General features: G+C 68.5%; 55 protein-coding genes. 34 read left to right on the top strand and 21 right to left on the bottom strand.

Going from position 1 to position 56,238, the window contains the following annotated elements; translation table 11 throughout:
• The first annotated feature begins 231 nt into the window (after positions 1 to 231).
• The 4 genes from Q8W67_RS03480 to Q8W67_RS03465 all read left to right on the top strand — a co-directional run bounded on the left by Q8W67_RS03480 (position 232) and on the right by Q8W67_RS03465 (position 4,442).
• Positions 232 to 582 (top strand): DUF952 domain-containing protein, encoded by a 351-nt coding sequence (locus tag Q8W67_RS03480; protein ID WP_305540773.1) that lies wholly within the window; start codon positions 232 to 234, stop codon positions 580 to 582.
• Entirely contained in the window at positions 579 to 1,655 is a 1,077-nt protein-coding gene (locus Q8W67_RS03475; protein ID WP_305540770.1) for a quinone-dependent dihydroorotate dehydrogenase, read from the top strand. Before Q8W67_RS03480 ends, Q8W67_RS03475 begins: the two co-directional genes overlap by 4 nt.
• A 158-nt stretch (positions 1,656 to 1,813) precedes the next feature.
• Positions 1,814 to 4,111, top strand: coding sequence for an FdhF/YdeP family oxidoreductase (locus tag Q8W67_RS03470; RefSeq protein WP_305540767.1), 2,298 nt, complete (start codon positions 1,814 to 1,816; stop codon positions 4,109 to 4,111).
• A 55-nt stretch (positions 4,112 to 4,166) separates the two neighbouring features.
• Positions 4,167 to 4,442, top strand: a complete 276-nt coding sequence (locus tag Q8W67_RS03465) for a hypothetical protein (RefSeq protein WP_305540764.1) — start codon at positions 4,167 to 4,169, stop codon at positions 4,440 to 4,442.
• Positions 4,443 to 4,457: 15 nt separating this feature from the next.
• On the opposite strand, the gene Q8W67_RS03460 is transcribed toward Q8W67_RS03465, so the two are convergent.
• Entirely contained in the window at positions 4,458 to 5,351 is an 894-nt protein-coding gene (locus Q8W67_RS03460; protein WP_305540761.1) for a CoA ester lyase, read from the bottom strand.
• Positions 5,352 to 5,567: 216 nt separating this feature from the next.
• On the opposite strand from Q8W67_RS03460, the gene Q8W67_RS03455 reads away from it, so the two are divergent.
• Positions 5,568 to 5,897 (top strand): hypothetical protein, encoded by a 330-nt coding sequence (locus Q8W67_RS03455; RefSeq protein WP_305540758.1) that lies wholly within the window; start codon positions 5,568 to 5,570, stop codon positions 5,895 to 5,897.
• A 14-nt stretch (positions 5,898 to 5,911) separates the two neighbouring features.
• On the opposite strand, the gene Q8W67_RS03450 is transcribed toward Q8W67_RS03455, so the two are convergent.
• Together Q8W67_RS03450 and Q8W67_RS03445 are read right to left on the bottom strand one after the other, a co-directional pair.
• Positions 5,912 to 7,276: an MATE family efflux transporter gene (locus Q8W67_RS03450; RefSeq protein WP_305540754.1), complete on the bottom strand. Its 1,365-nt coding sequence runs from the start codon at positions 7,274 to 7,276 to the stop codon at positions 5,912 to 5,914.
• 74 nt (positions 7,277 to 7,350) lie between these two features.
• Entirely contained in the window at positions 7,351 to 7,695 is a 345-nt protein-coding gene (locus tag Q8W67_RS03445; protein WP_305541260.1) for a DUF6460 domain-containing protein, read from the bottom strand.
• Positions 7,696 to 7,895: 200 nt separating this feature from the next.
• Here Q8W67_RS03445 and Q8W67_RS03440 point away from each other — a divergent pair, with 200 nt between their 5' ends.
• Genes Q8W67_RS03440 through pdeM form a run of 3 tightly spaced genes read left to right on the top strand, consistent with a single transcriptional unit; the run spans position 7,896 to position 12,204 of the window.
• Entirely contained in the window at positions 7,896 to 8,852 is a 957-nt protein-coding gene (locus Q8W67_RS03440) for an alpha/beta hydrolase (protein ID WP_305540752.1), read from the top strand.
• Positions 8,849 to 11,449 carry a ligase-associated DNA damage response DEXH box helicase gene (locus tag Q8W67_RS03435; protein ID WP_305541257.1) on the top strand — a complete coding sequence of 867 codons (2,601 nt, stop codon included), beginning with the start codon at positions 8,849 to 8,851 and terminating at the stop codon, positions 11,447 to 11,449. Before Q8W67_RS03440 ends, Q8W67_RS03435 begins: the two co-directional genes overlap by 4 nt.
• Before the next feature lie 41 nt (positions 11,450 to 11,490).
• The gene (gene pdeM / locus Q8W67_RS03430) at positions 11,491 to 12,204 is read left to right on the top strand and encodes a ligase-associated DNA damage response endonuclease PdeM (protein WP_305540750.1); all 714 of its coding nucleotides are present in this window, start codon (positions 11,491 to 11,493) and stop codon (positions 12,202 to 12,204) included.
• Between the two features lie 25 nt (positions 12,205 to 12,229).
• On the opposite strand, the gene Q8W67_RS03425 is transcribed toward pdeM, so the two are convergent.
• Positions 12,230 to 13,690 (bottom strand): PAS domain-containing methyl-accepting chemotaxis protein, encoded by a 1,461-nt coding sequence (locus Q8W67_RS03425; protein WP_305541254.1) that lies wholly within the window; start codon positions 13,688 to 13,690, stop codon positions 12,230 to 12,232.
• Positions 13,691 to 13,895: 205 nt separating this feature from the next.
• Entirely contained in the window at positions 13,896 to 14,882 is a 987-nt protein-coding gene (locus Q8W67_RS03420; protein WP_305540747.1) for a CorA family divalent cation transporter, read from the bottom strand.
• 211 nt (positions 14,883 to 15,093) lie between these two features.
• Here Q8W67_RS03420 and groES point away from each other — a divergent pair, with 211 nt between their 5' ends.
• Together groES and groL are read left to right on the top strand one after the other, a co-directional pair.
• Positions 15,094 to 15,384 carry a co-chaperone GroES gene (groES, locus tag Q8W67_RS03415; protein WP_305540744.1) on the top strand — a complete coding sequence of 97 codons (291 nt, stop codon included), beginning with the start codon at positions 15,094 to 15,096 and terminating at the stop codon, positions 15,382 to 15,384.
• Positions 15,385 to 15,455: 71 nt separating this feature from the next.
• A complete protein-coding gene (gene groL / locus Q8W67_RS03410) occupies positions 15,456 to 17,099 on the top strand; it encodes a chaperonin GroEL (RefSeq protein ID WP_305540742.1) in 1,644 nt (547 codons plus the stop codon).
• A 632-nt stretch (positions 17,100 to 17,731) separates the two neighbouring features.
• Here the strand turns inward: groL and fae are convergent.
• The 7 genes from fae to Q8W67_RS03375 form a co-directional block, all read right to left on the bottom strand.
• Complete coding sequence (gene fae / locus Q8W67_RS03405) at positions 17,732 to 18,241, bottom strand: 5,6,7,8-tetrahydromethanopterin hydro-lyase (RefSeq protein ID WP_305540739.1); 510 nt, start codon at positions 18,239 to 18,241, stop codon at positions 17,732 to 17,734.
• 240 nt (positions 18,242 to 18,481) lie between these two features.
• The gene (locus Q8W67_RS03400) at positions 18,482 to 19,315 is read right to left on the bottom strand and encodes a triphosphoribosyl-dephospho-CoA synthase (protein ID WP_305540737.1); all 834 of its coding nucleotides are present in this window, start codon (positions 19,313 to 19,315) and stop codon (positions 18,482 to 18,484) included.
• Positions 19,312 to 20,220, bottom strand: coding sequence for a RimK family alpha-L-glutamate ligase (locus tag Q8W67_RS03395; protein WP_305540734.1), 909 nt, complete (start codon positions 20,218 to 20,220; stop codon positions 19,312 to 19,314). The genes Q8W67_RS03400 and Q8W67_RS03395 overlap by 4 nt, the downstream gene beginning before the upstream one ends.
• Before the next feature lie 274 nt (positions 20,221 to 20,494).
• Positions 20,495 to 21,469 carry a methenyltetrahydromethanopterin cyclohydrolase gene (gene mch / locus Q8W67_RS03390; protein WP_305540729.1) on the bottom strand — a complete coding sequence of 325 codons (975 nt, stop codon included), beginning with the start codon at positions 21,467 to 21,469 and terminating at the stop codon, positions 20,495 to 20,497.
• Positions 21,469 to 22,617, bottom strand: coding sequence for an ATP-grasp domain-containing protein (locus tag Q8W67_RS03385; protein WP_305540727.1), 1,149 nt, complete (start codon positions 22,615 to 22,617; stop codon positions 21,469 to 21,471). The genes mch and Q8W67_RS03385 overlap by 1 nt, the downstream gene beginning before the upstream one ends.
• 23 nt (positions 22,618 to 22,640) lie before the next feature.
• A complete protein-coding gene (locus Q8W67_RS03380) occupies positions 22,641 to 23,534 on the bottom strand; it encodes an NAD(P)-dependent methylenetetrahydromethanopterin dehydrogenase (protein WP_305540724.1) in 894 nt (297 codons plus the stop codon).
• Between the two features lie 91 nt (positions 23,535 to 23,625).
• A complete protein-coding gene (locus Q8W67_RS03375; protein WP_305540722.1) occupies positions 23,626 to 24,606 on the bottom strand; it encodes a beta-ribofuranosylaminobenzene 5'-phosphate synthase family protein in 981 nt (326 codons plus the stop codon).
• A 308-nt stretch (positions 24,607 to 24,914) separates the two neighbouring features.
• Between Q8W67_RS03375 and Q8W67_RS03370 the strand changes: the two genes are divergently transcribed.
• From Q8W67_RS03370 to folK, 16 genes are all read left to right on the top strand, one after another.
• Entirely contained in the window at positions 24,915 to 25,994 is a 1,080-nt protein-coding gene (locus Q8W67_RS03370; protein WP_305540720.1) for a formyltransferase, read from the top strand.
• A complete protein-coding gene (locus tag Q8W67_RS03365; protein ID WP_305540718.1) occupies positions 25,988 to 27,634 on the top strand; it encodes a formylmethanofuran dehydrogenase subunit A in 1,647 nt (548 codons plus the stop codon). Before Q8W67_RS03370 ends, Q8W67_RS03365 begins: the two co-directional genes overlap by 7 nt.
• 27 nt (positions 27,635 to 27,661) lie before the next feature.
• On the top strand, positions 27,662 to 28,594 hold the full coding sequence (fhcD, locus tag Q8W67_RS03360; protein ID WP_305540716.1) for a formylmethanofuran--tetrahydromethanopterin N-formyltransferase: 933 nt from the start codon (positions 27,662 to 27,664) through the stop codon (positions 28,592 to 28,594).
• A gap of 3 nt (positions 28,595 to 28,597) precedes the next feature.
• On the top strand, positions 28,598 to 29,392 hold the full coding sequence (locus Q8W67_RS03355; RefSeq protein WP_305540713.1) for a formylmethanofuran dehydrogenase subunit C: 795 nt from the start codon (positions 28,598 to 28,600) through the stop codon (positions 29,390 to 29,392).
• An 84-nt stretch (positions 29,393 to 29,476) separates the two neighbouring features.
• The gene (locus Q8W67_RS03350) at positions 29,477 to 29,683 is read left to right on the top strand and encodes a hypothetical protein (protein ID WP_305540711.1); all 207 of its coding nucleotides are present in this window, start codon (positions 29,477 to 29,479) and stop codon (positions 29,681 to 29,683) included.
• Positions 29,684 to 29,749: 66 nt separating this feature from the next.
• On the top strand, positions 29,750 to 31,384 hold the full coding sequence (locus Q8W67_RS03345) for an ATP-binding protein (protein ID WP_305540708.1): 1,635 nt from the start codon (positions 29,750 to 29,752) through the stop codon (positions 31,382 to 31,384).
• A complete protein-coding gene (locus Q8W67_RS03340) occupies positions 31,381 to 32,085 on the top strand; it encodes a response regulator transcription factor (protein WP_305540705.1) in 705 nt (234 codons plus the stop codon). Before Q8W67_RS03345 ends, Q8W67_RS03340 begins: the two co-directional genes overlap by 4 nt.
• 223 nt (positions 32,086 to 32,308) lie before the next feature.
• Positions 32,309 to 32,398 carry a pyrroloquinoline quinone precursor peptide PqqA gene (pqqA, locus tag Q8W67_RS03335; protein ID WP_007564431.1) on the top strand — a complete coding sequence of 30 codons (90 nt, stop codon included), beginning with the start codon at positions 32,309 to 32,311 and terminating at the stop codon, positions 32,396 to 32,398.
• A gap of 34 nt (positions 32,399 to 32,432) precedes the next feature.
• Positions 32,433 to 33,332 (top strand): pyrroloquinoline quinone biosynthesis protein PqqB, encoded by a 900-nt coding sequence (gene pqqB / locus Q8W67_RS03330; RefSeq protein ID WP_305540688.1) that lies wholly within the window; start codon positions 32,433 to 32,435, stop codon positions 33,330 to 33,332.
• A 133-nt stretch (positions 33,333 to 33,465) separates the two neighbouring features.
• Complete coding sequence (pqqC, locus tag Q8W67_RS03325; RefSeq protein ID WP_305540685.1) at positions 33,466 to 34,545, top strand: pyrroloquinoline-quinone synthase PqqC; 1,080 nt, start codon at positions 33,466 to 33,468, stop codon at positions 34,543 to 34,545.
• Positions 34,542 to 35,687 (top strand): pyrroloquinoline quinone biosynthesis protein PqqE, encoded by a 1,146-nt coding sequence (gene pqqE, locus Q8W67_RS03320; protein ID WP_305540682.1) that lies wholly within the window; start codon positions 34,542 to 34,544, stop codon positions 35,685 to 35,687. Before pqqC ends, pqqE begins: the two co-directional genes overlap by 4 nt.
• Complete coding sequence (locus tag Q8W67_RS03315) at positions 35,684 to 36,394, top strand: hypothetical protein (RefSeq protein WP_305540679.1); 711 nt, start codon at positions 35,684 to 35,686, stop codon at positions 36,392 to 36,394. Before pqqE ends, Q8W67_RS03315 begins: the two co-directional genes overlap by 4 nt.
• Positions 36,375 to 36,737: a hypothetical protein gene (locus tag Q8W67_RS03310; protein ID WP_305540676.1), complete on the top strand. Its 363-nt coding sequence runs from the start codon at positions 36,375 to 36,377 to the stop codon at positions 36,735 to 36,737. Before Q8W67_RS03315 ends, Q8W67_RS03310 begins: the two co-directional genes overlap by 20 nt.
• A gap of 189 nt (positions 36,738 to 36,926) precedes the next feature.
• Positions 36,927 to 37,763, top strand: a complete 837-nt coding sequence (gene folP, locus Q8W67_RS03305) for a dihydropteroate synthase (RefSeq protein ID WP_305540674.1) — start codon at positions 36,927 to 36,929, stop codon at positions 37,761 to 37,763.
• A 2-nt stretch (positions 37,764 to 37,765) separates the two neighbouring features.
• Entirely contained in the window at positions 37,766 to 38,143 is a 378-nt protein-coding gene (folB, locus tag Q8W67_RS03300; protein ID WP_305541251.1) for a dihydroneopterin aldolase, read from the top strand.
• Entirely contained in the window at positions 38,140 to 38,610 is a 471-nt protein-coding gene (folK, locus tag Q8W67_RS03295; RefSeq protein WP_305540671.1) for a 2-amino-4-hydroxy-6-hydroxymethyldihydropteridine diphosphokinase, read from the top strand. Before folB ends, folK begins: the two co-directional genes overlap by 4 nt.
• Before the next feature lie 6 nt (positions 38,611 to 38,616).
• On the opposite strand, the gene xoxJ is transcribed toward folK, so the two are convergent.
• The 6 genes from xoxJ to Q8W67_RS03265 all read right to left on the bottom strand — a co-directional run bounded on the left by xoxJ (position 38,617) and on the right by Q8W67_RS03265 (position 44,782).
• Positions 38,617 to 39,474 carry a rare earth element methanol dehydrogenase accessory protein XoxJ gene (gene xoxJ / locus Q8W67_RS03290; protein ID WP_305540669.1) on the bottom strand — a complete coding sequence of 286 codons (858 nt, stop codon included), beginning with the start codon at positions 39,472 to 39,474 and terminating at the stop codon, positions 38,617 to 38,619.
• Entirely contained in the window at positions 39,474 to 40,085 is a 612-nt protein-coding gene (locus Q8W67_RS03285) for a c-type cytochrome, methanol metabolism-related (protein ID WP_305540666.1), read from the bottom strand. The genes xoxJ and Q8W67_RS03285 overlap by 1 nt, the downstream gene beginning before the upstream one ends.
• Positions 40,086 to 40,218: 133 nt before the next feature.
• Positions 40,219 to 42,024, bottom strand: a complete 1,806-nt coding sequence (gene xoxF1, locus Q8W67_RS03280; RefSeq protein WP_305540663.1) for a lanthanide-dependent methanol dehydrogenase XoxF1 — start codon at positions 42,022 to 42,024, stop codon at positions 40,219 to 40,221.
• A 687-nt stretch (positions 42,025 to 42,711) separates the two neighbouring features.
• Entirely contained in the window at positions 42,712 to 42,999 is a 288-nt protein-coding gene (locus Q8W67_RS03275) for a hypothetical protein (protein ID WP_305540660.1), read from the bottom strand.
• Positions 43,000 to 43,101: 102 nt separating this feature from the next.
• Positions 43,102 to 44,295: a ribonuclease D gene (gene rnd, locus Q8W67_RS03270; protein WP_305540657.1), complete on the bottom strand. Its 1,194-nt coding sequence runs from the start codon at positions 44,293 to 44,295 to the stop codon at positions 43,102 to 43,104.
• Positions 44,296 to 44,371: 76 nt separating this feature from the next.
• Positions 44,372 to 44,782 (bottom strand): hypothetical protein, encoded by a 411-nt coding sequence (locus Q8W67_RS03265; protein ID WP_370693803.1) that lies wholly within the window; start codon positions 44,780 to 44,782, stop codon positions 44,372 to 44,374.
• Between the two features lie 144 nt (positions 44,783 to 44,926).
• Between Q8W67_RS03265 and aspS the strand changes: the two genes are divergently transcribed.
• The 6 genes from aspS to Q8W67_RS03235 all read left to right on the top strand — a co-directional run bounded on the left by aspS (position 44,927) and on the right by Q8W67_RS03235 (position 50,806).
• Positions 44,927 to 46,771: an aspartate--tRNA ligase gene (gene aspS, locus Q8W67_RS03260; RefSeq protein WP_305540651.1), complete on the top strand. Its 1,845-nt coding sequence runs from the start codon at positions 44,927 to 44,929 to the stop codon at positions 46,769 to 46,771.
• 22 nt (positions 46,772 to 46,793) lie between these two features.
• Positions 46,794 to 47,663, top strand: coding sequence for a glycosyltransferase family 2 protein (locus tag Q8W67_RS03255; protein WP_305540648.1), 870 nt, complete (start codon positions 46,794 to 46,796; stop codon positions 47,661 to 47,663).
• A complete protein-coding gene (locus tag Q8W67_RS03250; RefSeq protein ID WP_305540645.1) occupies positions 47,663 to 48,739 on the top strand; it encodes an acyltransferase in 1,077 nt (358 codons plus the stop codon). Before Q8W67_RS03255 ends, Q8W67_RS03250 begins: the two co-directional genes overlap by 1 nt.
• Entirely contained in the window at positions 48,736 to 49,068 is a 333-nt protein-coding gene (locus Q8W67_RS03245; RefSeq protein ID WP_305540642.1) for a hypothetical protein, read from the top strand. The genes Q8W67_RS03250 and Q8W67_RS03245 overlap by 4 nt, the downstream gene beginning before the upstream one ends.
• A 152-nt stretch (positions 49,069 to 49,220) precedes the next feature.
• Positions 49,221 to 49,979: a hypothetical protein gene (locus Q8W67_RS03240; RefSeq protein WP_305540639.1), complete on the top strand. Its 759-nt coding sequence runs from the start codon at positions 49,221 to 49,223 to the stop codon at positions 49,977 to 49,979.
• A gap of 215 nt (positions 49,980 to 50,194) precedes the next feature.
• Positions 50,195 to 50,806: a hypothetical protein gene (locus tag Q8W67_RS03235; protein ID WP_305540636.1), complete on the top strand. Its 612-nt coding sequence runs from the start codon at positions 50,195 to 50,197 to the stop codon at positions 50,804 to 50,806.
• An 85-nt stretch (positions 50,807 to 50,891) separates the two neighbouring features.
• On the opposite strand, the gene Q8W67_RS03230 is transcribed toward Q8W67_RS03235, so the two are convergent.
• Together Q8W67_RS03230 and Q8W67_RS03225 are read right to left on the bottom strand one after the other, a co-directional pair.
• Positions 50,892 to 51,146, bottom strand: a complete 255-nt coding sequence (locus tag Q8W67_RS03230; RefSeq protein WP_305540633.1) for a DUF3297 family protein — start codon at positions 51,144 to 51,146, stop codon at positions 50,892 to 50,894.
• Positions 51,143 to 51,820: a CatB-related O-acetyltransferase gene (locus Q8W67_RS03225; protein ID WP_305541247.1), complete on the bottom strand. Its 678-nt coding sequence runs from the start codon at positions 51,818 to 51,820 to the stop codon at positions 51,143 to 51,145. Before Q8W67_RS03225 ends, Q8W67_RS03230 begins: the two co-directional genes overlap by 4 nt.
• Positions 51,821 to 51,898: 78 nt before the next feature.
• Between Q8W67_RS03225 and Q8W67_RS03220 the strand changes: the two genes are divergently transcribed.
• Both Q8W67_RS03220 and Q8W67_RS03215 read left to right on the top strand, forming a co-directional pair.
• A complete protein-coding gene (locus Q8W67_RS03220; protein WP_305540630.1) occupies positions 51,899 to 54,226 on the top strand; it encodes an NADP-dependent malic enzyme in 2,328 nt (775 codons plus the stop codon).
• An 80-nt stretch (positions 54,227 to 54,306) separates the two neighbouring features.
• A complete protein-coding gene (locus tag Q8W67_RS03215) occupies positions 54,307 to 55,749 on the top strand; it encodes an acetamidase/formamidase family protein (RefSeq protein ID WP_305540627.1) in 1,443 nt (480 codons plus the stop codon).
• 56 nt (positions 55,750 to 55,805) lie between these two features.
• Here the strand turns inward: Q8W67_RS03215 and Q8W67_RS03210 are convergent.
• Positions 55,806 to 56,238: methyl-accepting chemotaxis protein (locus Q8W67_RS03210; RefSeq protein WP_305540624.1), on the bottom strand; the 433-nt coding region annotated here is incomplete at its 5' end.

Raw genomic sequence — 56,238 nt, 5'->3', positions numbered from 1 at the left:
CTCCCCCAGGAATGCGGACCGCATCCGCTGGGGACCCGCGGGAACACTAGACCGTTCACGACCCCGAGCGGGTCTCCCGTTTCGGACGCAGCTCTGTGACGCTCGGCCTAATCGTAGGAAAGTAGAACTACAACCTACAGAATGCAATCGCTCATCGAATCGAACGGGTTTCCGGGTGTTGCCGCCGACCCGCCCCGCCTCTATCGACGCGCCGATCCCCGGAGAGGTTCGATGCCGCTCATCTACAAGATCTGTCCGCGCAGCCTGTGGCGCGAGGCCGAGGAAGCGGGCCGGTTCGCGGGTGCGCCGGTCGACCGTGCGGACGGCTTCATCCACTTCTCGACGGCCGCACAGGCCGCCGAGACGGCCGCCCGCCACTTCTCCGGTCAGCCTGACCTGCTGCTCGTCGCCGTCGAAGCCGATCGTCTCGGGCCGGGCTTGCGCTACGAACCTTCCCGCGGTGGCGACCTGTTCCCCCACCTTTACGGGGAGCTTCCGCTCGCGTCGGTGGTCTCGGTGGACGAATTGCCCCTGGGCAAGGATGGGCGCCACGTCTTCCCGACCGGGATGCGTCCGGCGTGATCGGGTCCGCCTTCCCGCTGGTCCGCCCGCTCCTGCACCGGCTCGACGCCGAGCGCGCGCACGACCTGACGCTGCGTGCCCTCGCCCTCATGCCGGGTGGGCGGGCGCCGGCCGATGATCCGCGCCTCGCCGTCGATCTGTTCGGGCGACACTTCCCCAATCCGGTCGGCCTGGCTGCCGGCTTCGACAAGGGCGCCAGGGTCCCCGACGCGCTGCTCCGCCTCGGCTTCGGCTTCGTGGAGGTCGGCGGCGTGGTGCCGCGACCGCAGCCCGGAAACCCGAGGCCGCGGGTCTTCCGCCTCGCAGCCGACCGAGCGGTGATCAACCGCTTCGGCCTCAACAGCGAGGGGCTCGCGGTGGTGGCGGGACGGCTCCGCGCGCGCGCCGGCCGGCCTGGGATCGTCGGCGTCAACATCGGCGCCAACAAGGAATCGGCCGACCGCCTCGCGGACTATGCGGCCTGCACTGCCGCGCTCGCCCCGCTGGTCGACTTCGTCACGGTCAACGTCTCCTCCCCCAACACGCCAGGCCTGCGAGACCTCCAGGGTGAGGCATTCCTGGACGAGCTGCTCGCCCGGACCGTGGCGGCCCGGGACGCGGCCGGCGCCTCTGCGGCGATCCTCCTGAAGATCGCTCCCGACATGGCGCTGGACGCCCTCGACGCGGTCTGCGCCACGGCGCTGAAGCGCGGTGTCCAGGCGCTGGTCGTCTCGAACACCACCGTGGGGCGGCCCGCGAGCCTCGTCGAGACGGGGCTCGCCCGGGAGACCGGCGGCCTTTCCGGGCGGCCACTCTTCGGGCCGGCGACCCGGATGCTGGCCCAGACCCGCCTGAGGGTCGGGGACAGGCTGCCTCTGGTGGGTGTCGGCGGCGTCGACTCTGCCGAGGCCGCCTGGATCAAGATCCTGGCCGGTGCAAGCTTGGTCCAGCTCTACTCCGCTCTCGTTTATGACGGGCCGGGCTTGGTGGGGCAGATCAAGGCGGGACTGTTGGCGCGGATGGCTACGGCCGGGCTGACCAGTCTCCAGCAAATCGTCGGCCGTAACGCGGCAGATCTCGCCCGCGCCGATTAAGTGTTCGGCAGGCTAGTTTAGAAAGGCTTTGCACAGCCAGGACTTAGCCTGTGTCCCGCGCATGAGGGGCCTGCGCGCGCACGCCATTGTGACGTCTGGGCTGGGCCGCTTATCTCGCGAGTGCGAGATCGCTCGTATCGGCACATCCAGGATCGTTCATGGCCCAGCCTGACGGGGCTTCCAAGCGCTCATCCGCTGCCGGCGGCTGGGGTGCTCTGAAGAGTTGCGGCAAGCACCTGCTCGGCAGCCGTGCGCCGCTGACGGGCGCGCGTGCCCTGCTGAAGGCGAACCAGCCCGATGGGTTCGATTGCCCCGGATGCGCCTGGGGCGACCCGGAGCACGGGTCGTCGTTCGAGTTCTGCGAGAACGGCGTGAAAGCGGTCTCCTGGGAGGCCACCGACAAGCGCACGCCGCCGTCCTTCTTCGCACGCCATACGCTGACCGAGCTCCGGACCTGGAGCGACTATGCCCTCGAGGGCGAGGGCCGCCTCACTCACCCGATGCGCTACGACGCAGCGAGCGACCGCTACCTGCCGGTGAGCTGGGACGAGGCCTTCGCGGAGATCGGCGCGACGCTTCGCGGCCTCGACCACCCGGACGAGGCCGAGTTCTACACCTCGGGCCGCGCCTCCAATGAGGCCGCTTACCTCTACCAGCTGTTCGCCCGGGCCTACGGGACCAACAACTTCCCCGACTGCTCGAACATGTGCCACGAGGCGAGTGGCGTCGCCCTCATCGACGCCATCGGCATCGGCAAGGGCACAGTCCTGCTGGAGGATTTCGAGAAGGCGGACGCGATCTTCTGCATCGGCCAGAATCCCGGCACCAACCATCCGCGGATGCTCGGCGACCTGCGCCGGGCGGCCGAGCGCGGTGCGCAGGTCGTGGTGCTGAACCCGGTTCGCGAGCGCGGTCTGGAGCGCTTCGCCGACCCGCAGAACACCGTTGAGATGCTGCGTGGCGCCAGCCGCCCGATCGCCAGCCACTATCTCCAGCCGCGGGCCGGCGGCGACATGGCCGCTTTCCGGGGTATCGCCAAGATCGTCTTCGCGCGGGATGCCGAGGCCGTCGCGGCGGGGCAGCCGTCGCTCCTCGACCAGGCCTTCCTGGAGCATCACACTGCAGGGCTCGACGCCTACCGGGCGGCGGTCGAGGCGACCGCCTGGGAGGCGATCCTCGACCAGTCGGGTCTCACCTTCGACGAGATCTCCGCGATGGCCGATGTCTATCTCGGGGCGCAGCGTGTCATCGCCACCTGGGCGATGGGCGTGACCCAGCACCGGCATTCCGTGGCGACCATCCGGGAGATCGCCAATCTCCTGTTTCTGCGCGGCCATATCGGACGGCCCGGGGCCGGCCTGTGCCCGGTGCGCGGCCATTCTAACGTCCAGGGCGATCGCACGGTCGGCATCAACGAGCGCCCGTCGGCGTCCTTCCTGGACGTTCTGGAGCAGCATTTCGGCGTCGCCATGCCCCGCCGGCACGGCCACAACGTCCTGGCGGCGATCCGGGCGATGCGGGATGGCACGTCGAAGGCCTTCATCGGGCTCGGCGGCAACTTCCTGCGCGCGACGCCGGACACGCCAGTGGTGGCGCAGGCGCTGGCCTCCTGCCGGCTCACCGTGCACATCGCCACGAAGCTCAACCACGCGCATCTGGTGCCCGGTGCGGTCGGCTACCTGCTGCCCTGCCTCGGCCGCACCGAGATCGACCGGAACGCGGCAGGCAAGACCCAGATCGTGACCGTCGAGGATTCGATGAGCATGGTCCACGGCTCGGGCGGCATCAACAAGCCGGCCTCGAAGGAATTGCGCTCCGAGATCGCGATCATCGCCGGCATGGCGCAGGCGACGTTAGGCTCGTCCGCCATCGACTGGGCCGGATTCGCCGCGGATTACGACCGGATCCGTGAAGCCATTGCCGCCACGGTGCCGGGTTTCTCCGGCTACAACACCCGGGTGCGCAAGCCGCGCGGCTTCATGCTGCGCAACCTCGCCGCCGAGCGGGTGTTCGAGACCGCCACCGGCCGGGCGAACTTCTCGGACGCCGCCCTGCCGGTCGAGACCGAGCACCAAGCGGCCGGTAAGGCGCGCGACACGTTCGTGCTCCAGACCTTCCGCAGCCACGACCAGTACAACACCACGATCTACGGCCTGGACGACCGATACCGCGGCGTCTACGGCGAGCGCCGCGTATTGTTCGCCCATCCGGACGATCTGGCGGAGATCCGCGACCTGATCGGCGAGCGCGTGGACATCGTCGGGCTCCATGCGGACGGCGTCACCCGGCGAGCCGAGGATTTCCGGCTCGTGCCGTTCGACATGCCGCGGGGCGCGCTGGCCGGATACTACCCGGAGCTGAACGTGCTCGTGCCGCTTTCAACCTTCGGTGACAAGAGCGACACACCGACCTCCAAGTCGGTGCTCGTGACCCTGAAGGCGCGCGAGGCGGCGTGAGCGGCACTGTTCACCGCGAGATCGGCGCGCGAGCGGGGCGCGCGGTCCAGATGTCATGGGCCGCGCGTTAGACGAGGCGGCATTTGTCGCCGCCCTCGACCGAACGGCTGCCGCACATCCCGGGTTGTTCCCGCTGGAGGCGGGGCTTCTGGCGGCCCTCGATCTGGGCCTGCCCGGCGACAGCCGCGGCTTCGCACGCACCTTCGGGCTGGAGCACGCCCTCGTGCTCCGCGCGCTCGCCGGCCTGGAGGAGGCAGGCCACGTCGCCGTGACCGCCCGCGACCCGCGTACGCAGCGGATGCGCTATACTGCGGTGGCTCCGGCGACGTAGGCCGCGAGGCTGCCTTCAGAAACCCTTCGCCTTGATCGCCTCGGCCCAGGTCACGGCGCGGCGGTTCACCCCGAGATGCTGCCGCTCGTAGAGCCGGCCCTCGAGCTTGATCGCGCCGCGCTTGGCATATTCCGGACGCTCGAACGCCTCGATCACCAGCTTGGCGCGGCGGACCTCCTCTTCTGTGGGCGCGAAGGAGGAATTGGCCGGTTCCAGCTGCGTCGGGTGGATCAATGTCTTGCCGTCGAAGCCGAGGTCGCGTGCCTGCCGGCACTCCGCGCGGCAACCCTCTGTGTCGGCGATGTCGTTGTAGACGCCGTCGAGGATCGCGAGGCCCTCGGCGCGGGCGGCGGCCAGGGCCATCATCATCCAGGGCAGCATCGGCACGCGGCCCGGCACGATCTTGGCCCAGGTGTCCTTGGCGAGATCGTTGGTCCCCAGCACCAAGCAGGTGAGCCGCTTGCGCGGATCGCGCTTGGCCCGGGCGATCTCCTGGATGTTGAGAATCGAAGCCGGGGTCTCGATCATCGCCCAGACGGCAATTCCTTCGGGGGCGTCGAGGGATTCGAGGCGGTCGGCGATGCTCTCCAGCACGGCCGAGGACGACACCTTCGGCATCAGGATCGCGTCCGGCTTGGCCTCGATCGCCGCGTGGAGATCGGCCTCGCCCCAGGGGGTCTGGGGGGCGTTGACGCGGATCACCAGCTCTCGGCTGCCGTATTCACCGCTCTTGACCGCGGCACAGACCTGCTTGCGGGCGATCTCCTTCTCTTCAGGCCCGACAGCATCCTCGAGATCCAGGATGATGCTGTCCACCGGCAGAGTCTTGGCCTTGTCGAGCGCCCGCTGATTCGAGCCGGGCATGTAGAGCACGCTCCGGCGCAGGCGCAGGTCTGTCGTCGTGGCCATGGGCTTCTCCCTCCTGCGGCCGCAGCGCGGCCTGCCGTCGTTGCGGTGCACCCTAAAGCACGCATGCGCGTACGCCATGTCCCCGATGACGGGATCGGTGAGTCCGCGCGGAATTTGATACCGTCGGCGACCGAGCGGTATCCAGCCGCGCTTTGGTCATGTTCGCACGGCTAAAGGCGAACCGAATCCAGTCCTTGGATCGTAGGATTTGACATCATGCGCAAACTGTTGGCCGTCCTCGCCCTGACCGGCGCGCTCGCCGTGCCCGAGGCGGCCCAGGCGCAGAGCCGGACGACACTGGGTGTCGGCTCCGGTGCCGTGGCCGGCGCGCTGGTGGGCGGACCGATCGGGGCCGTGGCAGGCGCCGTGGTCGGCGGGCTCGTCGGCAACTCGGCTGAGCGCGGACACCGCCACGTCCGGCGGGTCCGGCGCTACGGCAGCGTCCACCGGGCGCCACAGCGGCGGGCGGAGGCCGTGCTGCCGCGGACGACCGGAACAACTGTCGCCCGGACCGCGGCGCCGACGACCTGGAAGGATCCGCGATAAGCCATGCCGGCGCGTCATATCGCCGGCTGAGCGGGCGCCGGCACGGGGTGCCGGAATGTCCGACGCGCCAGCCCCGGATAGGCGATTCCCTGTCCGAGACCGCGGGCGCCCAGGAAAGTTACGAAGGCGAGCCAAAGGCCGGTATTGCCGAGCCCCAGGGCCTGTACGAGGCCAAGGACCGCGCAGTAGGCGGCGAGGGCGAACAGCATCAGATTGCGCATCGCCCGCGTCCAGGTGGCGCCGATATAGATCCCGTCATAGGCAAATGGCGCTGCGGCCGCGAGCGGCGCCAGCGCCGCGAGGAGCAGGTAGGCCCGCGCGGTCTCGCGCACCGGCCCGCTCGTGGTGACGAAGTCGATGAAGCCTCGTCCGCCCGCGAGCGAGAGCAAGCTGACGCCGATCCCGAAGCCCAGGCACCAGCGCACGCTCAAGGAGGAGGCCGTGCGGAACGCCACCGCGTCGCGGGCGCCTACCGCCTGTCCGCACAGGGTCTCGGCCGCCGTGGCGAAGCCGTCGAGGAAGAAGCCCCCGATCAGGAACAGATTCCACAGCACGGAATTGGCCGCCAGCACCACATCGCCCTGGCGGGCGCCCAGCGCCGAGAACAGGACGATCCCCGTGATCAGCGCCAGCGTCCGCAGGATCACGTCGACGTTGACGCTGAGCGTCCGGCGCATCGCAGCGGCGTCGCTCAGGTCGCGCAGGGGCATCCGGAACGGGCGCGAGCCGAGCCGCGCCAGCACGATCAGCCCGATGCCAAGGCCGGCCGCCTCAGCGCATAGGGTCGCGAGCGCCGCCCCCGTCAGGCCCGCATCGAATCCAAGGACAAGAGTGAGAGTCAGCCCGACGTTGATCAGGTTGATCGCCACCTGCAGCAGCAGGCCGAGATCCGACCGCCCGCGCCCCAGGACCGAGCCGAGCACGCCGTAGCTCGCCAGCGCGAAGGGGGCGGAGAAGATGCGGATGTGGAAGTAGGTCGAGAGGCCGGCGATCACCGCGTCGCTCGCTCCACTCACCGCGAAGGCCGCCTTCGCGATCGGCCATTGCAGCAGGATGAGAGCGAGGCCGATCAGGGCACCCGCTGCCAGCGCCCGGGCGAGGATCCGGTCGACCTCCGCATCGTCCCGCGCCCCCACCGCCTGCGCGGTCAGCCCCGCGGTGGCCATGCGCAGGGCGCCGAAGGACCAGAAGATCGCGTCGAAGATCACCGCGCCCAGCGCGACCGCCCCGAGCAGAGCGGCGTCGCCGAGCCGGCCGATCACCGCCGCGCCGACGAAGCCGAGCATCGGTGTGGTGACGTTCGCCAGCGTCATCGGCAGGGCCAGCGCCAGCACGCTGCGGTGCGTCGGGCGGACCGGGGTAGCGCCGGTGTGCGTCATGCCGCCACCCTAGCGACACCGAACGATTCGTGAACCACCACGGCCGGACGATTGGGGTCGCACAGCCGCCCGGTTCAGCGGGAGACGGCGAAGAGCCGCGAGATCAACCAGAGGGGGACGACCACGATCGCCCCCGCGACGATCCAGCCGCCGAAATCGTGCAGTGAGGCGAGACCGACCTCCAGGAGCGCCCGGGCCGAATCGTACAGGTGCCAGAACAGCCGCCCGGGCGTGAGGCCGAGCATCGACATGAAGGCGCCGACCAGAACCGACAGGAATAGCAGGCGCAGGAACACGCCGGCCGGCGAGCCGCCGAGGAAGCGGCGCAGGGTCGAGTGTCGCGGCCGATAGGGGTCCGTCCCGGAGACGTTGTCCGGCGGCGGGGCGCCCTGCCGGCGCCGGTCGTGATCGACGAGCATTGCGTCCTCGTTAAGCATGGGGCATCCGGATCGGCGAGGAACCGGGCGGAAGCGTGGCCGGCGCACCACACCGCGTCGAAACCCGGGTCCGGATCGGGCGTTAGCGGGTTTCACCCACCGAGCCGAGATGGCAAGCGACACCACTCCCGCCAAGATGTCGGGATTGGCCGAGAGACAGTGCCGACGGGACGAAACGCACGATGATCGACCACGCCCTCTTCGACCCGGCGACGATCGATCCCGAGACGCTCAGGCTCAATGCCGAGATCGTCGCGGCGCACGCCGCCCTGCCCGATCCCTGGTCGCTGCCGATCGACGAGGTGCGCGCCCGGCGCCGCGCCGGCACCAAGGCGGCGCCGGCGATGCCCCACAGCGCCAGGGCCGAGTGGCTGACGATCGAGGGACCCGGCGGCCCGCTCAGGCTCCGCGTGATCCGCCCGAAGTCCGGGACGAAACTGCGCGGCGCCTATCTCCACATCCATCGCGGCGGCTGGGTCTGGGGCTCGGCCGACGAGCAGGATCCCTGGCTGGAGCGCATCGCCGATGCCTGCGGCTTCGTCGCGCTGTCGGTGGAGTACCGGCTCGCCCCCGAACACCCCTATCCGGCCGCCCTGCTCGACTGCGAGGCCGCGGCCCTGTGGCTCGCGGGGCCCGGCAAGGCCGAATTCGGGGTCCACGCCCTCACCATCGGCGGCGAATCGGTGGGCGCGCACCTCGCCGTGATGGTGCTGCTGCGGCTGCGCGACCGGCACAACCATCCCCGGGCATTCCGCGGCGCCAACCTCAATGCCGGCTTCTTCGATCTGGGCTTGACCCCCTCGGTGCGGAACTGGGGGCACGAGCGCCTCGTGGTGAACACCCTCGACCTGACCAAATTCGCCGACGGCTACGTGCGCGAGGGGATCGACCGGCGCCGGCCGGACGTGTCGCCGATCTACGCCGAGCTGAAGGGCTTGCCGCCGGCCCTGTTCACAATCGGCACCGCGGACCCGCTCCTCGATGACACGCTGTACATGTCGGCGCGCTGGGCGGCGGCAGGCAATGGCGGTCACACCGCCGTTTATCCCGGCGGCTGCCACATCTTCGCCCGCTACCCGAGTCCGATGAGCGAGCGGGCCCTGGAACTGATCGACCGCTTCCTGATGGCGCTGGCCTGAGCGACGCGCGCGAGATCCTGCCGGAAGCCTTCCGGGCTTGGTTCGCCGGGCGCGGCTGGTCGCCTCGGGCCCACCAGCTAGATCTCCTGCGGATCGTCCGCGCGGGCCGGTCGGCCCTGCTCGTGGCGCCGACCGGCGCAGGCAAGACGCTCGCGGGCTTCCTGCCGAGCCTCGTCGCACTCTCGGAACGCCCGGCGTCCAAATCCGCGCCTCGCCGGCTGCACACCCTCTACGTCTCGCCGCTGAAGGCACTGGCGGTCGATATCGCCCGCAACCTCGACGCGCCCATCGCCGAGATGGAACTGCCGGTGCGCGTGGAGACCCGCACCGGCGACACACCCGCGCACAAGCGCACACGCCAGATCAGCCGGCCGCCCGATATCCTCCTGACCACGCCCGAGCAGCTCGCGCTGCTCATTGCGCATCGCGAGGCCGCCGAGTTCTTCTCGGGGCTGCGCTGCGTGATCCTCGACGAGCTGCATGCCCTCGTCACCTCGAAGCGCGGCGACCTGCTCTCCCTGGCGCTGGCCCGCCTGCACCGCCTCAGCCCGGGCCTCGCGGCGATCGGGTTATCCGCGACTGTGCGCGAGCCGGACGAGCTGCGGAAGTATCTGGTGCCGCAGGTGCAGGCTCTCCCTCACCCCCAAGACCTCCCGCGCGAGCCCGAGACGTGTCGCCCACCCTCCCCCGCCAAGGAGAGAGGGAAAGGGAACGTCGCAGGCTCCCCATCACTGCCCATGGCCATGCTCGTCACCGTGAGCGGAGGCGCAAAGGCGGACCTGCGCATGCTCGACCTCGGCCGGGCGCTCCCACTCTCGGGACACACCGCATGGCACTCAATGCCGGCGATCTACGACCTGATCGGGCAGCACCGCACCACGCTGGTCTTCGTCAATACCCGCCTCCAGGCCGAGTACACCTTCCAGGAGTTGTGGCGGCTCAACGAGGACGCCCTGCCGATCGCGATCCATCACGGCTCCCTGGATGCCCAGCAGCGCCGCCGGGTTGAGGCCGCCATGGCGGCGGGCCAGCTGCGGGCGATCGTCTGCACCGCGACCCTCGACCTCGGTATCGACTGGGGCGACGTCGACCTCGTGGTCAATGTCGGTGCCCCCAAGGGCGCGAGCCGGATCATGCAGCGGATCGGGCGGGCCAACCACCGCATGGACGAGCCCTCGAAGGCCTACCTGGTCCCGGGTAATCGTTTCGAGATGCTGGAGTGCCAGGCCGCCCTCGATGCCGTCGAGGAAGCCGCCCAGGACACCCCCGACGCGCGGCAGGGCGCACTCGACGTGCTCGCCCAGCATGTGCTCGGCATGGCCTGCGCGGATGCCTTCGAACCCCTGGACCTTTACGACGAGATCGTCTCCGCGGCGCCCTATGCCGGCCTGACATGGGAGTCGTTCGAGCAGGTCGTCGACTATGTGGCCACTGGGGGCTACGCCCTGCGCGCATACGAGCGCTTCGCCAAGATCCTGCGCGGACCCGACGGTCTGTGGCGCGTGCGCGATGCCCGCACCGCGCAGGCCTATCGGATGAATGTCGGCACCATCGTGGAGGCGGCACGCGTGCGGGTCCGATTGGCCCGGACGCTGCGGGGCAAGCCCGGTACCGTGCTGCCGAAGGGCGGCCGGGTGCTGGGCGAGATCGAGGATGAGTTCGCCGAGACGCTGACCGTCGGCGACACTTTCCTGTTCGCCGGCGAGACCCTGCGCTTCGAGGGGCTTGCCGAGGACGAAGCCCTGGTAACGCGCGCCCCGCCCGGCACAGACCCGGCGATCCCGTCCTATGCCGGGGCGAAGTTCCCGCTCTCGACGTTTCTGGCCGCGCGGGTCCGGGCGCTGATCGCCGATCCGTTCGAATGGGACCGCCTGCCGAGGCAGATCGGCGAGTACCTGCAACAGCAGCGCCGCCGCTCGATCCTGCCTGGCGAGCGCGACCTGCTGGTCGAGACCTTCCCGAGGGGCAAGCGCTACTACCTCACCGCCTTCCCGTTCGAGGGGCGGCTCGCCCACCAGACGCTCGGCATGCTGCTCACCCGCCGGCTGGAGCGCGACGGCCTGCGCCCGCTCGGCTTCGCGGCCAACGATTACGGCATCGCGATCTGGACCACGCGGGACCTGTCCGAGCGTGCCGCGATCGACGCCGACTTCATCGGCGACCTCTTCGCCGTCGACATGCTCGGCGACGACCTAGAGGCGTGGCTCGATGAATCGGCGATGATGAAGCGCACCTTCCGGCAATGCGCAGTGATCGCCGGGCTGATCGAGCGCCACCATCCGGGCCTGAAGAAGACCGGCCGGCAGGTGACGATCTCCACCGACCTGATCTATGATGTGCTGCGCAAGCACCAGCCCGACCATCTCCTGCTCCGGGCGGCGCGGCAGGATGCGGCAACCGGACTCCTCGACGTGAGGCGCCTCGGCATGATGCTAGAGCGCATCCAGGGGCGAATCATCCATAAGGCTCTCGACCGGGTCTCGCCGCTTTCCGTGTCCGTCATGCTCGAGATCGGGCGCGAGCGGGTCTACGGCGAGGGTGCCGACGAGATCCTGGCCGATGCCGAGGCGGAGCTTCTCCAGGAAGCGCTGTCCTGACCGGCGATCCGCCCTCCCCCGACGAATCCGAGGATGCGATCTTGGCGGCCGGCCTGAGACTCGAGAAGACTCACAAGCACCCGACCCTTCTGCTCGCGGGCGAGACCCTGGTGCTCGACCTCTGCGGCGGCGTTTGGCTGGCGGAGCACCGTACCCTGATCGTGTCCGATCTCCATCTGGAGAAGGGCTCGTCCTTCGCGGCCCGGTCCGGCCAGTTCCTGCCGCCCTACGACACCCGCGAGACGCTGGCCTGTCTGCACGAGGCGGTGGTTCGCCACGATCCTGCCCGGGTGGTCGCCCTCGGGGATTCGTTCCACGACGCCCGCGGGCCGGAGCGGATGGAGCCCGGCGACCGGGCGATGATCGCGGCGCTGCAGGAGGGCCGGGACTGGGTCTGGATCGCCGGGAATCACGATGCGGCGGTCAGCGAGGGGGTCGGCGGTCGCTACGCGGACACGCTGAGCCTCGGCGGCCTCGTCCTCCGGCACGAGCCGAGCCCCGAACCGGTGCCCGGCGAGATTGCCGGCCATCTCCATCCCTGCGGTAAGGTCGCCATGCGGGGTCGAGCGGTCCGCCGCCGGTGCTTCGTCACCGACGGCACCCGTCTCGTGATGCCGGCTTTCGGTGCCTATGCGGGCGGCCTGAACGTTCGCGAGCGGGCGATCGAGGGTCTGTTCCCGAACGGGTTCACGGCCCACCTGCTCGGGGACGGACGGGTCTTCGCCATCGGGCGGGCGCAGCTCACCCGGGACTGATTTCGGGCCTCGACGGATCTTCGGATCAGCCGGTCTTCATGAACCGGGTGACGCTCTCGGCGAGGCCGGTCGAGTGGCCGGCGAGGTTCTCGGCGATGCCGCGAACCGCTTCGGCGAGCTGGCCGGTGGTGTTGGCCGCCATCGAGACGCCGCCGATATTGCCCGACATCTCGTGGGTCGAGACCGCCTGCTCCTCGACGGCACTCGCCATCGCGAGGGTCAGCTTCGAGAGCTCGCCGACGGCCGCGGTGATCATCTCGATCGCCCCGACCGCCTCACCGGTCGCGCTCTGGATCGCCGCGACCTGTTGCGTGATGTCGCCCGTCGCCTTGGCGGTCTGCTCGGCCAGGGCCTTGACCTCGCTGGCGACGACCGCGAAGCCGCGGCCCGCCGCGCCCGCCCGGGCCGCCTCGATCGTCGCGTTCAGCGCCAGGAGGTTGGTCTGGTCGGCGATCGACTTGATCATGCCCACCACCGCGTCGACCTTGCGGGCATTCTCCGCCAGTTGCCGCATCGTGGTGTCCGTCGCCTCGGCCTGGACGGCGATCTGCTGCGCGCGCTCCGATACCCGCCCGACTTGCCCGGAGATTTCCTGGATCGCGCCGTTCATCTGCTCGGAATTCGCCGCCACAGACGCGGCCTTCTGGCGGGCCGAATCCGCCGATTGCGTCAGCCCTTCGGCCGATTGCTGCATCTCCTGGATCGCAGAGCCCACCGCCTCGACGACCCGGTTCACCTCGGACTCCATGTTCACCTGCGCCGTCACCACGGCCCAGGTGAGCATCGGCCCCAGGTAGCGGCCCTTCGAATCGTTCACGGCCGTCACCCGCAGGTTGAGGGTTTCCGGTCCGAGCTTGATCCGGGTGGTGTGCGGCAGGCGGCTCGCGTCCGCCAGCATGCTGCGCTGATGGCGGGGGTTCTTGTGGAAGACGTCGAATGAGGTGCCGAGCATCTGGTCGACCTTGATCGGCAGATACTGCTCGATCGGCCCCAGCGTGTGGCGCGACGTGGCGTTGAGATAGTTGATCCGAAATTCATCCGTCGGGTCGGCCGTCATCACGGCGACCGGCATGTTGTCGATCATCGTCATCAGCCGGTCGATCTCGTTTTTCTTGGCCGAGATGTCGGAGGCGAACTTGACCACCTTCATCGGCCGGCCTTGCGAATCGAAGATCGGATTGTAGGTCGCCTCGAGCCAGACCGGCATCCCCGCCTTGTCGAGGCGGAGAAATTCGCCGGTGACGTACTCGCCTGTCTCCAGGTTCGCCCAGAAAGATTTGTAATCCTCCGTGCTTGCGTATTGGGGATCGACAAAAATGCGATGATGTTTGTTTTTTAAATCGTCGATAGAGTATTTCATCAATGTCAAGAAGTTCTGGTTCGCATGGAGAACGCGGCCATCCAAGGTAAACTCGATGATGGCCAGCGAGCGATCCAGTGCGTCGATCTTGGCCTGAGCTTCATTGAACGAATTTCGCTTGAACATATCCGCGCTCGCATCTCGCTTAACGGCGGATAGCAGGTGCGGTGTTAAGCAAATCCTAACTTGCGCAGCATTTTGCAAGCGGCGCAATGCTTCAATCGCGAAATTGATGAGATATAGATCCAATTTTTATTTGCCAGACAGACTGATTATCGCGATGAATAAAGCCGATTGAAAATCGATAATTCCCCGGTTTTATCGATGAATATCAGAACCAGCCGCGAATCCGAAAATATACGATCGGTGCGAGCGCGCTGAAGAGGATCAGCCCGAGCGCGTATGGGTACCCGTAGGCCCAATCCAGTTCCGGCATGTGTTTGAAGTTCATGCCATACATCGAAGCGATCAGCGTCGGGGGCACGCCCACCACCGAAACGACGGTGAGTACGCGGAAGACGTTATTCTGCTCGATGTTGATGAGTCCGAGGGCGGCGTCCAGCAGGAACTGGACGTTTTCCGCCAGGCGCGTCTCGAACTCGTCGAGGGAATCGATGTCCCGCCGGATCGTCTCGAAGCGTCCATCCTCGGGCAGCCCGAGGCCGTCGCAGGCGGCCGACACGAATGGCACGATCCGCTCCAGGCCGAGCAGGCTCGCGCGGATCTTCCCCAGGACTTTCCCACGATTGCTGATACCGCGCAGGATCCGGCGCAGCGCCAGGTCGCGCCGGCGCGGCGGCGGACTCTCGAGACGGCGCCGATCGGCACCACGCACGTCGAAGTCGAAGATCCGCGTCGAGAGCGAGTCGAGCTCCGACGCCATGTCCTCGAGGGCGTCCGCGAGGCTGTCGACCAGATCCTCCAAGATAACGAGAAAGATCTCGCTCGGTGTCGCGCTGCCGTCGCCGTCAGCGATCCGCTTCTCAGACGCGTCGAAGGCCCGCAGATCGTGGAACCGGATGGTGACGAGATGGTCCTTGGACAGCAGGAACCCCAGCGGCTTCAGCTGAGACGCGGTGCTCTCGAAGGTGATCATCGGGGTCGAGAGCGAGAGCCCGCCCTTCGTCCGCCGCAGGCGGCTCGACGATTCCACCTCCGACAGGGCAGACCGGGACGGCACCCGCAGGCCGGTGGCCGCTTCAACGGCGGCGGCTTCCTCAGGGCTCGGGTCGTTCAAGTCCAGCCAGACGGCATTGCGCGGTATCGGACCGCCAGCGTCCTGCGCCACTGCGCCCTCGGGTCCGTGCAGGCTCAGCATGGGAGGGCGTCTTCCAGAAGGGGAGATCGGGTCGACGCCACGTCATGGTGTCGTCGCGCAGGGGTGCGACAGTCTTGACTTGAAACCAGGCGAGGGCTATCTCGCCAGCGTCATTGGCACTCGACGATACAGAGTGCTAACAGTCGGGTTCAGAAGCGGCCCCGACGGCCGCATCAACGCCAACTGCAGACCTGAAGCAAGAGGGCAGCTCATGAAGTTCCGTCCGCTGCACGACCGCGTGGTCGTCCGTCGCATCGAGAGCGAAGAGAAGACCAAGGGCGGCATCATCATTCCGGATACCGCCAAGGAGAAGCCGCAGGAGGGCGAAGTTATCGCCGTCGGGCCCGGCGCCCGTGACGAATCCGGCCGCATCAACGCGCTGGACGTAAAGGCCGGCGACCGCGTCCTGTTCGGCAAGTGGTCCGGCACCGAGGTCAAGATCGACGGTCAGGACCTCCTGATCATGAAGGAATCCGACATCATGGGCGTTGTCGCCCTCTGATCGGATCACCTGTTCCAGCCCTTTGAGGCCGTCTCGGCCTTGGGGTTCAACGCAATCGAAAGAGGCACACAATGGCAGCGAAAGACGTTCGTTTCTCCGCCGACGCGCGCGATAAGATGCTGCGCGGCGTCGATATCCTCGCCGACGCGGTTAAGGTGACGCTCGGCCCGAAGGGCCGCAACGTCGTCATCGAGAAGAGCTTCGGCGCCCCGCGCATCACCAAGGACGGTGTGACGGTCGCCAAGGAGATCGAGCTCGCCGATCGCTTTGAGAACATGGGCGCCCAGATGGTGCGCGAAGTGGCCTCGAAGACCAACGACATCGCCGGTGACGGCACCACCACCGCCACCGTGCTGGCCCAGGCGATCGTCCGCGAGGGCGCCAAGTACGTCGCCGCCGGCATCAACCCGATGGACCTGAAGCGCGGCATCGATCTCGCCACCGCCGCTGCCGTTAAGGACATCGTCGGCCGCGCCAAGAAGGTCTCGACCTCCGACGAGGTCGCCCAGGTCGGCACGATCTCCGCCAACGGCGACAAGGAGATCGGCGAGATGATCGCCCACGCCATGCAGAAGGTGGGCAACGAGGGCGTGATCACGGTCGAAGAGGCCAAGACCGCCGAGACCGAGCTCGACGTGGTCGAGGGCATGCAGTTCGACCGCGGCTACCTGTCCCCGTACTTCATCACGAACGCGGAGAAGATGGTCGCCGAGCTCGAGGACCCCTACATCCTCATCCACGAGAAGAAGCTGTCCTCGCTCCAGGCGATGCTGCCGGTGCTCGAGGCGGTGGTGCAGACCGGCAAGCCGCTCTTGATCATCGCCGAGGACATCGAGGGCGAGGCGCTGGCCACCCTGGTGGTGAACAAGCTGCGCGGCGGCCTGAAGGTCGCGGCCGTGAAGGCGCCGGGCTTCGGCGATCGCCGCAAGGCGATGCTCGAGGACATCGCGATTCTGACCAAGGGCCAGATGATCGCCGAGGACCTCGGCATCAAGCTCGAGAACGTGACGCTCGCCATGCTCGGCCGCGCCAAGCGGGTGCGCATCGAGAAGGAGAACACCACGATCATCGACGGCGTCGGCGAGAAGTCGGACATCGAAGGCCGCATCTCGCAGATCAAGGCGCAGATCGAGGAGACCACCTCGGACTACGACCGCGAGAAGCTCCAGGAGCGCCTGGCCAAGCTCGCGGGCGGCGTCGCGGTGATCCGCGTCGGCGGCGCGACCGAGGTCGAGGTCAAGGAGAAGAAGGACCGCGTCGACGACGCCCTCAACGCCACCCGGGCGGCGGTCGAGGAGGGCATCGTCCCCGGCGGCGGCACCGCGCTCCTCCGCGCCAAGAAGGCGGTCGCCGCGCTAAAGTCCGACGTTCCGGACGTCCAGGCCGGCATCAAGATCGTGCTGAAGGCCCTTGAGGCCCCGATCCGCCAGATCGCCCAGAACGCGGGCGTCGAGGGCTCGATCGTCGTCGGCAAGATCACCGACAAGACGGACTCCGAGACCTACGGCTTCAACGCCCAGACCGAGGAGTATGTCGACATGATCCAGGCCGGCATCGTCGACCCGGCCAAGGTCGTGCGCACCGCCCTGCAGGATGCCGCCTCGGTGGCCGGCCTGCTGGTGACGACCGAGGCGATGGTCGCTGACGCGCCGAAGAAGGACAGCGGCGCCCCCCCGATGCCGGGCGGCGGCGGCATGGGCGGCATGGACTTCTAAGTCCGCGCCACCCGTCGAGACGAGGAAGGGGGTCGCCGCGAGGCGGCCCCTTTTCTTTTGTCTGGGCGGTCCAAATTTCACGGGAGACGGGGCCTTCGCCCTTCCCTCGAGGGCTACCGGATTCGCGCATCGCTCGGATCCGCAAACTGAGGTCCGGTGACAGGCCACTGAGACACCGCGCTTTTCCTCCCTCCTTGCGAGGGCAGGCCAGGGGTCTGGGGTGGTCAGAAGGAACCGTGACGCTCGATCCCGCGCCACCTCAACCTTCGCTCCTGCCCGCAGACTCGATCGATCCTGAGCAGGGGCAGGACCAGCCGGGCAGGAGAGCGCGCCGGGGCCGGCGACGTGTGAAAACGATTGCCCTGCGGTGGAGGAAGACCCAAGGGCATCGCGTCGCTGGCAGCGGGGTCTGGAAATCCGCGGGATTCGTCTCTCGGCGCATCTGCGCCCGCACATTGCCGGCGCAGATGCGCCGGGACCTGACGTCCCGCCACAAGAAACAAATAAAAACGGGACGGCTTTCGCCGTCCCGTCGGTGGTCGTTCCTATCGGCCTAGGAAGATCGAGGCCAGTCGCTGGAGCAGGCCCCGCGGTGCGGGCGGAGGCTCAATCTGCCCAGGACCGTCCCCGATCTAATGGGCGGCGAAAGGATGCTGGGCCGAGTTGCGCTGCTCGGTCACGGTTGAAGCCTTCGGCTCGCCGCTCACCGCACGCTGGATCGAGAGCTTGGTGGCCTCGTAGTTGTACTTCTGGATCTTGGCGTCGTCGGCCGCCTCCCAGTGAATGAACACGCCGACCAGGATGAACAGGTCGTCCGCCTCATCGGCCGGGATGATGCCCTCGGCCACGCAATCCTGCACGGCCTTGGCGACGCCATGCTGGGCCGGGCCGAACATCTGGACGGCCTGACGGGCGTCGTTGATGGTGACCTTGTTGAACATCAGCGTGTTCGGCTTGCACGGCAGGTTCGGCGCGATGACCGCGAGCAGGCTGGTGAAGCCGTGCTTGTTGTTCACGAGGCCGTTGCAGAAAGCGGTCTCGGCCGGCGAACCGCGCGGTCCGATGATCAGGTCGATGTGAGCGACCTCGTTGCCGTCGCCGACGAGGGCCTCGCCGACCATGACCTTGGTGATCTTCGCCATTCGGTGTCTCTCCCTGGATTCCGAAATAAAGCCGCGGCGCCGGGCGATGCCTGCGGCCGGGAAGCCATCCTTGTTATCGGCGCCCGACCATGCCGGCCGAGCCGGATGGGCCGAGCCGGTTGGGCCGGACAGCGCGCCGGACCCTACAGCGGGGCCCAGCGGCTCACAACCCGCGCAAGGCCCTGGCATTGAGGAATTTCTTTGTGCCCCGGGGCCGGAACACGGGAACTTGCGCCCGTCTCACGCCAGCACTGCGCCTGCCGAGGCGAGAGCATCCCAGAACAGCGTCGCCACCGTGAAATCCGCGCTCGTGCCGGGGTTCAGACCGCGCGCCTTCAACGATGCATCCAGCGCCAGCAGCGGATCCACCGGCCGGGAGGCGAGATCGAGATCAGCCAGGGTCTCCTCGGCCTCCCGGCGGACGGCCTCTGCGGTCGCCACGCCCGCCTTGCGGGCGATGTGGCTGTCCGGGGCGGCGCGCAGGTAGGAAAGGTGGATCGCGGTCGTGCACCAGGAGCGGTCCAGCCCCTGGGCGCGGGCCTCCGCGAGCGCCGCCAGTCCGATCGTCGTCACATCCGCGAAGCCGGTGACGTAGGCGCGGGCTATGCGGTCCCGGTCGGAGGCCTCCGCCATGGCGGCAAGAAGGGATTCGGGGGCAGCTGCGGCGACATCGTACTGTCCGGCCCTGCCGAGGCCACCGGGATTGGCGAGCCGGATCGCGGCGAAAACCGCCTCCGAGTCTGCCCGGTCGAGGCTGCCGAGCACCGACTCGACCGTGCTGCCCCGCTCGGCTGCGGCGGCGAGCGGGGCGCAGAGGAGCAGGATCCCGAGATTGGTGTTCTGGGCCACTGCCGCCATTGTCGCGGCGACGCCCGCGCGGACCCGCTCGCCGACGCCTGTTCTGGGGCGTGCCAGGGCCGGCGCCGAGACATCCGCGCTGGTCAGGAAATCCGCCACCAGCATACGGTGGCCTTCTGCATAGGCGTGGACGTTCCCGGGCTTGAGCGCGTCGAGTTCCGCCAGGCACGCGGCATGGTAGAGCGTGCCGACCAGCCCGGCGTCGAGCCCGCTCATGCCACGACGAGCCGCGGACGGCTGGCATTCCGGACGGCGGCCAGGAAACCGCGCACCACCGCGGCAGCGATATCGGTCTCGCACACAGTCTGGAGGCCCGACCAGGCCGGCATGGAATTGACTTCGAGGACGGAGAAGCCGCCCTCCCCGTCCTCCACCAGGTCGACGCCGGAATAGTCCACTCCGACCGCGGCGGCCGCGGTCTCGGCTAGCTCGGCGGCGGCCTTCGGCATCGCCCAGGGCAGCGGCCGGCCGCCCCGGTGGACATTGGTGATCCAGCCGTCGCCCTCGCGGATCATGCCGGCGATGGCTCTGCCGTCGCAGACGAACACCCGGTAGTCGCGCCACAGCCCGTCCTGGCGCGGCACATACCGCTGGAGATAATAGACCCGGGCCACCGCCTCCTCGTCGGGCAGGTCCTCGGGCCGCTCGATCAGCGCCAGCCCCTCCCCCTGCGAGCCGAACAGCGGCTTGAGGACCAACGGGGCGCCGGGGCGTGCCTCGCGCTCGACGATCCCAGCGGCGGTCTCGCGCTTCGAGACCACCCAGGTCTCCGGCGTCGGAAGGCCGGCCCGCGCCACGAGGAGCGAGGTGGCCGCCTTGTCCACCGAGCGCTCGATGGCGGTGGGTCCGTTCCAGACGGTGACGCCGGCCGAGACCAGGGCGTGCAGGACGCCGAGCCGCATGGTCGTCGCCTCGAAGGTGCCACCCGCGATGGTGCGCAACAGGACGCCGTGGGGCAGGTCGTCGGAGAAGCCCGGCACCCGCAGGGGCTCGCCGCCCCCGGTGGCGACGATCACGTCGGCCAGCGAGAACAGCACCGGATCCACGCCCTGCGCCTGCAGGGCCGCCAGGAGCCGGGCCTTGTGCCAGTTGCCGTTATCGGCCGCGAGGGCGATGCGCATGGATCCAGGACTCTCGATGGCTCTCCCGCGCAGGGGAGGGCGACCATCTGTGCGGGTTCGAGACGCGATCGCGATTGCAGGTCCGCGGCGCGCGCCTTCTCCCGTCTGGGAGAGGGCTGGATTGAAGGCCCAGGCCTTTCCGGAGCGGTCATGCCCCTCGCCCTGTCACTCTCCCTCGGGGAGATCAGACCTACGCCTCGCGCGAGCGAAGACCTCACCGCGTCCGCGCTGCCAAGCTCCTTCGACCGTAGCCGACAGGGAGGACGTGTCGCGACTACGCGAAGGACGCGTCGACCAGCGTCGGCTCCAGGCGACCGCCGCGATAGGTCGCGCCGCTGCGCACCGAGGTGACGATCGCCTCCGCGGGCGAGAACAGGGCCCCGTCGATCTTGTAGAAGTCGCCGTTCACCCGGGAAAAGATCTCCGCGAAGGGAGCGCCGTGGTCGCTCGACGTCGTGGAGGGCAGCTGCTCGGCGAGCTGCTTGGCGTCGGCATCGTCGGCGTCGACGAACAGCTGGACCCGGCCGCCGTAGATGATCGCGTCGTTGGTGCGGCCCATCGCCTTGATGAAATCCGGGTGCGGGGGCGAAAGCGGCGCCGAGCCGATGCCGTCGACGATCGCGTGGAGATCGAAGCCGACCGTGTGCGCCTTGTGGAGGGCCACCTCCAGCACCCGGGCCACCACCTGGGTCGAGCCGGCGAGGCTCTGGGTCGGGGCGAAGATGAAGGTCAGGTCCTCGGGGCGCAGCCCGGCGGCCTCTGCGACCTTGGTGACCACGCTGTCGGGCGGTCCGCCGGCCGACTCGAGCACCAGGGCGGTCGTGGTGGCCTGATCGCGGTAGCCCAGCTCCTGGTACAGGTCCTCGACGACCGCGACGGCGCGGCCGGGACCCGAACCCAGGGCGAAGAAGCCCGAATCACCCGCCTCGTCGGCGAGGCTCCAGCCCGCGTACTGGCTGCCCAGGCAGGCGAGCACCGGATCGGTGGCATGGACCGTCACCGAATACGGCCAGGACGCGATCGGCCCGCTCGGGGAGATCGACACGGTGCCGAGGCCGCCGAGGCAGATCTCGGCGATGCGCCGACCGGCCTCGATCGAGCCCCGTGCCTGAGCGCCGGCATCCACCATCCGGGCGCCGCCCGCCGCCTGAGACACGGAGAGCCGCAGGGTGGCGGCGTCGGCCACGAGCCGCTCGATCAGCGGCGCCGAGAGCGCGTTGACGCTGGGATAGGATTGGCTGGCACTCATCACGGGGCTTCCTCGGGGTGTGTTTTCTTCGCGGCGAGGACGGCGAGCAGGCGCGCCGTCCGCGTCTCCAAACGAGCGAGCGCTGCCTGTCGGTCTGCGCCTTCGGCCAGCACCGTGCAGAGAGGCGCGTCGCGGCGGACCACCGAGCCGGGGCGCGGGCGGTCGCGCACATGGTCCGGCCAGGGAAGGTCCGGGACGGGCGCATGCTCCCGGTCCGCGTAACAGATCTGCGCGGCGGCCGCATCCGCCGGTTGCGCGCCGAGCGCCGGCATGCAGCCAAGACATGCCGCGACATGGGCAGCCAGGAGCGGCGTGGTCCGGCGGTCCAGGATGTCCAGCGTCGCGCCCGGCCGGGGGTTGATCTCGGTGAGCCACCAGTCGGATCCGTCGACCAGGAAATCGGCGCTGCCGAGCCCTCGCAGCCCGGTCGCCGCGACGATCCGCTCGATGAAGTCCGAGATGACGGTCCAGGTGGCGGCAGGGAGCGATGAGGCCTCCGAGGCGCCGCCGACGACAGCGCCGGCGTAGCGATAGGGCAGCATCGGCGTCGGTGCGCACCACTGCTCGGTCACCGCGAGCACCTCAATCCTAAGTCCGTCCGCGAGGAAATTCAGGGCGTGGGGGCGCCCGGGCACCCGGGCCTGATAGTAATAGCCCTGCGGCGCGGTCCCCCGGGGGGCCGGGCGGATATGGTTCCCGCCGCTGCCGCCGACCCGCTTCAGCAGCCACCGGCCCGGGTCCGTCGGCGCATCCGTCGCGACCGATGGATGCGGGATTCCGAGCCGCCCGCAGAGGGCGGCGAAGCCGTGCGGATCCTTCAAGGCCGCGACGGTGCCGGCTGCGGCCCCGATCAGCCGATGGCGCTCCGCGATGCGCGCCACGAGGCCGGGCACATCCTCAAAGCCGCTGCCGAGAACGACGCCCACTGGAGATCCCGCCGCCGCGGCCAGACCGTCGACCGCCGCCAGCGTCGCCTCGGCGGCGGGCCCGCTGCCGAACCGTCCCGAGAGGGGCCTGTAAGCCTCGGCCAGAGCCAGGGTGTCGGCATCCCCGAACAGGTCGGCGACGTAGGGGCGCAGACCCGCCCGGCGGGCCGCCTCCGCGAGGGCGCGCCCGGCCTGCGCGGCGATCACGATCGCCTCGGTCATGCGGGTGCGGTGCCGGAGGCGGGCTAGCCCGCGATCTCGACAGCCAGCGTGTAGGCGTCGCGGAAGTCGAGGCAGAGCGGGGTGTCGGAGGCGAGCATCCGGTCGAACAGGCGCCGCTGCGTCTGGTACTTCACGTTACCGACCGCCAGCGCGCCGATGCCCACGCCCTTCCCGGTCGGCAGCGGCACGTCGACGGCGTTGACGTCGATCCCGGCGATGCCGGCGGGCGGCACGGCGTTCACGTCCGAGGCGACCAGGAGCTTCGGGGCGGATTGCAGGTCGTCGGCCGAGAGAATCGGGATGCCCGCGGGCCCGGCCGAGAGGATCACGTCCGCGTCGCGGATGGCGCGGCGGCGATCCTCGGGTGTGGTCCCGTCGACGGCGTCGACTTCGATGCCGAAACGCCATTTCATAGTGAAGGCGATCTTAGAGACCCGCTCCTCGCCGTCATGGCCGACAAGGACCGACTTGGCGCCCTGGAGCGCGCCGATCACCGCGGCCACATAGGCGACCACGCCGGCGCCCCCGAAGATCACGATGCGCTTACCTGTGAGGTCGGTGCCGAACTTCTGCCGCAGCGCCCGGGAGACCTGCGCCACCATGGCGGCGCCGGTGGTGAACGACCCGGCCGGGTCCGCGAACACGTGGTTCACGAACGGCGGCACGAACGCCTTCTTGGCACGGTCGACCATGTCGAGGGCGTCCTCGGCGTTCTTGCCGCCGATGAAGATCCCGGTGCGGGTACCGTCGGACGGCGACCGCGAAAAGATCGAATCCTGGGTCAGCGAGACGACGTCGGAGAGGCTGACTTCCGTATAGGTCACCACCGTCTCGAAGCCGGCATCCACGGCCATGTTCACGTCGAACGGGCTCATGTGCCGGAGCGGCGTCAGCATGTGGAGGATCGAGCGGGCCATGACGTCGTCTCCCGTGCGGCGCGCATCATCCTGCGCCGGCTGTTCGTCCAAACCCGCTGCGGCGCCTGCGGTCAAGCCCGTGCGCCGCAGGTCAGCCGCCCCCGGTGATCGCGGCGCCGGCATTGCGGCCGCGGGCGACGATGAAGCGGAGCGGGCCGCCGCGATCGAGGTTGGCGACGAGGGCGCGGGCCTCGGTCTCGGAGGGCATCAGCACGAAGCCGGTGGGTCCCCAGGAGGACTGGCCGTAGCCGGGCACACCCTGCGCGGCGGCCTGGGCCAGGGCCTGCGCGACCGCGGCGCTGGCATATCGGCCGCCCTGGTGGGGGGCGAAATGGTCGCCGATGAGATCCTGGATCCGGGTGATCCCCGCGCCGAATCCCTGTGGTTCGGCGAGGGCTGCGGCCGGCAGCACCTGCATCAGCACGATCCGACAGATTTCCGCCGCTTGCGCCGCAGGGAAGCGCGGGAGGTCGCGGAAGGCCTCGACCTCGCGCGTGCCGTGCACGCCCGCCATGCTCGAATCGAGGATCAGGACGATGCGCCAGTGCTCGGGGTAACGTAGCCGCGCGATGACCGGCGGCGGGCCGCCATCGGCGCCGCGGCCGCCATCGACGATCAGGCCGCCCTCCGTAAAGGCGCACAAACCGACTCCCGACCGGTTGCCCCGGTCGAGGCTCGACGAGAACGCCTCCGCGGAGAATGCCGCCCCGCTGAGCCGGGCCATCGCGGCCGCAACCGCCAGGGCGAGCTGCGTGCCGGAGCCGAAGCCGGCATGGGCCGGGATCGCGCGCTCTACTCGGATCGAGACCGCGTCGCCGCTCCCGAGATGGCCGGCTGCGGCGCGGGCGTAGCCGCGCACCCGATCGGCCTCCTCGCCCGCGACTGCCAGGGATGCCGAATGTCGGGCCGTCAGCACCAGGGACGGCTCGTCGATGGCGAGCCCGATGCTGCCGAATCTCCGGCCCAGGCCGCCGTGCAGGTCGAGGAAGCCGAAATGCAACCGCGCCGGCGCCTCGACCCTGACGGCGCCGCTCACCACCGTCGCCTCGTTTCGCTCGGGGACCTCGTCCACGACAATCCCCTCGAACTCCCGCCGTAAGACCGGCCGACCGGCGCGCTTTTCCCACGGGGTCCACGGACGGGGCAACGGGATCTTGAGGTCGATCAGCGCGACCTCGGTCCGACCCCCCTTGCCGCGGCGCGCGGATGAATGCAAACCTACGGCCGCGACGGCGCGCCGAGTTGCCGCCCATCCGGACCTGCCGGGTGGTCGAGCCATTCCGATCCGGCGGGACGCCTCCTTCGGGAGCTTGCCCGCCTTGTCCGGTCTTACGGCCGTCGCCCGCTCCGAAGCCAAACAATAACGTCGCGTGAGGGAGCATGGCAGCCTGGGTGAAGGGTGGCGCGACGGACGCGGACACCGCCATCGAGGCGGCCGCATCCCTGCTCGCCAAGGCGCGCGCGCCGGTGATCGCCGGCCTCAGCGCCGACGTCGCCGCGATCCGCGCGGCCTACGATCTCGCGGGGCGCATCGGCGCCTCCATCGATACGGCCGGCGCGGCGGCGACCTATGCCGAGCTTGGCTCGCTGAGCCGGATCGGCGCGATGACAACGACGCCCGCCGAGGCGGTGGGCCGCGCCGACGCGGTCCTCGTGGTCGGCGCAGCGCCATGGCGTTCGCAGCTCATGAAGCGCCTCTCGGCCCTGAAGCCCTCGCGCGGGCGTGCCGCCGGGTCGGATCGCGCGCTTCTGGCGCTGGGGGCTGGTTCCGAGGGCGCGGCGGCGACGCTTGCATGCCCGGCCGAGGGTGGTCTCCCGGAGGCGATCGCTGAGCTCCGCGCCTATGGGCGGGGCCATCTCGCCGGCGACACGCCCCGGGCGAAGCTCGCCGGGCTCCTCGCAGATGCACAGTTCGGCGTCCTTCTGTACGATCCCGCCGAGATCGGCGAATTGGGCGTGGACATGCTTCAGGGCCTCGCCATGGAGCTGAGCGAGACGACGCGCTGCTTCACCCTCGCGATCGCCGGTCCCGACCAGGACCGCGCCGTGGTGCCGGTGGCCGCTTGGTTGACCGGGCAGGCGCCGCGCAGCGGCTTCGGTCGCCGCGTCCCGGAGCACGATCCCTGGCGCTTCGACGTCGCCCGGCAGGTCGCCGCCGGTGAGGTTGATGCCGTCCTCTGGCTTGCCGCCCTGCCTGTGCCGCGCCCCGGTTGGCTCGCGTCCGTGCCGTCCGTAGGGCTGGTGGCCGAGGCCGAAGCGAACGTCGCCGACGTGGTGATCGCGGTCGGCCGGCCCGGCCGCGACCTGGGCGGTGTCCTGTGGAACGAGCAGCGCGCCGCGCTGACCTACTGGCCGGCCTCCGCGCCCTCCGAACGGCCGTCGGCCGCGTCGGTTCTGAGCGCCTTGAGGGACCGCTTGGCCGAGGGTCGCGCCGCGTCGAGGAGTGAACCCGCATGCTGAGCGTGATCCGGGGCGGGCGCGTCGTCGATCCGACCGCGTCCCGCGATACCGTCGGTGACGTCTGGATCGAGGACGGCCAAGTGGTCGATCCGCCCGGTCGAGAGGCCGACCGTGTGATCGACGCCTCCGGATGCGTCGTGATGGCCGGCGGCGTCGAGGTGCATTCGCACATCGCCGGCGGCAACGTGATCACCTCACGCCTGCTCCTGCCCGACCTCTACGTGAGCGAGGCCGCGCCCGACGGTCACCCCTTCGCCCATGCCGGCGGAGCGGCGGCCTGGATCGGCTCGACCTATGCCCGGATGGGCTACACCACCGCGGTCGAGCCGGCGATGCCGCCGACCCACGCGCTCGGGACGCAGCTCGAACTCGCCGACATCCCGCTGCTCGACCGCGGCGCGCTGACCGTGATGGGCAACGACGACCAGCTTCTGCAGCTCTTGCGCGAGCGCCAGGGCGGGAACGCCGTGCGCGATCTCGTGGCGCTCTCGGTCGCGCAATCGCGCGGCCTCGGGGTGAAGTGCATCAACGCGGGCGGCGCCTCCGCCTTCAAGGACGGCGCGCTGCGCTTGTCCCTGGACGACGAGATCCCGGTTTACGGCCTCACGACGCGGCAGATCATGGGCTCGCTCCTCGATGCGGTCGAGGAGATCGGCGTCCCGCATCCGCTCCACGTCCACTGCAACAACCTCGGTCTGGTCGGCGGGGACGATTCCTTCGTGGCGACCCTCGACGCTGCGGAAGGCCGGCGCATCCATTTCGCCCACGCGCAGTTCTACGCCTATGGCGCGGCCGATCCGGCGAACCCGCAGACCGGCGGGTTCCGCTCGGCCGCCGAGCGAATCGCGCAGGCGATTGCCGACAATCCGAACGCGACCCTCGATATCGGCCAGGTGGTGTTCGGTCAGACCGTGACGGTCTCGCTCGACATCCTGCGCCAGTTCGCGGGCCGCAAGGGCGCGAAGCCGAAAAAATGGGTGCTGAACGCCGGCGATGCGGAGGGCGGCGGCGTGGTGCCGTTCCTGTACCGGCCGCGTGGCCCGACCAGCTCGCTGCAATGGGCGATCGGTCTGGAGATCATGCTGCTCTCCACCGATCCGGAGCGCACGATCCTCACCACCGACCATCCGAATGGCGGTCCGTTCACGCAGTATCCGCGCATCATCCACCTGCTGATGGACAAGGCGGAGCGTGACCGCGAGATCGCGACGCTTCCGGGCATCGTGGCGGAGCGCTCCGGCCTGCCGGGGCTCGAGCGCGAGTACACCCTCTCGGAGATCGCGCAGCTGACCCGTTCGGGCCCGGCCAAGCTCCTGGGCCTCACCGACCGCGGCCATCTGCGCGCCGGGGCCCGCGCTGACGTCGCGGTCTATCGCGACACGACGGACCGCACGGCGATGTTCACCGCCGCCAAGCTGGTCCTCAAGGACGGCGTGCCGATCGTCGAGGACGGCGAGGTGGTCGAGTGGCGCTCGGGCCGAACCCTCTCGCTGACGGTTGAGTCCGACCGGGCCATGGAGAAGCGCGCCGACGCCTACCTGACCGATCGGTTCGGCGAGGGCCTCGACAGCTTCGCGGTGCCGAATGAAGCCTTCGACCAGGGCGTCGAGAACTTCGAGGCGGTGCCATGCCGGGCGTGATGAGCGGGGCGAGTCGCGGAAAGAACGATGTCTGACCTCACCCTCAACGGCATCCGGGTCGTCGACACCTTCGCGGAGGCGTTCGACGTGGCCGGAACCGCCATCGTCGTGACCAACGACACCGCCAAATGGGCCATGATCGCCGCGACGACCATGACGGGCTTCGCCACGTCGGTGATCGGCTGCGGCGCCGAGGCCGGCATCGATGCCGAGCTGTCGCCGGAGGAAACTCCGGACGGGCGGCCGGGCGTCCGCATCCTGCTGTTCGGCTTCGAGCCGAAAGGCCTCAAGGAGCAGCTGATCAAGCGCGTCGGCCAGTGCATCCTCACCTGCCCGGGTACGGCCTGCTATGCTGGGGTCGATGGCCCCACCAAGATCAAGCTCGGCGGTGCGATCCGCTATTTCGGCGACGGCTTCGCCATCGCCAAGCGCCTGCCCGATGCCGCCGGCAAGGCGCGGCGCTATTGGCGCATTCCGGTGATGGACGGCGAGTTTCTCTGCGAGGACTCGGTCCGGGCCGTGGACGGCGCGGTCGGCGGCGGCAACCTGCTCTTCCTCGGCCGCACCCATTCCGAGACGCTGAAGGTCGCGGAGATCGCCGTCGAGGCCGCCAAGGCGATACCGGGGGCGATCCTGCCGTTCCCGGGCGGGATCGTACGCTCGGGCTCGAAGGTCGGCGGACGGACCAAGGGCATGATGGCCTCCACCAACGACGCCTATTGTCCGACGCTGAAGGGCCGGGCCGGCTCGGCCCTCCCGGCGGAATGCGGCGTGGTGCTGGAGATCGTGATCGACGCCCTGACCTCGCAGGGCGTGTCGGATTCGATGCGGGCGGGCCTCCATGCGGCCACCGAGATCGGTAGCCGGCATGGGCTGATCGCGGTCACGGCCGGCAATTACGGCGGCAATCTCGGCCGTCACCATTATCACCTGCGCGACCTGCTCGAGAAGGAGGGCTGAGCCTTGAGCACCCTCACCCTGCGCGCGGCACCGCCAGAGCGGCTCGATTTCCTCGCCATCAATCCCCTTGCGCTGAGCCGCCTGTCGCAGGCCGAGGCCGAACGCCTGGAGGTCGGGACGACCCGGAGGGGGGTTCGCCTGGGCGACTGCTTCTCCGTGTCCCTCGATGGCTCCGACACCCTGACCATCGAGGGCGGCCACGAGCGCCTCGATCGGGTCGGCGCGGCCCTTTCGGAAGGCGCGATCCGCATCACCGGCGATGTCGGGCAGCGCCTCGGCGCGGGCATGGCGGGCGGCCGCCTGACCGTGACCGGTCATGCCGGTCCCTACGCGGCGTCCGGTGCCACCGGCGGCACGATCATCATCGAGGGCGATGCCGGCGATCACGCGGGCGGCGCGGTCTACGCCGCGAAGGCCGGCCTCGACGGCGCGACGCTGATCATCCGTGGCTCGGCTGGGGCCCATCTCGGCGACCGGATGCGGCGCGGGATCATCCTGGCCGGCCGCGCGGGCGCCTTTGCGGGTTCGCGGATGATCGCGGGGACGATCGCGGCGCTCGCGGTCGGCGACCATCCGGGCTACGGCATGCGCCGCGGGACGCTGGTGGTCGGCGCGCATGGGCGGATGTCCCCGACCTTCGTGGAGACCGGGGCGCACGACCTCGTGTTCCTCCGGCTCCTCGCCAGAAGCCTGAAGGGGCTCAGTGCAGAGCATGCCGACCTCCTCGGCCGGCCGCTGCGCCGCTATTCCGGCGATCTCGCCACCATCGCCAAGGGCGAGATCTGGGTCGCGTCCTGACGCCGCCCTGGGCAGAGCGGCCGCATGCGTCCTATGCTCTGCCCAAGCCGGCCCGCGCGAGACCGGTATCCTGGGGAGACGCCCATGCTCCTGCTGCTGTCGATCTGCCTCGTCGCCCAGCCCTCGACCTGTCGCGAGGATCGGATCGAGATGTCCTTCGAGAAATCGAGCCCCTTCGTCTGCCTGCGCAATTCGCAGAGCGCCCTGGCGGCGTGGCAGGCTTCGCACCCGGAATGGCACGTGGAGCGCTGGCGCTGCGCCGCCCGCGGCAGCCTGCCGAAGGACCTGTGACGGCATCTTGGCGCCGCGTTCGGGCGGTGACATGCTGGGACCCGCGTTGATGGCGGGACGGGATCGATGCGCTCGCTGAAGGTCCGCTTCGCGCTGCTTCTGGGCGGCACCGCCATCGTGGTGATGCTGGCCGCCGCCGCCGCGCTTGCGTCGATCGCGGCGGCCGAGCGCACGGTCGACCGGACCCTCGATGCGCAGCGGCGTCTCGAACTGCTGGCCGAACTGTCCGGCCGCCTCACCCAGTTCGGCCTCGCGGCCGTGGAGACGGTCGGCAACCCCGACGGCCAGCCGGAAGCCATGGCGATCGCCCGCGACAACGCCGACCGGGCCTTGACCACCGTGGACGAGGCGCTGGCCAAGAGCTTCCCGCCGAGCGACGACCCAGCCGACCGGATGCAGTACGCGGCGCGGTCACGCCCGATGGCGCAGCTGCGCGGCGCCCGGGTCGTGCTCGACCGGCAGGTGGCGCTGATCAGCCGCCTGGCCGAATCGGACAAGCGCCAGGACGCGATCAAGGGCGCGCTCAACGGCTTCGGGGCCATGACCGGCCAGCCGCTCTCGTTCCTGATCGAGGCCGAGCGGCGCAGCATGGCGCTGGGCTCCGAGCAGGCCCGGGCCCTCTCGGCGCGCCTGCGCGTCGCAGCGGTCGTGGCCGTGGCGGCCGCGCTGGTCCTGCTCGCGGTGCTCTACCGCGGCGTCACCCGGCCGACCCTGGCGCGGATCGAGGAGGTCCGACGGGCCGCCAGCGCCATCGGCCATGGGGCGCTCGACACGCGCCTGTCCGTGGCGACCCGCGATGAGCTCGGGCTGCTGATGACCAACGTCAACCGCATGGCCGTGCGCCTCGCCCGCCGGGAATCCCGCGTCGTCTCGGATCGGGCGGCGCTGGAGGATACCGTGGCGACCCGCACTGCGGACCTGCGCGCCGCGAACGCCCGCCTTGAGGCTGTCGACCGCTCCCGCCGGCGATTCTTCGCCGATGTCAGCCACGAATTGCGCACGCCCCTCACGGTGATCCTGGGCGAATGCGACCTCGCCCTGCGCGGCGCGGCTCGGGGTACCGATCCGGGTCCGGTCTTTTCCACGATCCGGAAGCGGGCGCAGCGGCTGAAGCTGCGCGTGGAGGATCTGCTGCGCGTCGCCCGCTCCGAATCCGGCGAGATCGAGTTCGACAAGCGTCCGCTCGGCCTCGCTTCCGTGCTGGCGGAGGCGGTGGACAACATGGCCTCGGAGGCCGCACGCCGCCGGGTCGCCCTCACCCTCGATCCGGGCACGCAGGACCTGGAATGCCTTGCCGATCGTGAGTGGCTTCGCCAGACCGTCGAGAGCCTCGTGGACAACGCGCTGCGCCATGCCGGCGGCTTGACCCGGGTGGAGGTCGCGTTGTCGGGCGAGCCCGGGCCGCTGGCCCGGATCACCGTGGCCGATGACGGGCCGGGCTTCGGCGCCTCCGAGGTCGAGCTGTTCGAGCGCTTCCGGCGCGGCAAGGGCGCGAGCCCGGACGAGACCGGGTTCGGCATCGGGCTCGCGCTGGCGCGCTGGATCGTGGAACAGCATGGCGGCACGATCCGCCTCGGTGCCGGCCCTGACGGGCGCGGTGCCCGGGTCAGCCTGGACATCCCGGCGCTCGATCCGGCATGGGAGTGCCGCACGGCCGGACATGCGGCCGGCGACGCGCAGGTGAGGGAGCCGGCCGCATGACGCGGATCCTGATCGTCGAGGACGACATCGACATCCGGGGCCTGCTGGCCCGCGGGCTGGAGGCGGAGGGGTTCGAGGTCGGCACGGCGGCCTGCGTCGACGAGGCGCTCAAGGCCGCGCATGATCCGACCCCCGGCGCTGTGCTGCTCGACATCAACCTGCCCGACGGCTCCGGGCACGACGTCTGCCGGTCCCTGCGCGAGGGCGGTTTTCCCGGCGCGATCCTGTTCCTGTCCGCCCGGGACGAGATCCGCGACCGCGCCGAGGGGCTGGCGCTCGGCGCGGACGACTACATCGTCAAGCCGTTCGTGTTCGACGAACTGGTGGCACGCCTGCGCACGCATCTGATGCGCCGCGAGCAGGCCGAGGCGCCGCGCTCGCGCATCACCGCGGGAAAGCTTCTGCTCGACCTCGACACCCGCCAGGCGAGCTGCGGCGAGGCCAGCGCCCGGCTGACCCCCCGCGAGGCCGACCTCCTCGCCATGTTGATGGAGAGCATCGGCAAACCCGTGTCCCGGGCCGATATCTTCGACCGGCTCTGGGCCAGCCAGGGCGGTCTCTCGCTCAATGTGGTCGACGTCTATATCGGCTATCTGCGCTCGAAGATGGCCGACTTCGTTCGCTACGGCGGCCCGGGATTGGTCACCGTGCGGGGTAAAGGCTTCATGCTGGAGCTGCGCGGTCCGGACTTCCGGCAATAAACAACTGTACTTAAGTGCGACCCGGTAACGTTTTCCAGCTGTTTTCAGGCGTTTAGAGTCGGTTTCACGAAAAATTTGGGACGATCCGGCAATTTCGTGCTTGAAGACCGCTGCTGAATCGCCGATATCGAGTTCGCGCCGGAAATGAGAGCGCCATCAGTGTCTTAGGGTCCTCTTAAGAACCCAGGGACGCTCGGTGAGGATACCGCCAAGGAGAAACACCATGAAGTGGGCTGCCCCTGTTGTGTCTGAGATCTGCGTCGGCATGGAAGTGACGAGCTACGAGTCGGCTGAGATCGACACCTTCAACTGAGTTTCCAGGGGCCGGGGATCTCGGGAACCGCACCATGCGCGTCGTGATCCTCGGTTCCGCGGCCGGCGGCGGCCTTCCTCAGTGGAATTGCCGCTGCCCCATTTGCCGCATGGCACGGTCCGAGCCGGACCGGGTGCGGCCCCGGACGCAGTCGAGCATAGCGGTCTCCGCGGACGGGACCGACTGGTTGCTGATCAATGCCTCGCCGGACATCCGGCAGCAGCTGTTCGACAACCCGCAGATGCACCCCCGTGAGGGTCTACGCCACTCCCCGATCCGCGCCGTTCTCTTGACCAACGGCGATGTTGACCACGTGGCGGGGCTTCTGACCCTGCGCGAAGGCCAGTCCTACACGCTCTACGCCACTCGCGGTATTCTCGGCTCGGTCAATGCTAACCGCGTGTTCGACGTGATGGCCGAGGGCGTGGTCGACCGGCAGGCGGTCGGCATGGACGAGCGCTTCGAACCTCTACCCGGCCTGTCAGTCACGCTCTTCCCCGTCCCCGGCAAGGTGCCGCTCTGGCTCGAGGACGAGACCATGGAGATCGGCGCCGAGACCGAGACCACCGTGGGCGCCCTGATCGAGGCGGGCGGACGCCGGCTCGCATATATCCCGGGCTGCGCCCGCGTCACGGACGGCCTTCGCGCCCGGATAGAAGGCGTCGATGCCCTGCTGTTCGACGGCACCGTGCTGCACGACGACGACATGATCCGTGCCGGTGTCGGCACGAAGACCGGTTGGCGCATGGGCCACGTGCCGATGCGCGGCGCGAATGGGTCGATCGACGCGCTCGCCAGCGTCGCGCTCGGGCGACGTATCTTCGTCCATATCAACAACACCAATCCGGTGCTGGTCGAGGGATCGCCGGAGCGGGTCGATATCGAGGCTGCAGGCTGGACCGTGGCCCATGACGGCCTCAGCCTGTCGCTCTGAGGCGGTCACGACTTGCAGTTGGGTCCTGAGCCACCCGGCACTATATTGGACCTGAGCCAGGACATTCGCCCCACCGATGAGGGCGGGATCAGGAAACAGGAAACGCGACCCGAGAACGGACGCCGGAAACGCCATGAACGCAGTCTTCCCGACCCCCGATACCGCAGCGAGTGAGCGTCTCCTGAGCCCCGACGAGCTTGAGGCGGCTCTGCGCGACATCGGCGCGCGCCGGTACCATATCCTGCACCCGTTCCACCGGCTCCTGCACGACGGCAAGCTCTCGAAGGATCAGGTCCGGGCCTGGGCACTGAACCGCTATTATTACCAGGCGATGATCCCCGTGAAGGACGCCGCGGTGCTCGCCCGGATGACCGACGCCTCGTTGCGCCGGATCTGGCGCCAGCGGATCGTCGACCATGACGGCGACCATCCGGGCGACGGCGGGATCGAGCGCTGGCTGAAGCTCGCCGAAGGCGTCGGCTTCGACCGCGACTATGTACTTTCGACCCGCGGTATCCTGTCCGCCACGAAGTTCTCCGTGGAGGCTTATGTCCACTTCGTCTCGGAAAAGAGCCTGCTGGAAGCGATCGCCTCGTCGCTGACCGAGATGTTCTCGCCGACCATCATTTCCGAGCGCGTCGCCGGGATGCTGAAGAACTACGATTTCATCACCAAGGAGACGCTCGCGTATTTCGACAAGCGCCTCACTCAGGCGCCGCGCGATGCCGATTTCGCCCTCGACTACGTTAAGACCCACGCGACAACGCCCGAGCTGCAACGCCAGGCGATGGCCGCCCTCACGTTCAAGTGCAACGTCCTCTGGACCCAGCTCGACGCCCTCTATTTCGCCTACGTCGCCCCCGGCATGATCCCTCCGGATGCCTGGCGCCCGGGTGAGGGACTCGCCGCTGAGGCCCCTGCCCGGTCCGCCGCCGGCGGCAGGATGGCACCCGGCGACTGCCCACGCCTGCCCCGTGGCGTGCGGATGCGCTACGACGAGACGCGCAGCAAGCACGTGCTGCTTGCGCCCGAACGCACCTTCGACCTCGACGATAACGCGGTGGCGGTCCTCAAGCTCGTGGACGGCAATCGCAGCGTCGCCGCCATCGCGAACGAACTGGGCTCGGTCTACGCCGCCGATCCGCGGGCCATCGAGGCCGACATCCTGGTGATGCTCGACGGTCTGGCGGAGAAGCGGGTCCTCGAGCGATGAACGCGCTGACGCCGAACCGGCCTGTGGTGCCGGCGCCGGTCGGTCTGCTCGCGGAGCTGACCCATCGCTGCCCCCTGCGCTGCCCCTACTGCTCCAACCCGCTGGAGCTCGACCGCCGTTCGGGGGAGCTCGACACAGCGACATGGCAGCGCGTCCTCAAGGAGGCCGCAGGCCTCGGCGTCCTCCACGTCCACCTATCCGGGGGCGAGCCTACGGCGCGGAACGACATCGTCGAGATCACCAAGACCTGCGCGGATCTCGGCCTCTACTCGAATCTGATCACCTCCGGGGTCGGCGGCGCCTTGCCCAAGCTCCAGGCCCTTTACGACGTCGGGCTCGACCACGTGCAGCTGTCGGTTCAGGGCGTCGATGCCCAGAACGCCGAGAAGATCGGCGGGCTGAAGAACGCGCAGCCGCAGAAACTCGAATTCGCCGCCAAGGTGGTCGAACTCGGGCTCCCGCTGACGTTGAATTCCGTGATCCATCGCGGCAACATTCATGAGGTCGAAGGCTTCATCGACCTCGCGGTCAAGATGGGCGCCAAGCGGCTGGAAGTGGCGCACACGCAATATTACGGCTGGGCTTACGTGAACCGTGCCGCCCTGATGCCCGACAAGGCGCAGGTGGATGCCTCGATCCGGATCGTCGAGGCGGCCCGGGAACGTCTCAAGGGGCAGCTCGTCATCGATCTGGTCGTGCCGGATTATTATGCCAAGTACCCGAAGGCCTGCGCGGGCGGCTGGGGTCGGAAGCTGATGAACGTGACGCCGCAGGGCAAGGTGCTGCCGTGCCACGCGGCCGAGACGATCCCCGGCCTCGAGTTCTGGCACGTTACCGACCATTCCCTGGGTGAGATCTGGCGGGACTCGCCGGCCTTCACGGCGTATCGCGGGACCGACTGGATGAAGGAGCCCTGTCGCTCATGCGATCGGCGGGAGAAGGATTGGGGCGGATGCCGCTGCCAAGCCCTGGCGCTCGCCGGGGATGCCGCGGCCACCGATCCGGCCTGCTCGCTGTCTCCGCTCCACGCTAAAGTGCGGGCGCTCGCCGTCGAGGAGGCGGCCGAGACTCCGCCGGATTATGTCTATCGGACGATCGGCAGCAACGTCCGGTCGCCGTTCAAGGAGGAAGTCCACTCGTGAAGGTTATCGCCACGACGGCCGTCGCGCTGGTGCTGGCTGCGCTGCCGGCCCTCGCCCAGGACGCACCGAAGCCCGCCACGGTCACACAGGCCAATGCCGCAGCGCCGCCCAGCGCGGCCGACCTGCTGTTCGACCAACCGCAGATGAAGAACGCGGCCCCCGGCTCGACGATCACGTACGATTATCTGCGCCGCTCGGGCATCGAGAAGGGGCTTTTCGGGCCGCCGCTGAACGATACGCTCACGCTCAAGCTCGAGCCGGGCAAGAGCGCGGAGGCGCGCGACATCAGCGTCGTGATGTTCTCCGGGCTGAACCGCGTCCCGGCCGGTCCGTTCGAGGACATGACCGGAAACCCGGTGGTGTCGCTGTTCCTGGAAAATCATCTGCGCGCGCTGGCGAAGGTGCTCGAGGCCAATCCGCGCTACCTCAAGCTCGCGATCCGCAAGGGTTTGCGCGACGGCGCGACAGTGACGCCCACCAAGGTCACCGTCGACGGACGGGAGGTCGACGGCTGGCGGGTCGAGACCAAGCCGTTCGCCAACGACGCCATGGAACAGCGCATGCGCGGCATGGACAAGATGACCTACACGTTCATCACGTCTCCGGCGGTCCCCGGCCAGATCGTCTCGATCGAGGCGTCGTCGAAGGACCCGGAAGGCGGCGAGTTGCTCGAGGAGAAGTTGAGCTATGATCAGAAGGCTGGCTGAACGCGGCGCATTGGCTGCCCTCGCCCTGGCCCTATCCGGAATGGCCGGCTGGGCGGCCGAAGAGAACGACTATCCCACCGATGCCCGGGTCGATTACGTGTTCGGCTGCATGGCGGCCAACGGACAGACCCGGGAGAGCTTGCAGAAATGCTCCTGCTCGCTGGACCAGCTCGCCGCGATCCTGCCGTACGACAAGTATGTCCAGGCGAGCACGATCCTGTCCATGCGCCAGGGCATCGGCAACCGGGTGAACGAGTTCAAGTCCACCAAGATCTTCGACGACAAGGTCGCGGACCTGCGCCGCGCGCAGGCCGAGGCCGAGATCCGCTGCTATCACGGCTGAAGACCGGACGCATGATGCGGACAGGTGAGATCCGTTTATCCGACGACATCATGCGATCAGAGTGATTTGGTGCATGCTGCTGTTCCCGCGAAGACGCAGCATGCACCAGCGATGACGGCCGGCGTTGCGCTGGCCTGTGGTTTCGATCACACCGAGTCCCGAACTGCTCTCGCGAACGGGACTCGATCCTTGCCCCCCTCCCCCGGCCTGTCCGACCTGCTGCCCGACCTCGGACGGCGCACGCTGGTGATGGGCATCCTCAACGTCACGCCTGATTCCTTCTCCGATGGCGGCCTTTTCGTCGGTGAGGCCGAAGCTGCAGCCCAGGCCGAGCGGCTCGTGGCCGAGGGCGCGGCGATCCTCGATGTCGGCGGTGAATCCACCCGGCCCGGCCACGTCCCGGTCTCGGCCGAGGACGAGCAGGCGCGCGTCCTGCCGGTGATCCGGGCGCTCACGCCGCGCCTGCCGGTTCCGATCTCGATCGACACCTACAAGGCCTCCACGGCGCGCCGCGCGCTCGAGGCGGGCGCCAGGATCGTGAATGACGTCTGGGGCCTCCAGCGCGAACCCGACATCGCGTCGGTCGCCGCCGCGCACGGCGCCCCGGTCGTGATCATGCACAACCGCGAGACGATCGAGGCGGATCTCGACATCGTGGCCGACATGCTGGCCTTCTTCGAGCGCTCTCTCATCATCGCCCGTCGCGCCGGCATCCCGGAGCGCGACATCGTGCTCGATCCCGGGGTCGGGTTCGGGAAGACTTGGTCGCAGCACCTGGAGGCGCTGCGGCGGCTTCCGGAGATCCGGGCGCTCGGTTTCCCTGTACTGGTCGGCGTCTCCCGCAAGTCGCTGCTCGGACGGCTGCACGACCGGGAGACCCGGCCGGCGGACCGGCTCTACGGGTCCCTGGCCGCCCACGCCCTCGCGGCCACGCTGGGCGCCGACATCGTGCGGGTGCACGACGTGGCGGCCCATATCGAAGCGCTGCGGGTGGTCGACGCGGTGATGCGTCCGGAGGCAAGGTGAGCATGGAAGGGGACCGGATCCGGGTCGCGCGGATCGCCGTGTTCGGGCGCCACGGCGTGCTGGCCGAGGAGGCGGTGCTCGGCCAGCGCTTCTACATCTCGCTGGAGGCGCGGCTCGATCTGGCGGAGGCCGGCCGCTCCGACGATGTCGCTCATACGGTGAGCTACGCGGATCTCACGCAGATCGCCGTGGAGATCGCCACGGCGCGACGGTTCAACCTGATCGAAGCCCTGGCGGAGGCGATCGCCGCCACGATCCTCGGCCGCTTCTCGCCCGTGGAGGCGATCACCGTGCGGGTGGACAAGCCGAGCGCGCCGGTCCCGGCCATCCTGGATGAGGTCAGCGTCGAGATCACGCGTCGGCGGGGAGCGCGCGCATGAGGGCCTATCTCGGCATCGGCAGCAACATCGGCGACATGGCCGCGATGCTCGACCGGGCGGTGGCGGGGCTCGCTGCGACGCCGGGTATCACGGTGGTCGCGCGCTCGGCCGATTACCGCACGCCACCCTGGGGCAAGACCGACCAGCCCTGGTTCCTCAACGGCGCCGTCGCGGTGGACACCGATCTGGACCCGCATCGCCTGCTCGATGCCTGCCTGGCAGTCGAGCAAGACCTCGGGCGGGTGCGCGAGGAGCGCTGGGGCCCGCGCGTGATCGACATCGATGTCCTGTCGTATGAAGGCGCGTCCGTCGACGACGCGCGCTTGGTATTGCCTCATCGCTACGTACGTGAGCGCGCCTTCGTGCTGGTACCGCTCGCTGAGATCGCGCCCGACCTCGTCATCGGCGGCGAGCGCGTCACGGACGCCCTTGCCAAACTCGACCGGTGCGGCATCGAGCGGGCCTGAGCCCGTTCAACGCTCGCCGGGCTCCGCCACCTTGTTATCCTCCTCGTCGAGGAGCGGCACGTTGTAGTCGCGCAGGACCTTGTCGATATCCGCCTTGCGCTTGCGCAGCACGGTGTTGAGCGTGCGCTTCCAGTCGTTCTCGCCTATCCGCACGCCCATGGCGATCCGGTACGCCATCGGCGGCCGCTCTGGCTCCTTGAGCAGCGGCACCACGTTCAACGCAAGACCGGACTGCTTGGCGAGCCAGCCGGCGGCCGGCCCCCAGAGCACGGCTGCATCGATCTCCTTGGCGACGAGCGCCGCAACGATCTCCGCGCCCACCGTCTGGTACTTGCGCGACGGGTCGAGCTGGTAGGGCGCGTAAGCCTTCATGGTCGAGACCAGACCGAGGTCGCCCATCCGGTTCACCGGCGGCGTGCCCGCGATCACCCCGATCGACTTGCCCTTCAGCCGGGGATCGTCGAGGGCGGTCACGCCGTCGAGATCGCCCGAGCGCGTGATCAGAACGTAGGCCGAGCGGTAATACGGGTTCGTCGTCTGGACCAGGTCGCTGCCGAAAGCCTGCCCCATGATCAGGTCGCAGAGCCCGGTTCCGAGCGTGTTGCGCACGAAGCCCGGCCCCTGGGTCAACCAATAGTAGCGGACCTTGACCTTCAGCTCATCGGCGACGATCGCCGCGATCTTGTTTTCGAAGCCGTCCTCCTTGCGCTCGGAGAACGGCATGTTGCCCGGATCGCCGCAGACGCGCAGTACATCCGTGGTTACCATATCGGGTAGATGCTGCGCGGAGGCCCCCTGCGCCACTGTCAGGGACAGGGCACAGAGGGCGAGCGTCCGGGCCAGGGACCGAACGGGGAACGACATCAGCTGCCCATGCACTCCTTTTCCGCCTTCTTGGCGGCCTCGGGCTTGTCCTCGTGATCGGACGGACGAATACGCCCGATCGCGCCGGACGCACGTGCCTTCAAGTAGACGTACAGGTCGTCGGAGTAGCACATGACGTTCTTGTTGTCGCCGAAGGCCGGCATGACTTTCTGCTCGGCCGCGTTCACGTCCTGCTTGCCGCCGACCAGGATGCCGATGAACTCCTCGTAGGAGAGGTGCTTCAGCGAGTCCTTGAGCGCCGGCGCATAGGTCGACCCCATGCCGTCCGGACCGTGACAGACGTGACACTCGGCATGATAACGACGATAGCCCGAGTAGGTATACCAGTCGAGCTTCTTACCGTCCTGGGTGACATGGTATGTCGGATGACCCTCGGCATCGACGTACTTGCCGTCTTCGACCTTAACGGCAGCATTCTGCTTGAGCAGCTTCGGGTCTTGCTCGGCGGTCTTGTCGTTTGCGTTGAGCGAATCGACGAGTGCCGGGTCGGCGGGCTTGGCATCCTCAGCATGTACGGCAACCGCAGAAACGGTGGCTAGGGCGAGGGCGGCGAGTATCGGCCGCGTGACGATGCTGCTGAGGTTATGCAACGCGTAAGTCTCCCTGAAGCGAGGCGCTTCGTCTTCCTTCGAGCCGTAGCCTCTTGCGATGAATTGTAACAACAAGGATGCCGGCGCGGAAGCCCGCGCCGGCACCATTTCTACACCAGGACCCTGCGGCCGATTAGTTCGGCAGGGCGAAGACGGTCAGCTGACCGCCGAGGTTGGTGTACTGCGACAGGGCCGCGTAGCCGCCCACCGCGCCGAGGCCGGCGTTCGGGTCGGTCAGACCGGCCGCGAGGCCGATGCCGGCCCAGCCGCCGACGCCCGACAGGACGCCCACGTACTGCTTGCCCTTGTGCTGGTAGGTCATCACGTTGCCGATGATGCCCGACGGGGTCTTGAACTTGAACAGCTCCTTGCCGGTCTTGTCGTCGACCGCCTTCAGGTAGCCCTCAAGCGTCCCGTAGAACACCACGTCGCCGGCGGTGGCCAGAGCACCGGACCACACCGAGAACTGCTCGGGGTCGGACCACTTGATCTTGCCGTTGACGCCATCCCACGCGATGAAGTTACCCATGCCGCCGTGCGAGTTCGGAGCCGGGTACATCGACAGGGTCGCACCGACGTAGGGCTGGCCCGGGGTGTAGGTCACCCGGAACGGCTCGTAGTCCATGCAGACGTGGTTGGTGGGCACGTAGAACAGGTTGGTCTTCGGCGAGAAGGCCGCAGGCTGCTGATCCTTCGACCCGAGGGCCGCCGGGCAGATGCCCTTGGAGTTGGTGTCCTCACCGTTCTGCTCGGTCGAGTACTTCGACACGACCAGCGGCCGGCCGTAGTTCTTGGAGCCCTTGTCCATGTCGACCTTGGACGCCCAGTTGACGGCCGGATCGTACTTCTCGGCGACCAGAAGGGCGCCGGTCTCGCGGTTCAGCGTGTAGCCGAAGCCGTTGCGGTCGAAGTGGGTCAGGAGCGGCTGCTCCTTGCCGTCAACCTTTTGATCCGTGAGGATCATCTCGTTGATGCCGTCGTAGTCCCACTCGTCGTGCGGGGTCATCTGGTAGACCCACTTGGCCACGCCGGTATCCGGGTTACGCGCCCAGATGGTCATCGACCACTTGTTGTCGCCCGGACGCTGCTTGGGGTTCCAGGTCGAGGGGTTGCCCGAGCCGTAGTACATCAGGTCGAGCTTGGGATCGTAGGAGAACCAGCCCCAGGTGCAGCCGCCGCCGGTCTTCCACTGATCGCCTTCCCAGGTCTTCAGCGAGGAGTCCTTGCCAACCGGCTTGCCGAGGGAGGTGGTCTTCTCCGGGTCGATCAGCATCTGATCGTCCGGACCCTCGGAGTAGCCGCGCCACACCTTCTTGCCCGTCTTCAGGTCGTAGGCGGTGACGTGGCACTGCACGCCGAACTCGCCGCCCGAGATGCCGACGATGACCTTGTCCTTCACGGGCAGAACCGTGGCGGTGTTGGTCTCGCCCTTCTTCGGGTCGCCGTTCACGACCGACCAGTTGACCTTGCCGGTCTTGGCGTCGAGCGACACGAGAGTGGTGTCGGCCTGGTGCAGGAGGATGGCGCCGTCGGCATAGGCCAGACCACGGTTGACCGTGTCACAGCACATGACCGGGATCACGGACGGATCCTGCTTCGGCTCGTACTTCCAGAGGATCTTGGCCTCGTGGTCGAGGTCAAGGGCGTACACGATGTTCGGGAACGGCGTGTGCACGTACATGACGTTGCCGACGACGAGCGGGGCGCCCTCGTGGCCACGCAGGACGCCGGTCGAGAAGGTCCAGGCGACCTGGAGGTTCTTCACGTTCGACGCATTGATCTGGTCGAGCTTCGAATAGCGGGTGTTCGCGTAGTCGACCGTCTGAAGGACTTGTTCCGCCGGATTGGCGATGCCCTTCATGACGCTTTCGTTGGCCAGCGCGGGCGCGGCGACTGCCGCGACACCAGCGCCGAGCGCGAGGAGATGTACCGCTCTCATGGGTTCCTCCGACAAGTCTTTGAGGGTACTTTCGACGCACTGAAATAGTGGCGTCGCTCAGACCCCGACCTGACTGTTTGCGACAGGGATGGACACTTCGGTAGCGGGCATTTTGGACTTGAGAGATCTACAGATCCCGTAGCCAGGGACCGCCATCCCTGAGGCGGCCCCCTCGAAACCGAAGCTTGATCGGACCTTAAGAGATTTTTGAGCGCCGTCAACTCGCTGTTGCTCGTCCATAGGCACACGGTGAAAGCTTCTTTTCGTGTGACAACAGGCCCTGAAATGTCATTGCTGCGCGAAAGGAAATGCTGCGTCGCACAAAACGCTTGCGTGTCTTGCGGCCGAACTCACGGCGTCGTGAGTGCATTCTATGCAATTCTTGCAATGGGTTGGCCGTTGCTGGATTTCATTATGCCTGGGCCGCGGAGCCGGGCACGGCCGACACCAAAATGCCGCTTCAGGAGGCACGGGTCTGGATTGCACCGCAAAATTGATAGGCCGGCTCCCGCGCGGCCTTCGACCTGATCCGGGCCTCTGCGCCTTCTCGCCGCACGGGTTCCCGCAGGCAGATTACGCAATTCGTTCGCGCGTCGATGCCGCCTTCTTTTGCCGAATCATCCCGTTCAGCGAACGTGTGACCGTGTTTTCTCCGTCGGGTAAAATGCGCAACGCCGCGAATGAGTTTCACAGGACGCCTATCGGTCCCGTGCTTTCGAACTCGGCAGTATCGCCGACAAGGTCGGTCAAGGAGATGTCGAGGCGCCGGCCGCTCTTCAGGCGAAGCTGGGCATCGGGCTCCAGCCAGATCGGCCGTAATCCGGCATGGCTGCCGTTCAGGGTGCCGTACGCGACGAGGCCGCCCTGCCGGCGTTCCACCACGAGCCGGTAGCGAACCCGGACGGTTTCGCACCCTTCGGCCGACACGAGGCCGCGGCCGGTCAGCGTCTTGAGGACTTCGTTCGGCTCGAACATACGCGTTACGCGGGACCGGGATTAAACGGCAATCAATTTGCCGTTTAATCCCGGTCCCGCAGGGTGTCACGTCCGCGCAAGTCGACGATCGGGCAATACGCGCTAAGAGTCAGCCCCCAGCGGCCGGGGAACGCCCGTGGCCGCGGGTTCGAGCTGGCGGACGACGATGCGCCCGCACTCCACGGAGAGCGCTAGGCGGCCCTGCTTCAGATCCAGTGCCTTCTCGCCGAACAGCGCCCTGCGCCAGCCCTGGAGCGCCGGCACCTCGGCTTCGTCGTCGTCCGCCACCGCTTCCAGGTCGTCGACGGTCGCGATGATTTTGGGTGCGACGCCTTCGGCTTCACACACCGCCTTCAGAAGCACCTTGAGGAGTTCCACGATCGCGCCGTTGCCGCCGCTTCGTCGGATCCGTTCGGGCAACTGGATATTGCCGGTGTCGCGCGTTTGGCCGCGCTCCACGGCCGCGAGGATGTCGGCCCCCGTGCGCGACCGCTCGAACCCGGCCGGGATCGTGCGCAGACGTCCGAGCGCTTCGGCATTGCGCGGAGCCGCGGAGGCGACGTCGATCACCGCCTCGTCTTTCAAGATGCGCCCGCGTGGGACGTTGCGCGCCTGCGCCTCGCTCTCGCGCCAGGCGGCTACCTCCATCAGCACCGCGATCTCCCGGGGCTTGCGCATCCGGCCTGAGAGCCGCCGCCAGGCCTGCGCCGGGTCGGCCCGGTAGGTCTCGGGCGAGGTCAGCACCGCCATCTCCTCGTCCAGCCAGGCTCCGCGGTCCGTGCGCAGCAACTCGGCGACCAGGACCTCGTAGACCTTGACCAGATGGGTGACGTCCGAGAGCGCGTAGGTCAGCTGGGCCTCCGAGAGCGGGCGCCGCGACCAGTCGGTGAAGCGGGATGACTTGTCGATCTTGGCCTTAGCCACGTCGTTGACGAGCTGTTCATATGAAACGGAGTCACCGTAGCCGCAGACCATGGCGGCGACCTGCGTGTCGAAGAAGGGATGCGGCAGGATCCCGCCCATCAGCCAGATGATTTCGAGATCCTGGCGGGCGGAGTGGAACACCTTCACGGTCTGCTCATCCGCCATCAGGCCGATGAACGGCTGCAGGTCGATGGCCGGCGCCAGGGGATCGACCAGCACGGCGGTGCCGTCCGGCGCCGCCATCTGGATCAGGCAAAGCTTCGGGTAATATGTCGTCTCACGCATGAACTCCGTGTCGACGGTCACGAAGGGTTGGCTGGCGAGACGCGTGCAGACTTCGCGCAGCGCGTCGGTGGTCGTGATCAGGTCCATGACCCGGCTATACGCAACCGCCGCGGCCATGTGGAGACGCGCACGCGCAGGTCCCCATGTTTCGCGCGCTCTCCTGTCACGAAAGGCTTCTTGCCGGCCCGGTCAGGGCCGCATGACGGCGGGCGCGGGTCTGCCGGCGGATCCGCATCGCGTTGGCGCGACGCTGGGCCTCGGCGCGGCCGAGCAGCCGGTCCAGGATACCCGTCTCGATGCGTTCGCCCGTGGTGCCATCGGTGAGCCGGCGGATCCGGTCGACCCGGAAGCCGCGATAGCCGCCCCGCAACGCGTCGATCCCGCCCAGCAGGGTTCGTCCCGGCCCGAGCCTGAGCTCGCGCGCGTCGAGCGAGCGGTTGCTCCAGACGCCGGTCGCGTCCTCGTAGGCGATATCGAAACGGCCATCGAGCGGCAGCGTGCGCCACGCACCCGGGGGCGTTTCGACAGGCCGGCCCGGACGGCGCGCGGGATCGAAAAAAGCGTTCTGCCTCATGGACATCATGTGGGGATCGGTCGTCCCGCCAGGTAGACCTGCGGCCCGCGCGGGTGCCGCTTTCGGGGCGGCCGCGCAGGAGTCGTGCTTGACTTGGGGGGCCTCGCGTGAATGGTGCCGGCCTTCCCAGAGAAGAAGCCCGTCATGCACCGTTACCGTTCCCACACCTGCGGGGCGCTCCGCCCGTCCGATGTCGGGCAGACCGTCCGCCTCTCCGGCTGGTGCCACCGTATCCGCGACCATGGCGGCGTGCTGTTCGTGGACCTGCGCGACCATTACGGGCTGACGCAATGCGTGGTGGATTCCGACTCGCCGGCGTTCAAGGCCGCCGAGGCCGTGCGCTCGGAATGGGTCGTGCGGATCGACGGTCGCGTGCGCACTCGGCCGGCCGGGACGGAGAACGCCGACCTGCCGACGGGCGTGGTCGAGGTCTATATCGACGCGCTCGAAGTGCTGGGTCCGGCCGGCGAGCTGCCGCTGCCGGTCTTCGGCGACCTGGAATATCCAGAGGAGACGCGGCTGCGGTATCGCTTCCTCGACCTGCGTCGCGAGAAGCTCCACGCCAACATCATGAAGCGCGGCGCGATCATCGATTCGCTGCGCCGCCGGATGCGGGACGGCGGCTTCTTCGAGTTCCAGACCCCGATCCTGACCGCGTCCTCTCCCGAGGGCGCCCGCGACTACTTGGTGCCGTCGCGGGTCCATCCCGGCAAGTTCTACGCGCTGCCCCAGGCGCCGCAGCAGTTCAAGCAGCTGACGATGATCGCGGGCTTCGATCGTTACTTCCAGATCGCCCCGTGCTTTCGCGACGAGGATGCCCGGGCCGACCGGAGCCCCGGCGAGTTCTATCAGCTCGATATCGAGATGAGCTTCGTCACGCAGGAGGATGTGTTCCAGGCGGTGGAGCCGGTTCTGCGCGGAGTCTTCGAGGAATTCGCCGAGGGCCGGCGCGTCACGAAGGAGTTTCCGCGCATTACGTTCGCGGAGTCGATGCTCAAGTTCGGGGTCGATAAGCCGGACCTGCGCAACCCGCTGATCATCGCGGACGTCACGGACGAATTCGCCCGGGACGACGTTGCGTTCAAGGCCTTCAAGGGCGTGATCGCCGGCGGCGGCGTGGTGCGGGCGATCCCGGCGACGGGGGCGGCGGGGCAGCCGCGCTCCTTCTTCGACAAGCTCAATGACTGGGCCCGCTCGGAGGGCGCCCCCGGTCTCGGCTACGTCGTGTTCGAGGAGGAAGCCGGCCAGCTCACCGGCAAGGGGCCGATCGCCAAGTTCATCCCAGCCGAGGTCCAGGCCCTGATCGCCCGGAAGGCCGGCGCGAAGGCGGGCGACGCGGTGTTCTTCTCGGCCGGCACCGAGGCGAAGGCGGCGGCGCTCGCCGGAAAGGCCCGCATCCGCATCGGCGACGAGCTGGGCCTGTGCGACAAGGACCAGTACGCCTTCTGCTGGATAACCGACTTCCCGATGTACGAGTGGAGCGAGGAGGAGAAGCGGATCGACTTCTCGCACAACCCCTTCTCGATGCCGAACATCGACCGCGAGGAGTTTCTCGCACTCGACCAGGCCGCGCTCGCGTCCGAGGACGAGAACGGCGAAGTCACGAAAAAAATCCTCAACATCAAGGCGTTTCAGTACGACATCGTGTGCAACGGCGTGGAGCTGTCCTCCGGGGCGATCCGGAACCACCGACCCGACGTGATGGAGAAGGCCTTTGCCATCGCGGGCTACGGCCACGAGGTGCTGGAGCAGAAGTTCGGCGGCATGCTGAACGCCCTGCGCATGGGCGCGCCGCCGCACGGTGGCATCGCCCCGGGAGTCGACCGCATCGTCATGCTCCTGTGCAACGAGCCGAACATCCGCGAGGTGGTGCTGTTCCCGATGAACCAGCGCGCTGAGGACCTGATGATGGGCGCGCCCTCCGAGGCGACGGCCAAGCAGCTGCGCGAGCTGCACATCCGGCTGAACCTCCCAGAGAAGAAGGCGTAAGGTCCCGGTAGACCGGCCCGCGGTGGCGAGCCTCGTCGCGATCGTCGTCGCCCATGACAGCGCCGACGTGCTGCCGGCCTGCCTGGCGGCGCTGGCCGGCCAGCACGTGCCGGTCATCGTCGTCGACAATGCGAGCCGCGACGACTCCGTCGCGGTCGCCGAGGCCGCCGGCGCACAGGTGATCCGCGGCGCCCGCAACGAGGGCTACGGCCGCGCCAACAATCGCGGCGTGCGCGCGGCCGATTCGGCCGACCATGTCTTGATCGTCAACCCGGACGTAACCCTGCGTCCGGGTGCCGTCGACGCCCTGCTGGCCGCCTCCCGGGCCTGGCCGGATGCGGGTCTGCTCGCGCCGCGGCTGGTGGAGGCGGACGGGCGCTTCTTCTATCAGCCGCGCTCGCTGCTCGCGCCTTATCTCGCCAATCCGGGCGGCCGCCTCGCGCTGCCGGAGGGCGATGCCTGCGCGCCGTTCCTGTCCGGGGCCTGTCTGATGGTCGAGCGTGCCCTGTTTCTCGCTCTCGGCGGCTTCGACGAGAACATCTTCCTGTTCTACGAGGACGACGACCTGTGCCGGCGCGTCGCCGATGCGGGCCGCGCGCTCATCCATGTTCACGGTGCCGAGGCGCTGCACGGCCGCGGCAGATCCTCGGCGCCGGAGCCAGGCCGCGTGTTCCGATCGCGCTGGCACCAAGCTTGGTCGCGGGCCTATGTCAGCCGCAAATACGGCCTGCCGGACCCGAGCCTCGCGGGCCTCATGACCAACCTGCCCAAAGCGGCCTTATCGGCCCTCGTCCTGCGCCGTGCCGGGCTTGAGCGCTATGGCGGTTCCGCGGCGGGCGCCCTCGCCTTCCTTCTCGGCCGGGATGCCCTCGCGCGCGAGGGCCTGCATTGATGGCCGGACCGACGATCGCGGCCGCCCTCGGGGCCGGTCGCAACGGATTCACCGGCCTGCGCCTTGCCCTGGCGCTGGCGGTCGTGGTCTCGCACGCCTTCAGCGTCACCACCGGCGCCGCTGGCGACGAGCCGCTGGCGCGGATCACCGGCTATACGTTGGGCGAGCACGCCGTGAACGGCTTCTTCGCGGTCTCGGGCTTCCTGGTCACCATGAGCTGCGACCGTCGCGGGATCCGCGACTACGCCCTCGCCCGGGCCCTGCGGATCCTTCCGGGGCTCGTCGCCGCGACCCTCGTCGTCTCGCTCGTGCTCGGGACCGCGCTCACGCGCCTGCCCTTGACCGAGTACCTGCGCGATCCCGGCGTCTGGTCGTTCGTGCGCGGGACCCTGACGACCTTCAAGAGCAACGCCGCCCTGCCGGGCGTGTTCGAGGCCAGTCCCTACCGGGCACCGCTCGGCACGGTCTGGACCCTTAAATACGAGGTTCTGTGCTATCTCGGCGTGCTGGCTGCCGCCCTCTGCGGCCTTCTCCGGCGGCGGATCCCGGCACTCCTGATCGTCGCCGCCCTCGCGGTCGCTCTGGCTTTGGCGGGCGCCCTACGTGGGTCCGAGCTCCCCAAGGGCCTCGAGACGGCGTTGCGGCTGCCACTGATCTTTTCGGCCGGCGCGTGCCTGTATCTCTGGCGCGACCGCCTGCTCGTCTCGCGTGCCGCCCTCGCCTACCTGGTGGTCGCCGTGCTCATCGTCGCCCGGACGCCAGCCTACCCGTCCCTGCTGTTCCTGACGGAAGCCTACGGTGTTGTGTGGCTCGCCCTCGGGCCGATGGCGCGTCGCCTGTTCGATCCGGCGGCCGATCTCTCCTACGGGGTCTATCTCTACGGCTGGCCGGTGCAGCAAAGCCTGCACGCCCTGTGGCCGGAACCGTCCGGCCTGGCCCTGCTCGCCCCCGCCCTCGCGCTGACGTTTTCGGTGGCGGCCCTGTCCTGGTACGGCATCGAGCGGCCGGCGCTGGCGCTCAAGGCGCGGGCGCTGGGCAAGCGCAGCCTCGGCACGATCGAACCGGCCGGGCCGTGACCGCCCTCCCCCCATCGGCCGCGCTGGCCCATGCGGCGCGGCTTCTGGAGGCCGAGGGCTTCGCCGTGGTCGCCCGCAACGAACGCGGCGACAGCCTCTATCTGGCGCCCGAGGGCGAACGCGCCACGCTCCGGCTCTCGAACCACGCGCGGCGCCCACGGCAGCGCCGGACCCATCCCGAGGTCGCGACGAGCCTCGTCATCCGCGAATCGCGGAGCGCCGTGCAGATCGAGGCCCTGGTCGCAGCCGCGATGCGGACTTTTTTCTTGGCAATTGAGGCGACACGCGGTAGCGCGCCCGGCGGCCGATCCAATGAGGAGACGCGGTAAATTAGGATATAATTGACATATCGGTGGTTCTAAATTGGGCTTTTAGTCCTTAATCTGGGGCATGGCCGATACCGCGATCAACCGCCGGACGACACGAGAGAGACGTCGCCGCGCTCCGCTCGGATCTCGCCGGGATCGCTGTCGAGGTCGGGTTGATCCGGATCGAGCGGATGCTCGCCTGCAAGTACCGGTTCGATCAGCCGCGGGCGCCCGCCGGCCAGCCCGACGGCGGCCGCTGGGTTTCGGCTCCGTCCGGCGGCGCTCGTTGGATGTCGGCGAATTCGGGCAGCCAAGCGGAAACGCAGACCGATGAGGCCGTGACCGAGGACGGCTCGCGCGTGCTGTCGATCCGCATCCGGGCCAACCGCCAAGCGGACTGGGACGCGCAGCACACCGTCATCGCGCCCGACGGCACGCGTACGGTGTTCGAGACCTCGGGCCTGACCCAGACCATCCGCGACGGCGAGACTGGGGAGATCCTGGGCCGGAGCACGCTGACCGCGGATGGGGCCGAACCCGAGGCGTTCGTCCAGCCGGCGTGCAGCCGGTCGGGCGGGTTGGGGCAGCGGATCTGGCGGACCCTGGAGGCCGCGGGTTCGCTGTTCACCGTCCTTGCCGGGCGAGATCGGCCCGGCGAGAAAGCCGTGTTCGCTGCGCCCGCCAGCGAATACGTCCCATGGGATGTAAACGACGCGCGAGCCATATGGGTCGGTGCGATCGGCCAGAGCGAGTTCGACCAGGTTAGCCCGCGGAACCGAGAGGTGCAGGCTCTTGCAGATTCGGTCGCCGCAGACGTGCGGGCGTCCGGAGATTACAAGAATGCGCAGGATTTCGGTAACAAGGTGCGCGCGCGGATCGCCAGGATCGTCAATGATCGAAGAGATCCCGATTTCGTTGCCGAGACGTCATAGGATCCAGCGACTGGTGACGATAAAAATCCCGGCGCAAAGGGTTCTTTGCGCCTCGACCTGATGGAGCGGACTCGGCCTGCGACCGTGTGCGTCTACGATCACAAGACGGGGGAAGCGGATTTGAGGCCCACCCGAGCCGTCGATATCATGACTGTCGTTCAAAAACATTTTCGCACAGCATACAGAGATATTATGATTATCATAAATCCGAATTCATGACGAATGCGCGCCAAGTCAAGCTGATCTATCTATATCTCATGGAGCATCATCAGAATTACAGGATCATGAGCAATCTTTTTATTTGTAAAATTCCAGTTCATCATATTGCCTGCGGAGTATTTATATATCGATCCTCAGACCTGGACTGTTTTTGGCAGCAATGGTCGCTGACACCGCTTTTCGTCCGCAGAATATTTCACGATCTCGCACTGGGGACCATCCACGAAAATCTCAGTTGGCCAGAGACTTCAGCGGACAGGTTCTGGCTTTGGTCCGATCCGGCGATGGTCGCCGACCTGATCGAAGCGATCGAGACGACGGCGATGCCGAAACTGTCATTCCACGAAACGGTGGAAGCCTATGCGACCCTCCCGCCCGAGACATACGAGCCTATGAACGAGCCGCCCGAGGATCTGATGCTCGTCGATATCGCGATGGGCGAACTCGATGCTGCTCGCAACATCTGGCATGAGCAGAATCTCTGGCATCGGAATTTGCCGGGCCATCCAGTCCCGCGGGAGCGCTGGTTTCGGGAGCAACTCGATACGGTTGCAGAACCCCTGCACGCGGGCGACCGGCCGGCGCTCGCGCGCATCCTACACGGCTGAGAGCCGGCCAATGTCCGTGGCACGGAGATCGAGCGCTATTGGGAGCCGACGCCGTTCCCGCTGGAGTTGTAAGGCGCCGGGCGCCTCAGGCCTCGCCGGCCTCGGGCTCGCGGAAATAGGGCTCGACGGTCCCCTTCAGCTTCACCGTCATTGGGTTGCCCGCCCGGTCGAGGGTCTTGCCGGCCGAGAGGCGGACCCAGCCCTCGCTGACGCAATATTCCTCGACGTTGGTCTTATCGACGCCCTTGAACCGCACGCCGACGCCGCGCTCCAGCATCTTCTCATCGTAGAACGGACTGTTCGGGTTCGCGGCCAGGCGGTCGGGAGGCGTGTCGGTCATCGTCTGGATCTCGGGTCGGTGTCGTGTGCGGCCCCGCGCGCATCCGGCGGGGAGAAGGGCTCGCCGGTACGGGAATCCACGCCTGCGCGCAACGCTGCCAGCAGGTCGGCGATCCGGCCGCTCTGGAGCAACGGCACCAGACGGGTGACCTCCCCGTGCGGCAGGTCCCACCACGCGGCTGAAACGAGCGCCGCCACGGTGGCCTCGTCGAAGCGGCGGCGGACCACCCGGGCCGGATTGCCGGCGACCACCGCGTAGGCCGGAACGTCCCGGGTCACCACTGACCGGGCCGCGACCACGGCGCCGTGACCGACGGTGACGCCGGACAGGATCATGCAGCCGGACCCGAGCCAGACATCGTGCCCGATCACCACGTCACCACGGGAGGCGTGGTAATCCTCCGGCGCGCGCGCGTCCGGGAAGAGGCCGCGCATCGCGGCGAACGGATAGGTCGAGACCCAGTCGAGCCGGTGGTCGCCGCCGAGCAGGATCTCGACCTTGTCGGCGATGGAACAATAGCGGCCGATCGTCAGGCGGCAGCCGCTCTCCGGGAAGCGCACTTTGGGACGCCCGTACGAGTAGGCGCCTATGGAGAAGCCGTAGGCCCTCGCGAGGGATGCGAGGTGAACCCGGGTCTCGTTGTGCGGGTTGCGCCCCCTGCGCAGCCGGTGCAACAGACCGGTCACGATGGGATACGGCGCGGTTCGCGACCGCGTCGACTCCGGGAAAGCGGGCGAGCTGGAAGGTGGGCGATGGCCGATAACATGTCCGAGGACCTTAAGGCCGGGGCGCTCGTCTATCACCGCCTGCCGCGCCCCGGGAAGCTGGAGATCCAGGCCACCAAGCCCCTCGGCAACCAGCGCGACCTCGCGCTGGCCTACTCGCCCGGCGTCGCGGCGGCCTGCATGGCGATCCACGACGACCCGCAACAGGCGGCCGATCTCACGATCCGCCAGAACCTGGTGGCGGTGCTCACGAACGGCACGGCCGTGCTCGGGCTGGGCGATATCGGCCCGCTGGCCTCGAAGCCCGTGATGGAGGGTAAGGCCGTCCTGTTCAAGAAGTTCGCCGGGATCGACGTGTTCGACATCGAGGTCGACCAGAAGGACGTGTCCAAGCTGGTGGACGTGGTCTGCGCCCTCGAGCCGACCTTCGGGGGCATCAACCTGGAGGACATCAAGGCCCCCGAGTGCTTCGAGGTCGAGGAGCAATGCCGGGCGCGGATGAACATTCCGGTCTTCCACGACGACCAGCACGGCACCGCGATCATCGTGGCAGCCGCCGTTCTCAACGGCCTCGAACTCGCCGGCAAGCGGCTCTCCGACGTCCGCATCGTCACATCGGGAGCCGGTGCCGCCGCCCTCGCCTGCCTCAACCTCCTCGTGTCCCTCGGCGCCAACCGCGAGAACATCACGGTCACCGACATCAAGGGCGTGGTCTACAAGGGCCGCGCCGAGCTGATGGACCGCTGGAAGGACATCTACGCGCAGGAGACGAAGGCGCGAACGCTGGCCGAGGTGATCCCCGGCGCGGACGTGTTCATCGGGCTCTCGGCCGGCGGCGTCCTGAAGCCCGAGTTCCTGGAGAAGATGGCCGACAAGCCGCTGATCATGGCGCTGGCCAACCCCTACCCCGAGATCATGCCGGATCTCGCGCAGGCGAAGCGCCCCGACGCGATGATCTGCACCGGGCGCTCGGACTTCCCGAACCAGGTCAACAACGTCCTGTGCTTCCCCTACATCTTCCGGGGGGCGCTCGATGTCGGCGCCTCGAGCATCAACGAGGCGATGAAGCAGGCCGCCGTGAAGGCGATCGCGGCGCTTGCCCGCGAGACGCCCTCCGACGTGGTCGCCCGCGCCTATGGCGGCGAGGCCCGGCCGTTCGGGCCGGAATCGCTGATCCCGAGCCCGTTCGACCCGCGGCTGATCTTGCGCATCGCTCCCGCCGTGGCCAAGGCCGCGATGGATTCCGGCGTGGCGGGCCGGCCGCTTACGGATTTCAACGCCTATGTCGAGAGCCTCGACCGGTTCGTGCACCGGTCCGGCCTCATCATGAAGCCGCTGTTCTCGAAAGCGAAGAACGAGCCCAAGCGCGTGATCTACGCGGAGGGCGAGGATGAGCGCGTGCTGCGCGCCGTCCAGGCGATCGTCGAGGACAAGGTCGCCCTGCCGATCCTGGTGGGGCGCCCCCGGGTGGTGGAAACGCGGCTCAAGCGCTTCGGCCTCTCGATCCAGGAAGGTCGCGATTTCGAGCTGATCGATCCCGAGGACGATCCCCGCTACCGCGCCTATGTCCAGACTTATCTGGACGTCGCCGGTCGGCGCGGCATCACGCCGGACGCGGCCCGCACGCTCGTGCGCACCAACAACACCGTGATCGGCGCCATCGCGGTGCGCCGTGGCGAGGCGGACGCCCTGATCTGCGGCCTGGAGGGCCGGTTCGAGACGCGGCTGCGCATCATCCGCGACGTGATCGGGCTGGCGCCCGGTATCAAGCAATGCGCCGCGATGAGCCTGATCGTCACCAGCGAGGGCGCCTACTTCCTGGCCGACACCCATGTCCGCCAGAACCCGACAGCCGAGGAGATCGCCGAGGTTGCGCAGGCCTGCGCCGGCCACGTCAGCCGCTTCGGCCTGACGCCCAAGATCGCCCTGCTCAGCCACTCCGATTTCGGCCAGTCGGATTCACCCTCGGCGATGAAGATGCGGGAAGCGCTCGTGCTCCTGCAGGAGCGCGACCCGGAGCTGATGGTCGACGGTGAGATGCAAGCAGATTCGGCGCTCTCCGAGATCGTCCGGGACCGCGTGCTGCCGGGTTCGCGCTTCAAGGGCTCGGCCAACGTGCTGATCTTCCCGAATCTCGATGCGGCCAACATCGCCTTCCAGTTCGCCAAGGTGCTGGCGGACGCGCTCCCCGTCGGGCCGCTGCTGATCGGCCCGGCCAAGCCCGCCCACATCCTGACGCCCTCCGTGACAGCCCGCGGGATCGTCAATGTCACGGCCGCGGCCGTCGTCGAGGCTCAGGCCGAGCCGGCGATCCCGGTGGGCGGCGAGGCCGGCGCTGGCATGATCTCGGAGTGAGGCCACCGATCGGCGGCCGCGAGCATGGCCGTCGATTTGCTTGAGCGCTTCCGGGGACGAAGCCACCGGAAGCGAGAACCATGTGCACGGGTGATGATCCGACCTGCGGAGCCTTCGAGGAGCACCGCCGCCGGTTCCGGCGCGACTTGGAGCCGGAGCGCCGCGCCTTCCTGAAGAGCGGCTTCGCGGCCACCGGTGCGGCCGCGGCCTTCGCGGCCGGCGGCTCGTCGCTCGTGAGCCCCGCGCTGGCGCAGGCCACGGACGCGCGGATCGCCGCCACGGCGCATTACCATCTGCCGGCCAATGACGGGACCGTGCACTGGGGCTTCTTCAGCCGCAACCTCAAGCCGCAGGTCGAGATCGGCTCGGGCGACTTCGTGACCATCGAGACGCTCACCCATCAGGCGAGCGACGATGCCGAGCGGATGATCCAGGGCGATCCCGGCGCCGAGAGCGTCTATCTCTGGACTAAGGACAGGATGGGCGTCTCGCCCCGCGGGGCCGGCCCTATGGACGCCAAGATCGGCCCCGGCGGCGGGCTCGGCGTGCATATCTGCACCGGGCCGGTGGCGATCCGCGGCGCCGAGCCCGGCGACGTGCTGGAGGTGCGCATCCTCGACGTCGCGCCCCGCCCGAGCGCCAACCCGAAATTCAAGGGCCTCGCCTTCGGCAGCAACGCGGCGGCTTGGTGGGGCTACCATTACAACGACCTGATCACCGGCGATAAGCCCCGCGAGGTCGTGACCATCTACGAGGTCGACGCCACCGGCGAGCGCGACTGGGCGCGGGCGGTCTACAGCTTCCGCTGGCCGGGCGTGACCGACCCGTTCGGTGTCTCGCATCCCACGATCGACTATCCCGGCCTGCCGGTGGATCACGCCAAGACGCAGAAGAATTTCGAAGTGCTCAAGGGCATCCGCGTGCCGATCCGCCCGCATTTCGGCACGATGGGCGTGGCCCCGGCCGAGGCCGATCGGGTCAACACGATCCCGCCGAGCTACACCGGCGGCAATATCGACAACTGGCGCATCGGCAAGGGCGCGACGCTCTACTATCCCGTAGCCGTGCCGGGCGCGCTGTTCTCGGTCGGCGACCCGCATGCCAGCCAGGGTGATTCCGAGCTGTGCGGCACCGCGATCGAGTGCTCGCTCACCGGCACGTTCCAGTTCATCCTTCACAAGAAGGAAGACCTGCCCGGCACCCCGCTCGAAGCCCTCGATTTCCCGATGATCGAGACCCGCGAGGACTGGGTTCTGTCCGGGTTCAGCTATCCGAACTACCTGCGCGACCTCGGCCCGGACGCGCAGAGCGCGATCTTCCAGAAGTCCTCCATCGATCTCGCCATGCGCGACGCCTTCCGCAAGATGCGCCAGTTCCTGATGCACGCGAAGGGGCTGACCGAGGACGAGGCGATCTCGTTGATGTCGGTCGCGGTCGATTTCGGGATCACCCAGGTGGTGGACGGCAATTGGGGCGTCCATGCCGTGGTCAAGAAGTCGATCTTCTCGGGGCGCCCGGCCTGAGCATCCGCAACTCCGCGGGCGCGTCCGGACGGAGGGCGCTCGTCGCGATCTGCCGCTCAGGCTGCCCGCACGGTGTCGAGGAAGCGGGCGACCTCGGCGGTGAGGTGCTCGGATTGGCGCGACAGCTCCGAGGCCGCGTTCAGGACCTGGCTCGCGGCCGCCCCGGTCTCCTCGGCCGCCCCGGCCACGCCGGCGATGGCGGCGGTCACCGCGCCGGTGCCCTGCGCCGCCTGCCCGACGTTGCGCACGATCTCCCGGGTCGCCGCGTCCTGCTCCTCCACCGCCGCCGCGATGCCGGTCGCGACCCCGCTGATCTCCTGGATGCGCGCCGCGATCGCGCCGATCGCCGACACCGCCTGACCGGTCGAGGCCTGCACGTGCGCGATCTGGCCGGCGATCTCCCCGGTGGCCCGGGCGGTCTGCTCGGCCAGCGCCTTGACCTCCGCGGCCACCACGGCAAAGCCCCGGCCGGCCTCGCCCGCCCGGGCC

Source organism: Methylobacterium sp. NEAU K, assembly GCF_030700285.1.
GTDB lineage: Bacteria > Pseudomonadota > Alphaproteobacteria > Rhizobiales > Beijerinckiaceae > Methylobacterium.
The sequence above is the reverse complement of the archived record's forward strand: the minus strand, read 5'-3'. Positions and strand labels throughout refer to the sequence as shown.

Coding starts and splice junctions, on each gene's coding strand:
- rnd (WP_305540657.1), bottom strand. CDS start 44,295: ATGGACCTGATCACGACCACCGACGCGCTGCGCGAAGTCTGCACGCGT.
- Q8W67_RS03370 (WP_305540720.1), top strand. CDS start 24,915: ATGGCAGCCTGGGTGAAGGGTGGCGCGACGGACGCGGACACCGCCATC.
- Q8W67_RS03365 (WP_305540718.1), top strand. CDS start 25,988: ATGCTGAGCGTGATCCGGGGCGGGCGCGTCGTCGATCCGACCGCGTCC.
- Q8W67_RS03445 (WP_305541260.1), bottom strand. CDS start 7,695: ATGCTCGTCGATCACGACCGGCGCCGGCAGGGCGCCCCGCCGCCGGAC.
- Q8W67_RS03265 (WP_370693803.1), bottom strand. CDS start 44,782: ATGAGGCAGAACGCTTTTTTCGATCCCGCGCGCCGTCCGGGCCGGCCT.
- Q8W67_RS03340 (WP_305540705.1), top strand. CDS start 31,381: ATGACGCGGATCCTGATCGTCGAGGACGACATCGACATCCGGGGCCTG.
- Q8W67_RS03345 (WP_305540708.1), top strand. CDS start 29,750: ATGCGCTCGCTGAAGGTCCGCTTCGCGCTGCTTCTGGGCGGCACCGCC.
- Q8W67_RS03465 (WP_305540764.1), top strand. CDS start 4,167: ATGGGCCGCGCGTTAGACGAGGCGGCATTTGTCGCCGCCCTCGACCGA.
- groL (WP_305540742.1), top strand. CDS start 15,456: ATGGCAGCGAAAGACGTTCGTTTCTCCGCCGACGCGCGCGATAAGATG.
- Q8W67_RS03215 (WP_305540627.1), top strand. CDS start 54,307: ATGTGCACGGGTGATGATCCGACCTGCGGAGCCTTCGAGGAGCACCGC.
- Q8W67_RS03425 (WP_305541254.1), bottom strand. CDS start 13,690: ATGTTCAAGCGAAATTCGTTCAATGAAGCTCAGGCCAAGATCGACGCA.
- Q8W67_RS03470 (WP_305540767.1), top strand. CDS start 1,814: ATGGCCCAGCCTGACGGGGCTTCCAAGCGCTCATCCGCTGCCGGCGGC.
- Q8W67_RS03310 (WP_305540676.1), top strand. CDS start 36,375: ATGATCAGAAGGCTGGCTGAACGCGGCGCATTGGCTGCCCTCGCCCTG.
- pqqE (WP_305540682.1), top strand. CDS start 34,542: ATGAACGCGCTGACGCCGAACCGGCCTGTGGTGCCGGCGCCGGTCGGT.
- pqqC (WP_305540685.1), top strand. CDS start 33,466: ATGAACGCAGTCTTCCCGACCCCCGATACCGCAGCGAGTGAGCGTCTC.
- fhcD (WP_305540716.1), top strand. CDS start 27,662: ATGTCTGACCTCACCCTCAACGGCATCCGGGTCGTCGACACCTTCGCG.
- pqqA (WP_007564431.1), top strand. CDS start 32,309: ATGAAGTGGGCTGCCCCTGTTGTGTCTGAGATCTGCGTCGGCATGGAA.
- xoxF1 (WP_305540663.1), bottom strand. CDS start 42,024: ATGAGAGCGGTACATCTCCTCGCGCTCGGCGCTGGTGTCGCGGCAGTC.
- Q8W67_RS03275 (WP_305540660.1), bottom strand. CDS start 42,999: ATGTTCGAGCCGAACGAAGTCCTCAAGACGCTGACCGGCCGCGGCCTC.
- mch (WP_305540729.1), bottom strand. CDS start 21,469: ATGAGTGCCAGCCAATCCTATCCCAGCGTCAACGCGCTCTCGGCGCCG.
- Q8W67_RS03450 (WP_305540754.1), bottom strand. CDS start 7,276: ATGACGCACACCGGCGCTACCCCGGTCCGCCCGACGCACCGCAGCGTG.
- Q8W67_RS03350 (WP_305540711.1), top strand. CDS start 29,477: ATGCTCCTGCTGCTGTCGATCTGCCTCGTCGCCCAGCCCTCGACCTGT.
- Q8W67_RS03420 (WP_305540747.1), bottom strand. CDS start 14,882: ATGCTGAGCCTGCACGGACCCGAGGGCGCAGTGGCGCAGGACGCTGGC.
- Q8W67_RS03480 (WP_305540773.1), top strand. CDS start 232: ATGCCGCTCATCTACAAGATCTGTCCGCGCAGCCTGTGGCGCGAGGCC.
- Q8W67_RS03440 (WP_305540752.1), top strand. CDS start 7,896: ATGATCGACCACGCCCTCTTCGACCCGGCGACGATCGATCCCGAGACG.
- fae (WP_305540739.1), bottom strand. CDS start 18,241: ATGGCGAAGATCACCAAGGTCATGGTCGGCGAGGCCCTCGTCGGCGAC.
- pqqB (WP_305540688.1), top strand. CDS start 32,433: ATGCGCGTCGTGATCCTCGGTTCCGCGGCCGGCGGCGGCCTTCCTCAG.
- Q8W67_RS03220 (WP_305540630.1), top strand. CDS start 51,899: ATGGCCGATAACATGTCCGAGGACCTTAAGGCCGGGGCGCTCGTCTAT.
- folB (WP_305541251.1), top strand. CDS start 37,766: ATGGAAGGGGACCGGATCCGGGTCGCGCGGATCGCCGTGTTCGGGCGC.
- Q8W67_RS03460 (WP_305540761.1), bottom strand. CDS start 5,351: ATGGCCACGACGACAGACCTGCGCCTGCGCCGGAGCGTGCTCTACATG.
- Q8W67_RS03380 (WP_305540724.1), bottom strand. CDS start 23,534: ATGGCCCGCTCGATCCTCCACATGCTGACGCCGCTCCGGCACATGAGC.
- Q8W67_RS03385 (WP_305540727.1), bottom strand. CDS start 22,617: ATGACCGAGGCGATCGTGATCGCCGCGCAGGCCGGGCGCGCCCTCGCG.
- Q8W67_RS03395 (WP_305540734.1), bottom strand. CDS start 20,220: ATGCGCATCGCCCTCGCGGCCGATAACGGCAACTGGCACAAGGCCCGG.
- folK (WP_305540671.1), top strand. CDS start 38,140: ATGAGGGCCTATCTCGGCATCGGCAGCAACATCGGCGACATGGCCGCG.
- xoxJ (WP_305540669.1), bottom strand. CDS start 39,474: ATGTCGTTCCCCGTTCGGTCCCTGGCCCGGACGCTCGCCCTCTGTGCC.
- Q8W67_RS03235 (WP_305540636.1), top strand. CDS start 50,195: ATGACGAATGCGCGCCAAGTCAAGCTGATCTATCTATATCTCATGGAG.
- Q8W67_RS03230 (WP_305540633.1), bottom strand. CDS start 51,146: ATGACCGACACGCCTCCCGACCGCCTGGCCGCGAACCCGAACAGTCCG.
- Q8W67_RS03400 (WP_305540737.1), bottom strand. CDS start 19,315: ATGAGCGGGCTCGACGCCGGGCTGGTCGGCACGCTCTACCATGCCGCG.
- Q8W67_RS03250 (WP_305540645.1), top strand. CDS start 47,663: ATGGCCGGACCGACGATCGCGGCCGCCCTCGGGGCCGGTCGCAACGGA.
- groES (WP_305540744.1), top strand. CDS start 15,094: ATGAAGTTCCGTCCGCTGCACGACCGCGTGGTCGTCCGTCGCATCGAG.
- Q8W67_RS03455 (WP_305540758.1), top strand. CDS start 5,568: ATGCGCAAACTGTTGGCCGTCCTCGCCCTGACCGGCGCGCTCGCCGTG.
- aspS (WP_305540651.1), top strand. CDS start 44,927: ATGCACCGTTACCGTTCCCACACCTGCGGGGCGCTCCGCCCGTCCGAT.